This window comes from Stenotrophomonas sp. CS3K5 (assembly GCF_059515225.1).
The window spans coordinates 170660-211129 of sequence record NZ_JCAKRX010000008.1 but is presented as its reverse complement, the minus strand read 5'-3'; the positions used below and the strand labels follow the sequence as shown (position 1 = coordinate 211129).

Below are 40470 nucleotides of genomic sequence, written 5' to 3'. Positions count from 1 at the left end.
GCCTACAGGGACGTACTTGCGGCGTCCCCGCACTCCGACACCGCCCCGCCCTCCCACGGAATGCACGCTGTTGCTGTTGCTTCGGCTCTCGCTGTTGCCTCGGCGGGTGCAGGGTGCAGCCCTGCCGAACACCCTCAGATGTCTGTAGGTGCCAGCCCGTACCGTTCGGCGAAGCGCTTGCTGAAGCTCGCCGCAGAGCGGTAGCCCGCACGCGCGGCGACGGTCTTCAGCGGCAGGTCGGTGGTGTACAGCAGCTGCATGCCATGTGCCAGGCGCGCCTCGGTCAGCAGTTGGCGCAGGCTGGTGGCCTCGGCGGCCAGGCGTCGGCGCAGCGTGGCGCCACTCAGTGCGAACTGTTCCTCGACATCGCGTGATTGCCAGTCGCGTGCCGGCTCGGCGGCGATGCGGTCGCGGATCTGTTCGCCCAGGCTCGGTGCATGTGGCAGCAGCAGGTTGCCGTGGCCCTGGCGGCACAGGGTCAGCACCAGCGTGGCCAACGCCAGCCGCGCTTCGCTGTAGCGGCCGTCCTGCAGCGACTGCCGCCATTGCCGCAGTATCGCGCCATGTTCGGCCAATGGCAGTCGCGCCATTGCCGGGCCGGCGCTGGGCAGCTCCTCGTTCCACAGCGTGCGCGCTGCCGCCAGCACTTCGGCGCACAGCGGCACGATCGCGCTGAGGTAGCGGCCGCTGTGTGGATCGGGGCGGTTGACTACATCGATGCGGCAGCGCTGGGTCAGCAGCAGGATGTCGCCGGGCACGAATTCCAGTGACTGGTGCGCGGTACGTACCTGTTTGCGTCCTTCCAGCAGGATCGCGAACTGTGGCTGCGGAATTTCCACCGAGCTGGCGCCATGCTCGCGGCGTGCGGTGATGCAGGCATAGCCTTCGGCGCGTTCGCAGCCGGCCAGGCTGGCCATCTCGGCCAGCAGCGCGGAGGCGGGCGGCAGCATGATGGTCATGACACGTGCGCGCCGAGCAGGCGGCCGACGCCGGCGGCGGCCGCCATCGCCAGCGCGCCCCAGAACATCACCCGGATCGCGCCACGCAAGGGCGGTGCGCCGCCCGCCTGCGCGGCCATCGCGCCGGTCAGGCACAGGCCGAGCAGGGTGCTGGCGGTGGTCATCAGCGCGACCTTGTCCACCGGCGCGAGCAGGGCGGTCAGTACCGGCAGTGCGGCGCCGCAGGTGAACGCCCCAGCCGAGGCCAGCGCCGCCTGCAAGGGACGCGCGCGCAGGGTGTCGGTGATGCCGAGCTCGTCACGCGCGTGCGCACCCAGCGCATCGTGGGCGGTGAGCTGCTGGGCAACCTGGCGGGCCAGCGCCGGGTCCAGGCCGCGGTGGCGGTAGATTGCGCTCAGCTCTTCCAGTTCGCTGTGTGGGTCTTCGTGCAGCTCGCGCTCTTCCATCGCCAGGTCGGCGTCTTCGGTATCGGCCTGGGTCTGTACCGAGACATACTCGCCGGCCGCCATCGACATCGCACCGGCCACCGTGCCGGCGACACCGGTGGCCAGGATGGTGCTGGCCGAGGCGCCGCTGGCGGCCACGCCGACTACCAGGCCGGCCACCGAGACGATGCCATCGTTGGCCCCCAGCACGGCGGCGCGCAGCCAGCCGACGCGCTCGGAGCGGTGCAGTTCGGGGTGTCGTGAATGGCGGCTCATGACCTTGAGTGTACGGGGGTCAAGAGGGCGTCGGTAGGATGCTGAAACCCGTCACCGTCGCATGACGCAACGGGGTGCCACGCTATAGTGCGCCCTTGCGATGGCGGGCCCTGGGCCCCACATCCCCTGCCACTGTCCAGCGAGTCCTCCCCTTGTCGAGCCCCAGCCACGTCGCCGATACGCCCATTACCGACCGCTCGCAGCTGGTTGCGGAGATCGCCTCCGGCGAGAAGCCCCGTGCGCAGTGGCGCATCGGTACCGAGCACGAGAAGTTCGGGTTCCGTCTGGATGACCTGCGCCCGCCGACCTTCGAAGGCGAGCGCGGCATCGAAGCGCTGCTCAAGGGCCTGGTCCGCTTCGGCTGGCAGCCGGTGCAGGAGAACGGCAACACCATCGCCCTGCTGCGCGATGGCGCCTCGGTGACGCTGGAACCGGCCGGCCAGCTGGAACTGTCCGGCGCGGCGCTGGAAACCATCCACCAGACCTGCGTGGAGACCGGTACCCATCTGAATGAAGTGGCGCAGGTGGCCGGCGAGCTGCAGCTGGGCTTCCTCGGCATGGGTTTCCAGCCCAAGTGGTCGCGCGATGAGATGCCGTGGATGCCGAAGGGCCGCTACAAGATCATGCGCGCCTACATGCCCAAGGTCGGTTCGCTGGGCCTGGACATGATGACCCGCACCTGCACCGTGCAGGTGAACCTGGATTACGCCAGCGAAGCGGACATGGTGAAGAAGTTCCGCGTGTCGCTGGCGTTGCAGCCGATCGCCACCGCGCTGTTTGCCGATTCGCCGTTCACCGAAGGCAAGCCGAACGGCTACCTGAGCTATCGCTCGCACATCTGGACCGACACCGACGCCGACCGTACCGGCATGCTCGACTTCGTGTTCGAGGATGGCTTCGGTTACGAGCGCTATGTCGATTACCTGCTCGACGTGCCGATGTACTTCTCCTACCGCGATGGCATCTACCACGACGCCAGCGGGCAGAGCTTCCGCGACTTCATGCAGGGCAAGCTGCCGGTGCTGCCGGGCGCGTTGCCGACCCTGCGCGACTGGTCGGACCACACCACCACCGCGTTCCCGGAAGTGCGCCTGAAGAAGTACCTGGAAATGCGCGGTGCCGACGGTGGCCCGTGGAGCCGGCTGTGTGCGCTGCCGGCGTTCTGGGTCGGCCTGCTGTACGACGACACCGCGCTGGATGCGGCGTGGGATCTGGTGCGTGACTTTAGCCTGGCCGAGCGCCACGCGCTGCGCGACGGCGTGCCCAGGCATGCGATGAACCTGCCGTTCCGCACCGGCACGGTGCGCGACCTGGCCCGCGAAGCGGTGAAGATTTCGGTGGAAGGCCTCAAGCGTCGTGCCGCGCGCAATGCCGATGGCCAGGACGAGAGCAAGTTCCTGGACGTGCTGCAGGAAATCGTCGAGTCCGGGTTGACCCCGGCCGAGCGCAAGCTGGCGCTGTTCCATGGGCGCTGGCACGGCGATGTGGATCCGGTGTTCCGCGAGTTCGCGTACTGATCGCCCTGCGGTAGTGCCGGCCGCTGGCCGGCAATCCCAGACGAAAAACCCCGGCAATGCCGGGGTTTTTCGTTTCTGCGGCAGCGCGGTCAGGCCGCGTTCTTCATCGTCGCCATGTCGATCACGAAGCGGTAGCGCACATCGTTCTTCGCCATGCGTTCCCAGGCTTCGTTGACGTTCTTGATGTCGATCATCTCGACATCGCTGACGATGCCGTGCTCGGCACAGAAGTCCATCATTTCCTGGGTCTCGGCCATGCCGCCGATCGCCGAGCCGGTCAGGTGCTTGCGGCCGAAGATCACGCTGCCACCGGTCAGCGGCGGGTCCAGTTCGGTCAGTACGCCGACCAGGCACATGGTGGCTTCGCGCTTGAGCAGGCCCATGTACGGGTTGGTGTCATGGCCGACCGGGATGGTGTTGAGCAGGAAGTCGAAGCTGCCGGCGTGGGCCTTCATCTGTGCGGCATCGCGCGAGACCAGCACTTCGTCGGCGCCCAGGCGTTTGGCGTCGGCACCCTTTTCCGGGGTGGTGGTGATCATCACCACGTGCGCGCCGAGCGCCTTGGCGAACTTCACGCCCATGTGGCCGAGGCCACCCAGGCCGATCACGCCGACCTTCTGGCCCGGGCCGACCTTCCAGTGGCGCAGCGGCGACCAGGTGGTGATGCCGGCGCACAGCAGCGGCGCGGCGGCCTTCAGGTCCAGCGTGTCGGACACCTTCACCACGAAGCGCTGCTCGACCACCACGTGGTCGGAATAGCCGCCGTAGGTCGGCGCACCGCTTTCACGCTCGCGGCCGTTGTAGGTCCACGTCGCGCCTTCGGCGCAGTACTGTTCCAGATCGTGCTCACAGGCGTCGCAGTGGCGGCAGGAATCGACCATGCAGCCGACGCCGGCGTGGTCGCCGACCTTGAAGCGGGTGACGTTGCTGCCGACCTCGGTGACGCGGCCGATGATCTCGTGGCCCGGCACCATCGGGTAGATCGAGCCACCCCAGTCGTCGCGGGCCTGGTGCAGGTCGGAGTGGCAGATGCCGCTGTAGAGGATCTCGATGCGCACATCGTCCGGGCCGACCGCGCGGCGTTCGAACTCGTACGGGATCAGCGGGTCGGTATGTGAATGGGCGGCGTAACCACGGGCGAGGGACATGGGGAATCCTTGGCAGGGTTTGTCGAAAGGCGTTTTACAATACGCCCCGTACCCAGCGGCAAGAAGCCCGGATATCGGCATGATTCATCAAGTGGAACTGCACAATCATGGCCACTGACAACCTGACCCACCTGGCCGCCTTCGCCGCGGTCGCCCGTCATCGCAGCTTCCGCCGCGCCGGCGCGGAACTGGCGCTGTCGACCTCGGCGGTGAGCTATGCCATCCGCGCGCTGGAGGAACGGCTGGGGGTGGGCCTGTTCCATCGCACCACCCGCAGCGTGGCCCTGACCGAGGCCGGGCAGCGCCTGCTGGAGCGCCTGCAGCCGGCGCTGGGCCAGGTACATGACGCCTTGGAAGAGATGAACCAGTTCCGCGCTGCCCCGGCCGGCCTGCTGCGCATCAACGCGACGCGGGCGGCGGTGGCGACCCAGCTGGGGCCGAGGCTGGCGCGCTTCCTGCACGCCCACCCGGATGTGCGGGTGGAGCTGACCGAGAACGATGGCCTGGTCGATATCGTCGCCGAAGGCTACGACGCCGGCGTGCGCCTGCACGAGTTCGTACCCGAAGACATGGTGGCGGTGCCGATGGGGCCGCCGCTGCGCGGCTTGATCGTCGGATCGCCGGAGTATCTGCGCCGACGCCCGGCCCCGCAGCATCCGCATGACCTGGCCGGCCACGAGTGCATCCGCTTCCGCTTCGCCAGCGGGCATCTGTACAAGTGGCAGTTCGAGCGTGATGGGCAGGCGCTGGAAATCGACGTGCCGGGGCGGCTGACGCTGGGCGAGCAGGGCACCGTGGTCGGCGCGGTGCTCGATGGCATCGGCCTGGCCTATGTGCTGGAAGACACGGCGCGGCCGTACATCGAATCGGGGCAGATGGTGGCGGTGCTGGAAGACTGGAGCGAACCGTTTGCCGGGTTTGCACTGTATTACCCGAAGCAGCGGCAGATGCCCGGCGCGCTGCGCGCGTTCGTGGATACGCTGCGGGAGTGAGTTGCGGTAGGTGATGCAGTGCCGACCAACGGTCGGCACCCACCATGCCCACCACGATCACTCATTCCACCAGCGCGTCATACCCCAGGCCGACAAACTGGATCAGGCAGAAGCCATGCCCGAACGGATCGGCCAGCACCGCGATACGCCCCCAGCGGCGCTCGCCAACCGGCTGTTCGAGGATCGCTCCGGCCGCAACCGCTCGCGCCAGCGCGACTTCGATGTCATCCACCACCCAGTCCAGATGCAGCGGCGTCCAGTGGCGCTGGTAATCGCGCACGTCGCCGTCTTCGGTGGCAGGGCTGCCGCTGTCGTTCTGCAACAGATACAGCGGCGCTGGGCCGCCCAGCAGTTCCACCGCCCCCGCGCCGAGGCGGCGGCCGACGCGCAATCCAAAGGCAGCCCCATAGAACGCTTCGGCGGTGGGCAGGTCGGGCACGTCGATGTTGATGATGAAGCTCTGTGCAGGGGAGTGCATGGCAGCGACCCTCGGCAGTCGATGGCCTGCAGTCTAGTCCTGCTGCCGGCTGTTGCCGATTCATCTCCTGCACGGAATCGGGCAAGCTGGGCGACCTCTGTCGACAAGGACTTCCATGAGCGCACTCCCTGACATCGAACAGGCCACCGGGCAGGTCTTCCCCCCTTTGTTCAAGCAACTGCATGCAGCGGGCCGGTTGAGCTGGGGCAGCCCCCACCCGCAATGGTCCGAAGCGGTGTTTCCGTCGCTGCAGGCCGAGCCGCCGGTGCTGCTGTACGCCCAGGACTATGAGCCGCTGGAATCTGACGAGCTGCTGGAGGCGTGGCAGGAGCTGACCGCGGAAGATCACTACAATCCCCTGCGCGCCGACCTGCAGCTGCTGCCGTTCGCGCGAACCGGAGCAGGCGACAGCTACTGCTTCTGGAGCAACGCGCCCGGTGTTGCCGAGCCGCCGGTGGTGCTGGTGTGGCATGACGATGATCGTGCCGATGTGCTGGCCGCCAACTACCAGGACTTCCTGTTCCGCAAGATGGTTGAAGCGGTTGCCGAATATGAGCCGCCGTACTCGCTGCTTTCGCACGGCGACCTGGCCGGGAATCTGCAGCGCTGGTTGCAGACCCACCAGTCGGTGCTGCGCAGTGATCAGCACGCGGCGTTGCAGCGGTTGTTTGCTCGCTCGGGCGACATTGCGGAAGGAAACATCAGCGACGACGACGCGCAGGCCATCGTTGCCGAAGTGATCGGCTTCGATCAGCTGGACGCGTCGTTCGCCTACGTGCGCGAGGACGCCTGAAGGCCGGGGTCGGATCCGCGCGCAGCGCGGCGCTGCCCCCTTCTTCGCCGGACAGGGGGCAGAGCCATGTCCGGCGGAAAGGGATCCGACCCCGTGCGGAATCAGCCTGCGGCCGGGTAATCCAGGTAGCCTTCCTCGCCGCCGCCGTAATAGGTGCTGCGGTCGGGCGTGGCCAGCGCGATGTCGCGGCGCAGGCGCTCGACCAGATCCGGGTTGGCGATGAACGGTTGGCCGAACGCCGCCAGATCGATGGTGCCGGCTTCGACCAGTTGCAGTGCGCGCGCGCGGGTCATGCCGCCGGCCAGGACGAGCGTGCCGCCGTAGGCCTGCTTGAACTGCTGCAGGAACGCCTCACCCAGCACCGATTCGCCCTGCTGCAGGTTGTCGTTGAGGTGCACATAGGCCAGCCCGCGCTTGCCCAGTTCTTCGGCCAGGTACAGGTAGGTGGCTTCGTTGTCGTCGTAGAACGGCATGTCGAAGGTGAGATTGTTCGGCGCCAGGCGCACGCCGATGCGGTGCGCACCGATGCGCTGCGCCATCGCATCGACGGTTTCCAGGATCAGCCGCGCACGGTTCGGCAGCGAGCCGCCGTAGCGGTCCTCACGCTGGTTGATGAGCGGGTTGAGGAACTGTTCGAACAGATAGCCATTGGCGGCATGCAGCTCGATGCCGTCGAAGCCGGCGGCGATCGCATTCTCGGCGCCGCGCACGAAGTCGTCGACGATTCCGGGGATCTCCGCGGTATCCAGCGCGCGTGCCGGGGTCGGATCGGCATGGCCGCGGCTGCCGTCGGCCAGGTACACGAACGAGGTGTTCTTCGGCGCGCTGGCCACCGGGCGCGTGCCGGCGCTGACCGGCTGCCCGCCATCGGGCTGCAGCGAGCTGTGCGACATACGGCCTACGTGCCAGAGCTGGGCGAAGATCGTGCCCTGCTCGGCGTGCACGGCCTCGGTGACGAGCTTCCAGCCGGCCACCTGTTCGTCGGACCAGATGCCCGGCACGTCGATGTAGCCCTGGCCCTGCGGCGAGACCGGCGTGCCTTCGCTGATGATCAGGCCGGCGCTGGCGCGTTGCCGGTAATACTGCGCGGTGAGTGCGTTGGCGACCGTGCCGGGATTGCGGGCACGAGTCATCGGGGCCATCGCGATGCGGTTGCGCAGGGCGGTGCCTGCCAGGTCGAAAGATTGGAACAGGGCGGCGGTCATGTCGGTCGTCTCGGTGCGGGGGAGGGGCGCCAGCGGCGCCATGCACACAGGATGGAGTTGACATGCGGGCGCATAAAGCGCTTCGATTTCCCTCGGTGCGGGACCATTTGTCCCCAATGGAGCGCGAACGATGCTGCCGCTGGAATCCCTCAATGGCCTGGTGACCTTCGTCACCACCGCCCGTTCGGGCAGCTTCACCGAAGCCGCCGATGCGCTGGGCATCTCGCGCTCGGCGGTGGGCAAGGCCATCGCGCGGCTGGAAGCACGGCTGGGCGTGCGCCTGTTCCACCGCACCACGCGACGCATCGCGTTGACCACCGACGGCGAGGCGTACTACGCCTCCTGCGCAGCGGCGCTGGAGGAGATCTCCGCTGCCGAAGCCTGTCTGGGCTCGGCCGGCCTGCCCAGCGGTCGGCTGCGCATCGACATGCCGTCCTCGTTCGGGCGGCTGGTGGTGCTGCCGGTGCTGCTGCGCTTGTGCCGGCAGTACCCGGACCTGCAATTGACGATGACCTTCACCGATCACTTCGTGGACCCGATCGAGGAGGGCATCGACCTGCTGATCCGCTTTGGTGGACTGCACCAGGCCGAACATCTGGTGGCGCGCCGGCTGGGCCGCCAGCGCCTGGTCACCTGCGCATCGCCGGAGTACCTGCAGGCGCACGGCACTCCGCAGACCGTGCAGGAACTGGCGCAGCACCGCAGCATCGTCGGCTTCCGCCACGGCCAGCCGGTGGCGTGGCGGGTCGGCAGCGATGATGCAGAAGGCACGTTCATCCCCAACGCGACCTACCAGCTCAACGACGGCGACGCGGTGATCGAGGGGGCCATCGCTGGGCTGGGCATCTGCCAGATGCCCATCTCACTGGTGCGCCGTCATCTGGAGTCCGGCGCACTGCACTCGGTGCTGGACGCGCACATGCAGCGGCATATCGACATCCACGCGCTGTGGCCGCCAACCCGGCACCTGCGGCCGAAGGTGCGCTACGTGGTGGATGAGTTGACCCGGCTCGCAGGACAGGGCGTGTTCGATTGACCCCGGCGGATTGAGTGCGGTGGCGGGGTGTGTATACTATCCCCCAGTATAGTTCCAAGGTGGCGCCGCCATGCCGCACTCCCCCGAAGAGAAAAAGAAGGTCCTGGCCCGCGTCCGCCGCATCCGTGGCCAGTGCGACGCGCTGGATCGCGCGCTCGAAGCTGGTGCCGACTGCGGGCCGGTGCTGCAGCAGATCGCCGCCATCCGTGGCGCGGTCAACGGCCTGATGTCCGAGGTGATGGAAGCCCATCTGCGCGAGGAGTTCGGCCAGCCCGCCGCCTCCGACGAACAGCGCGCCGAACGCGTGCGCGACATGAGCGCGTTGATCCGCTCGTACCTGAAATAAACGACGGCGCAACATTGCGCCGCCCATCCTGTTACTGCCTGTCTTTGGAGAAGCCACCATGAAGTCCCGTGCCGCCGTCGCCTTTGGTCCCGGCCAGCCGCTGCAGATCGTCGAGATCGATGTCGCCCCGCCGAAGGCCGGCGAAGTGCTGGTCAAGATCACCCACACCGGTGTCTGCCACACCGATGCGTTCACCCTGTCCGGCGACGATCCGGAAGGCCTGTTCCCGGTGGTGCTGGGCCATGAAGGCGCCGGCATCGTGGTGGAAGTGGGCGAGGGCGTGACCAGCGTCAAGCCGGGTGACCACGTGATTCCGCTGTATACCGCCGAGTGTGGCGAGTGCCTGTTCTGCAAGAGCGGCAAGACCAACCTGTGCGTGGCCGTGCGCGCCACCCAGGGCAAGGGCGTGATGCCTGACGGCACCAGCCGCTTCAGCTACAACGGTGAGCCGCTGTACCACTACATGGGCTGCTCGACCTTCAGCGAGTACACCGTGGTGGCTGAAGTGTCGCTGGCCAAGATCAACCCGGACGCGAACCCGGAACACGTCTGCCTGCTCGGCTGCGGCGTCACCACCGGCATCGGCGCGGTGCACAACACCGCCAAGGTGCAGGAAGGCGACAGTGTGGCCGTGTTCGGCCTCGGCGGCATCGGCCTGGCGGTGATCCAGGGCGCGCGCCAGGCCAAGGCTGGCCGCATCATCGCGGTGGACACCAACCCGTCCAAGTTCGAGCTGGCGCGCGAATTCGGCGCCACCGACTGCATCAACCCGAAGGACTTCGACAAGCCGATCCAGCAGGTCATCGTGGAAATGACCACTTGGGGCGTGGACCACAGCTTCGAGTGCATCGGCAACGTCAACGTGATGCGCGCGGCGCTGGAATGCGCACACCGTGGCTGGGGCCAGAGCGTGGTGATCGGCGTGGCCGGGTCGGGCCAGGAAATCTCCACCCGCCCGTTCCAGCTGGTGACCGGCCGCAAGTGGATGGGCACCGCCTTCGGTGGCGTGAAGGGCCGCAGCCAGCTGCCGGGCATGGTCGAGGACGCGATGAAGGGCGATATCGAACTGGCGCCGTTCGTGACTCACACCATGGACCTGGACAAGATCAACGAAGCCTTCGACCTGATGCATGAAGGCAAGTCGATCCGTTCGGTGGTCCATTACTGAGCCGCGGCATGGGCTGGCTCGATGCCCTGCGCAGGCCGCGCGCGGACGATCCGCGCGCGGCCCTGGTCGAACCGATCGAGCAGGCGCTGCGTGCGCTGGGCTGGGTCGAGGGGCCGGTCGGGCCGCCGCGTGCCGTGGATTCACCGTTCGGTATCGACGAGATGCCGTTCGAGCACTGGCTGGCGCAGGTGTTCCTGCCCCGCCTGCACGAAGCCCGTGCCGACGGCCACTGGCCGCCGCGCAGCCAGGTGGCGGTGGCCGCGTACCGCAACCTGGACGGGCAGCCCGGCGTCGAACCGCTGCTGCGCCTGCTGTCGCAGCTGGATGAACTGATCAACAAAGGCATCCACGCCGGGCGTGGATAAGCCGACCAAGGTCGGCACCTACCAGAAGCATGCGTGCGCCGACGCGCCGCGCAGGAGAACATCATGGAACGCATTGAACACCGCGCCTGCTTCGGCGGCTGGCAGGATGTCTACCGCCACACGTCCACCACGCTGGGCTGCGACATGCAGTTCGCCGTGTACCTGCCGCTGCAGGCGGCCACGCAGAAGCTGCCGGTGCTGTACTGGCTGAGCGGCCTGACCTGCACCGAACAGAACGTCATCACCAAGGCCGGCGCGCAGCGGTACGCGGCCGAGCACGGGGTGATCCTGGTCGCGCCCGACACCAGCCCGCGCGGCGACGAGGTGGCCGATGCCGAAGGCTACGACCTGGGCAAGGGCGCCGGCTTCTACCTCAACGCCACCCAGCAGCCGTGGGCCAAGCACTACCGCATGCATGACTATGTGGCGCAGGAACTGCCGGCGCTGATCGAGGCGCACTTCCCGGTGACCGCTGCGCGCGCCATCAGCGGGCACTCGATGGGCGGCCATGGTGCGCTGGTGATTGCCCTGCGCAATCCCGGCCGCTATCGCAGCGTGTCGGCGTTCTCGCCGATTGTTGCGCCCAGCCAGGTGCCGTGGGGACAGAAGGCGTTCACCGCCTATCTGGGCGCCAACCCGGCCGACTGGGCGCAGTGGGATGCCTGCGCGCTGCTGGCCACGGCCGAAGAACGGCTGCCGCTGCTGGTGGATCAGGGCGCCGCCGATGAATTCCTGCAGACCCAGCTGCAGCCCGAGCGCCTGCAGCAGGCCTGCGAGGCCGTTGGCCACCCGCTGACCCTGCGCCTGCAGCCCGGCTACGACCACAGCTACTACTTCATCGCCAGCTTCATCGGCGAGCACATCGCCCATCACGCCCAAGCGCTGAAGCGTTGACCCCGGTAGAGCCGGGCCTACGCTCGGCTTTCCCTTGGGCCTCCGACTGGATGGCAGCCGAGCATGGGCTCGGCTCTACGGTTACACGCCGACTTTCTAGTGGTGGATCACACCATCGTGGCGCCGCCCCGGGCTATCGTGCGCGCGTACGGCTTTGTGGATCGGGGGATGCATGCCGGTAGTGCTGGCGCTGCTGTATGTGCTCTGCCATGGCCTGGTGCTGACCCTGTGGCCGGGATCGGCGGGTGCGGGGTCCTTCGTTTTCCTGACCGGCGCCCCCGTGCTGGCCGCAGCGGCCTGCCTGTGGCGTGGTCAGCGCGACCGCGCGGCGCTGGGCTGGCGGGCCACGGCGCTGGCCCTGCTACTGTGGGCCGGCGGCATGGGCGTGAACATGCTCGATGCCCTTGGCGCCGATCGCGCCGACATCACTCCGCGGGTGAGCCTGCTTCTGTATGTGCTGTACGGCGTGCCGCTGGTGTTCATCCTGGCGCGTGCGCGCCGTGAGCGCTGGTCGATCAGCGTGATCGACGGTGGCATGGCGGCGCTGCTGGGCGTGCTGTTCTTCGTGCATACGCAGTCGTTCGCCGACCGCATCGATATCGACAACCAGGCCATGGCGAACATGCAGCGCATGTTCGACATCCAGAACCTGTGCATCGCCGTCTTCGCGGTGGTGCGCTGGCTGGCCGGCGACGTGCCCGAGCGGCGCAGCTTCTTCCGCGCGCTGGCGCTGTATGCGCTGGTCTACCTGGCGGTGGCGTTCTACATCAACCACTACACCGCCGAGCAGTCATTTGGTGCCTACAACGACCTGCTGATCGACCTGCCGTTCCTGCTGCTGGCCGTGCTGGCGCTGCGCCAGGCACCGGCGCCCGGCTTCGTGCTGCACCCCCGCCTTTCGCGGCTGGTCCAGGCCGGCGGGCCGATCATCCTGCCGCTGCTGCTGCTGGTGGTCGGCACCCTGGTGGTGGACCACGCGCGATGGCTGGCGGTGGCCGGCTTCGTGGTCGCCACACTGGGCTTCAGCCTGCGCAGTACCGTGCTGCAGATGGATCTGCTGGAGCGCCAGGCGGGACTGGATGAGCTGGCCCGGCGCGACGGCCTGACCGGGGTGGCCAACCGCCGCGAGTTCGACACGGTGCTGCAGGCCGAATGGAACCGGGCGCGGCGCAACGGCAGCGAACTGGCCCTGCTGCTGGTCGACATCGACCACTTCAAGGCGTTCAACGACCAGCACGGCCATCCGGCCGGCGATCGTTGTCTGCAGGCTGTCGCGGCGGTGCTGAAGTCAACGGCCGGCCGCGCCGGCGACAGTGTGGCGCGCTACGGTGGCGAGGAATTCGCGGTGATCGTGTCCGGAAGTGCATTGTCGGGGGTGCTGGCGCTGGCCGAGCGCTTGCGCGAGGCGGTGGAGGCCCTGCCGTTGCCGGAAGGATCGATCAGCATCAGTGTTGGCGTGGGCTATCTGCATCCGCCCGCGCTGGCCAGCGCCGATCAGCTGCTGGCCGATGCAGACGCCGGCCTGTATGCCGCCAAGCGCGCCGGCCGCAACCAGGTGATGCTGCACGCGCACGTTCTCGACGATGAGGGCAACGCGCACGGCACCCTGGACTGCTGAGACCGACCGGCCAGCGCCACGCCCGCGCTTGCGCGGGGTCATCGCTGCCGTTGCCAGCCGGCCGGATCCAGCAGCCGCAGCCCGACCGGCGACAGCGAGCGTGGCCGCAGGTGCAGGTTCGCCGCCTGCACTGCCTGGGCGCAGCGCGCCAGCTGCAGACGCAGCGGCGCCAGCGGGTCGTCCGCGCGCGGGCGCGCATGCCGCCACTGGGCGATGCGCAGCAGGCAGACCAGCAGGTCCAGTTCGCTGGCCGCGATGAACGGGGAGCCGGGCCGCAGCAGGTCGATCGGCGCCGAAGGTGTGGTCAGCAGCGGCAACAAGCCCAGAAACGCATCGCAGCCCTGCCGGTCCAGGCCGAGATCGCCCAGGCCGATGAGGCCCTCGGCCCGCAGGCCAGGCTCGCGCAGCTGGCGGATCGCCGCCAGCAGCGCCTGCTCGCCGCGGCCGAACTGACGACCGAAGGCGCGGTAGCTGACCCGGGTGGGGAACAACGGAGCGCGGGAGGCCATGGCCGCTAGCCGTGCCGGTCGCGGGTTTCCACCAGCACCGGGCAGGGCGCGTGGTCGATGGTCCATTGCCCGACCGAAGGTTCGAACAGGCGTTCCAGGCGCGACAGGTGGCGATGGCCGATCACGATCAGGTCGCACTTCAGGCGCTGGGCCTGTTCGCTGATGACTTCGCCGGGTTCGCCGGAGGGGATCTGCGCGATGGCATCGACGCCGCGTTCGCGCAGCTCGGCCAGCGCTTCGGCCAGCACCGCTTCGGCGCGCGAGCGCTGGCGGGCGGCTTCCGGGTACTCGATGCGGTCGGCTTCGCTGGCATCGGCGGCCAGCGTGAATTCGGGGTCGAGCACGCACAGCAGGTGCAGGCGGCTGCGCGGGCCGGCGACGGCTGCGGCCAGGTCCAGCACGCGCGCGTGCTGGGGGCCGCCATCGAGGGCGACCAGCAGGGTGTTGAACATGGGTGTCTCCTTGGCAGGCCAGGGATGGTCGCTCATGCCGCGCCGCGCACCCATGCCGTGTGGTGCAGGCAATACGTGCATGGTACGCAATCGACTTTGACTGAAAGTGTCGTAGAGTCATTCCACCTGTTGGAGACTGCCATGCCCCTGCCCGACCTCAACCTGCTGCTGGCCCTGGATGTCCTGCTGGACGAAGGCAGTGTCGCCGGGGCGGCCCGGCGCATGAACCTGAGCGCGCCGGCCATGAGCCGCACCCTGGGGCGGATCCGCGACGCGCTGGGCGACCCGGTACTGGTACGCGCCGGCCGCGGCCTGGCGCCAACCCCGCGCGCGCTGGAACTGCGCGAGCAGGTGCGCGACGTGATCGAGCAGGCCCATCGGGTGTTCAACGAAGGGCGTGAGGTGGACATCCAGACCCTGGAACATACCTTCAGCATCCGCGCCAACGACGTGTTCATCGGCAGCTACGGTGGCCGCCTGCGCGAAGTGTTCCGCCAGCAGGCGCCACGTTGCACGCTGCGGTTCATGCCCGAAGGTGACTCCGACGATGACGCGATGGTGCAGGGCCGGATCGACCTGTATATCAGCACTGCCGGCAAGCATACGCAGGAAACCAAGGTCCAGAACCTGTTCACCACGGCACTGCTCGGCGCAGCCCGCGAGGATCATCCGCTGTTCGACGGCGATATCACTGCAGAGCGGTTTGCCGCCTGCGACCACATCGCCGTCTCCCGACGCGGCATCGCGCATGGGCCGATCGACGACGAACTGGCACAGTTGGGCCTGCGGCGGCGGGTAGCGATGGTCATCCCCACCTTCCACGGTGCGATCTTCGCCGCAGCCTCCTCGGACCTGGTGCTGCCGCAGATGCCCAGCGTGATGCTCGATCGGATCGCCTACATGGGACTGCCACTGCGCATGTTCCCGCTGCCGGTGCCAGTACGCACGGTGGCGCTGGTGCAGGCCTGGCATCCGCGCATGGACAACGACCCAGCGCACCGTTGGCTGCGCCGTACGATCAAGAGCATGTGCGACGCCGACGCGTTGTAGCGTCGAGCCTGCTCGACCACTTCTGCTCGACTCCATGAAAAGGCATTCGATGGAGCGCGGGCACGCCGTGCGCCACGAAGCGGCAATCCATGGAGCGCGGCAACCCGTGCGTCTGGTGCACGACTGGCATTTCACCCACGCCATTTTTCGCAGCTGTGGGCCTGCCTAGACTGCGCTCCCCACATTCACCGAGCGCACGCCATGTCGCTTCATCTGCCGTGCGCTGCACGGATCGGTCCGCACCCATGAGCGCGATCACCCTGCCACAGGCCCCGGCAGTCCCCGCTGCCCCCGCGTTCGATCGCCGCATCGTGGTCGGGCTGTGCGGTGTGCTGCTGGTGGTCTTGCTGTCGGGATTCAACGAGAACGTCACCAAGGTCGCGCTGGCTGACATCCGCGGCGCGATGGGGTTCAGCGTCGATGACGGCAACTGGATCACCGGCATCTACAGCGCCATGTCAGTCAGCGCGATGGCCTTCGCGCCCTGGTGCGCGGCCACCTTCTCGCTGCGCCGCTTCGGCCTGGTGATGATCGGCACCTTCATGCTGCTGGGCGTGCTGTGCCCGCTGGCGCCGAACCTGCCGACCTTCCTGCTGCTGCGCGCGTTGCAGGGCCTGGCTGGCGGTGCCCTGCCTCCGCTGCTGATGAGCGTGGCGCTGCGCTTCCTGCCCCCGGGTATCAAGCTGTACGGCCTGGCAGGCTATGCGCTCACCGCCACGTTCGGGCCGAGCATGGGCACGCCGCTGGCCGCGCTGTGGGTGGAGCACGCGGGTTGGCAGTTCGCGTTCTGGCAGATCGTGCCGTTCTGCGTGGCCGGGATGGTGATGGTCGGCTGGGGCCTGCCGCAGGACCCGATGCGCCTGGAGCGCTTTGCCCAGTTCAACGGTGTGGGCCTGGCCCTGGGGCTGCCGGCGCTGGTGATGCTGGTGCTGGGCCTGACCCAGGGCGCACGCCTGAACTGGTTCGATTCACCGCTGATCACGGTGTTGCTGGGCGGCGGCAGCGGCCTGCTGGTGTTGTTCTTCATCAATGAATGGTTCCACCCGCTGCCGTTCTTCAAGCTGCAACTGCTTGCCCATCGCAATCTCGGCTATTCGCTGGTCACCTGCGTGGGCGTGCTGTTCGTGCTGCTGGCCGTCATCTCCATCCCCTCCGGGTTCCTGGCCAGCGTGCAGGGCTACCGCCCGTTGCAGACCGCGCCGCTGTTGTTGTGGGTGGCGCTGCCGCAGGTCATTGCGCTGCCGCTGGTGGCTGCCCTGATGAACCTGCGAGTGGTGGACTGCCGCTGGGTGCAGGCGGCCGGGCTGTTGCTGCTGGCGGCGGCGTGCTTCATCGGCGCGCACCTGGATGTGCAGTGGAACCGCGACACCTTCCTGTGGGTGCAGCTGCTGCAGGTCGTGGCGCAGCCGATGGCGGTACTGCCGTTGCTGTTGCTGGCCACCACTGGCCTGGCGCCGCAGGACGGTCCCTATGCCTCGGCCTGGTTCAACACCGTCAAAGGCTTTTCGGCGGTGTTCGCCGGTGGCGTGCTCGATGCGGTCGGGCAGTCACGGCGTCACCTCCATTCGACCGCGCTGGTCGACCACCTGGGCAACCAGCCGTGGTTGCCGGCCAGCGCCGATCTGCCCGCGCGCCTGCACGCCCAGGTGCAGGCGCTGACCTCGGCGGACCTGTACTGGCTGGTGGCGCTGGTAGCTCTGGGCTGCCTGCCGCTGCTGCCGTGGGCAACCCGTGTCCATCCGCCACGTGCTGTGGCCTGACCCTTACCCGCAAGGACTCCCCCATGAGCCTCAACAAGACAATCCTCAACACCGGCCTTGCACTGGGCGTGCTGGCTCTGGCCATCGGCGGCTGGCTGCTGCTGCGCGACGGGCGCTACCAGCGCACCGACAATGCCTACGTCAATGCCGATTTCACCGTGGTCGCACCGAAGGTGGCCGGCTTCGTCAGTACCGTGGATGTGCAGGACAACCAATCGGTAAAGGCCGGCGACGTGCTCGCCCGCATCGACGACCGTGACTACCAGGTGGCACTGCAGGCGGCACGTGCCGACCTCGCCAATGCCCGCGCGCAGCTGGCCAATGCGCAGGCCGCACTGGCCCAGCAGGATTCGCTGATCGAGCAGGCCAGGGCCAGTGTCGATGTCAGCCGTTCCGAACTGACCCTGGCCAGTGCCGACCAGCAGCGTTACCGCGAGCTGGCCCGTGATGGCGCCGGCACCGTGCAGAACGCACAGCAGGCACAGTCGAAGCAGGCAGTGGCCAGTGCGCATCTGCAGCAGGGCCAGGCCGCGCTGTCGACCGCGCGCCAGCGCACCGACATCCTGACGGCCGGTGTGCAGGCCGCGCAGGCTGCCGTGCAGCGCGCGGAAGCGGCGCAGGCTCGCGCCGAACTGGATCTTTCGCACACCGTGCTGCGCGCACCGATCGACGGCATGGTCGGTCGTCGCGCGGTTCGCGTCGGTGCCTACCTCACGCCGGGCACGCCGGTGGCGGCGGTGGTGCCGCTGCAGCGCGCCTTCGTGGTGGCCAACTTCCAGGAGACACAGATGACCCGCATGCAGGCCGGCCAGCAGGTCGAGCTGACGGTGGACGTGTTCCCCGGCAAGCCGTTGCGTGGCCACATCGACAGCATCGCCCCGGCCACCGGCGTCACCTTCGCCGCCGTCGCACCGGAGAATGCCACCGGCAACTTCACCAAGGTGGTGCAGCGCATTCCGGTGAAGATCGTGCTGGAGCCGGGCCAGCCGTTGCTGGACCAGCTGCGCGCCGGCATGTCGGTGGAGGCCAGCGTCGACCTGGACAGTCGTGCGCGCGCCCAGAACGCGCAGCGTGCTGCGGGCCCTGCGGCCGGGGAGGGCGCATGAGCGCAGGCCCCGTGTTGCGCATCTTCTTCGCGGCCACCGTGTGCACGGCGCTGGCCGCCTGCACGATGGGCCCGGACTTCGTGCGTCCGCAGGCGCAACTGCCCAGCCACTGGCAGGGTGAGGCGGTGACTGCCAGTGCAATCGATCAGGACGCGGCCTGGTGGGCCGGCTTCGACGATCCACTGCTGGGTCAGCTGGCAGGGCAGGTGTTGCAGGCCAATATCGACCTGCGGCTGGCGGCCAACCGCGTGCAGCAGAGCCGCGCCGCGCGTGGCATCAGCGCTTCCGACCGTCTGCCCAGCGTCAGCGCAACCGCCAGCGGCGCGCGTGCACGCAACAGCGAGGTGGGCCTGAACGATCCCTCCGGCAACGGCGGGCGCGACGACTACGGGCTGTTCCAGGCGGGCATGGGCCTGAGCTGGGAGCTGGATCTGTGGGGGCGCGTGCGGCGCCAGCTGGAAGCGGCCGATGCGCGCGTGCAGATGGCCGAGGAGGATGCGCATGCGGTGCGCATCGCGTTGCTGGCGGAAACCGCGCGTGACTATCTGCAGCTGCGTGCGACGCGGCAGCTGCGGGCGATCACCGAGGACAATCTGAGCATCGCCCACGACATCAAGCGCCTGACCGAAGCACGCCAGCGCCAGGGCGTGGCCAGCACGCTGCAGGTCTCCAGCGCGGCGGCGCAGGTGGCCTCGTTGCAGGCACGCATCGCGCCGCTGCGGCATCGCGAATCGCAGCTGCGCAATGCGCTGGCATTCCTGCTGGCGCAACCCCCGCAGGCACTGGATGCGCAGTTGCAGGATGCACGTGGCGACTGGCCGGCGTTGCCGGCGGTGGCGGTGGGTCTGCCCAGCGAACTGGCCGAGCGCCGCCCGGACATCCGGCGCGCAGAAGCGGCACTGCATGCCGCAACGGCGGGTATCGGGGTGGCCAAGGCCAGCTTCCTGCCGCGTATCACGTTGAATGGCGATGCCGGTTTCCAGGCCAAGCAGCTTGATGACCTCGATGGCTGGAACGCGCATCGCTTCAGCGTCGGGCCGGCGATCAGCCTGCCGATCTTCCAGGGCGGGCGTTTGAAGGCCAACCTGGCGCTGAGCAGGCTGCAGCAGCAGCAGGCGTCGCTGCAGTTCCAGCGCACGGTGCTGCAGGCCTGGCATGAAGTGGATGACGCCATCGATGGCTATGCCACCGAACAGCAGCGCACCGTGCAGTTGCACGTGGCGGTGGAGGAGAGCGAAACCGCGTTGGGTGCGGCGCGTCGGCAGTACCAGGCCGGCGTGGTCGACATGCTGGATGTGCTCAGTACCCAGCGCATCGCGCTGGACAACCAGGCCGCGCTGGCCAACAGCCAGGCCACGGCGGCGATCGCCCGGGTGGAGCTGTACCGCGCGCTGGGCGGTGGCTGGTAATGCCGGCCAGCGGCCGGCACTACCTCGCGCCCGATAGTTGCCAACCTTGGTTGGCAGCATTTTGCAGAAGCGCCAACCAAGGTTGGCGTCTACCAGAGCATGGACAGCGCCGAGCCATGCCCGGCGGGACCTCAACGCACGTCGCGCAGTTCCCAGTGGCTGCCGGCCAGCAGGCGCAGGCGCTGCTTGAACACGTCACTGTCGATGCGGGTGGTGGCCACCAGGTTGATGCGCAGGTCCTTCTGTTCGCCGGTCACGGTGGCGTCCGGATCGGTCACGCCCCACTGCGGTTCCACCGCATCCGGGTCGGGCTGCTTGGCCTTCCAGCGCTCGAACAGCGTGCCGCTGCGCAGGGCGTTCTGCAGTTCCTCGGCGAAGCCGGCGGCGCCCTGCGAATGGAAGGACAGGTCAGGGTCGTTGCCGCGGGCCTTGGACGGGTCGGGCAGGCTGATGTGGTACTGCGCAGGCATGGTGTTCTCCTTGAAGTGCGGCAAGGCTGGCACAGTCGCGGTGGAATCGATGTGCAGATTCCCGCCGCGGTTGGCCTTCATTCAAACCGATGCGGCCCATCGGCAAAGCCCACGGTGACCGCGCCCTTGCCGACGTTGACCATGCCGGTCAGGCTCATCACCGACTCATACACGCTGACGCCGTGCTCGGCGCAGACCTGCTTCAATGCCGCATAGCCGGGCAGGGCGCGCAGTTCGTCCAGTTCACCGCCGTAGCTGACGCACACCGTCGGTGTCATCAGCCCGGCGCGTACACGCTGGCCCACCACGGCGAACAGCTTCTGTACGGCGTTGTCGAAGCCTTTGATCTTGGCCACCGGCCCGGTCTCGCCGCGGTAGCCGTGCAGCACCGGCTTGATGTCCAGCGCGCTGCCCAGCGCGGCACTGAGCAGGCCGACGCTGCGGTCACCCTTGTGCCGTGCACGTGCGCGCATGTAGTACAGGTCGCGGGTGACCATGTAGCCATGCACGTTGCCGGCCAGTTCCTCCAGCCGCTCGCGGATCTGCTGCACGCTGGCGTTGCTGTCGCGCAGGCGCACGGCCTCGATTGCGGTCACCGCCTGCGCCGCAAACAGGTTCTGGGTGTCGAGCACGCGCAGCGCGAACGGCGAGTTGTAGCCCGCCGCCTGCCGCACCGGCTTGTAGTCGTTGAGGATGGCGAAGCTGGCCTGCAGCGCGTTGTCGTGGATGGGGCTGCGGGTCTTGGTGATGGTCATGCAGAACACGTGGTCGTAGTCGATCACCAGCTGCTGCAGGAACAGGTCGCGGATCTGGTTGACGCTGAAGGGGATGGTTTCCGCTTCAGCGCCATGCTCGGCCACATGGGCGTGCAGGAAACTGAGCGTGGCCTGCTCATCGCGGTGATCGGCCAGCACGGCTTCGCCGATGCGGACGGTGATCGGCAGCAGCACGATGTTGTGTTCGGCGATGAAGTCCTGCGGCAGGTCGCAGGCCGAGTCGACGACGATTCCGATGCGCATCCGCGGCTCCCCCTCCAGGGCGGTTGTAGGTTCGGAAATGTGAAAACTATCTCAAAACCGCGCCCGGCGCGCGAGGGAAATACGCCAGTGCCTGTTCAGCGACTGCGCTGCACCGCCACCGGCAGGCTGTCCAGGCGCTGCCACTCGGGCTGCTGCAACAGGCCCGGATCGTCCAGCACGGCGGCGATCAACGGGTGCGCATCGTTGCCCCAGAACAGTTCATCGCCGATGGCCAGGGTCGGCACGCCGAACACACCGGCGTCGATGGCGGCGTCCGTGTTGCGCCGCAGCTGCTCCTTCACCGCCGGATCAGCAATGGCGGTGGCCACATCCTCGATGTCCAGCCGGGCGCCGGGCTCGCGCAGAGCCTCGGCACTGTCGCCGGCGTTGCCCTCGCGCCAGATCCAGTCAAACAGCACGTCCACCGCCTGCGCGCTGGCACCGGCCGCCAGGCACAGGCGCAGCGCCGACAGCGGGTTGAACGGATGGCCCGGTGGGAAACGCAGCGGCGTGCCCTCGGCCTGCGCGGTCCACTGCAGCTGGCGGTACATGAAGCGGCGCTTGGCCGGAATCTCGGCCGGGCCGAGGTTGCCCAGGTGATGCAGCACCGCACCGAAGGCGATCGGCACCGGCTGGATCTGGCCGAACTGCGGCAGCCGCTTCAGCTTCTGCCAGTGCAGGTAGGAATAGGGCGAGACGAAGTCGAAATACCAGCGCAGCGTGGCCATGAGGGTTTCCTTGAAGGCGGTCAGGGCTGCGCGTTGCGCTGAAGGTAGCGGTCGCGCAGTTCGGTCTGGCGCGAGCGCATCGGCATCGCACGGCCGCCCAGCCAGACCTGTTCGGCATAGTGCGCCACATCCAGCGGGTCGCCTTCCCAAAGCACCAGGTCGGCGCGCTTGCCCGGCTCGATGCTGCCGATCTGGTCGGCCACGCCGAAGGCCTGTGCCGGAACCCGGGTCAGGCCGGCCAGGCCGTCGGCCCAGGGCAGGCCGTTGGCGACCGCGTTGCCGGCCAGCTGGCGCATCTTGCGCGCGTTGTGCGAGGCATCGCCGCGCTGCACGAACGACACCGCCACGCCGGCCCGATGCAGGCGCGCGGCGTTTCCCAGGGTGGCACCGATCTGGTCGAAGCTGGCCGGCAGATTGGCCAGCACGTCGACGAACACCGGCACATGCGCCGCTGCCAGTTCCGGCGCCAGCTGCCAGGCTTCGCTGCCGCCGGCCAGGGCGATCTTCACTTTCTCGCGCGCGGCCCAGCGCAGCAGCTGGCGGATGTCCGCCGCGCGGTCCACCTCCACCACGATACGGCCCTGGCCGGCCAGGTAGCGGCCCAGCGTGCGCCGCCCGGCCGGGGTCAGCAGGGCATGCGGCGAATCGGCGGGCACCTGGCCGCGGGCCTCATCCACCATCTGCTGCAGCAGCATCCATTGCGCCGCGCGCGAGTGGCCGGTCAGCTCCGATGCTGCCGAGCCCAGGCGCAGGAACAGGGCGTGCGGCCCGAGGGGATCGGCGCTGCCGTCCAGCCGGACCACGCCGCCCTGGCCGGCCACGAAGCCGCCTCCGGTGGCCGCACCCAGCGCGGTGAAGCCGATGCCCTCCAGCCGCGCCACCGGGATCAGCACCGAGGCCGGGTTGTAGGCCAGGGTGACGTCGAACTCGGGTCGCAGCGGTTGCTCGCCGATCTTCAGCGTGCTGTCGACCGTGCTCGATTCACCGGAGACTTCTTCAATGCCGATCTCGGTGATGCCACCGAACAGTGCCGGGGTCAGCGGCCGACCATTGGCCTCGACCGCGGTCACCCCGGCCGGTGCCGACAGGCCGGCACCCACCGCGCGGATGATGCCGCCCTGCACCAGTACGTCGGCGTTGTGCAGGCTGCCGCGCGCGCTGGCGGTGTGCACCGTGGCGTTGCGCACCAGCAGGTCCTGCGCCGATGCCGTGGTTGCCAGCAACAGCAATGCCACCGCGGTAGCGCCGGGCCATGCCCGGCGACGCTTGTTCAACGCGCCCATCAGCGCACCTCCTGGCCAAGCTGGAAATCTGAGCGCGGCGTGGCCTCGGGCACGCTGCGGTCATACAAGCGCCGGCCATCAATGAAGACCTGTTCGGCCAGCGCATAGGAACTGAAGGGGTTGCCGTTCCACACCACCACGTCGGCCATCTTGCCGGCCTCCAGGGTGCCGGTCTGGCCCTCGATGCCCAGCGCCTTGGCGGCGTTGGCGGTCATCCAGGTGATGGCATGTTCGGGGGTGATCTCCGGCATGCGCGCGCGTCTTGCCGAGGCCATCACCTTGGCCGCTTCCTGGTTCAGGCGCTGGATGCCTTCGGGCGAATCGGAATGGACGATGGCACAGCTGTTCTTCGGCCGGTCAACCAGCGCGATGTTCTCCTGGATGCCGTCGAAGGCTTCCATCTTGAAGCCCCACCAGTCGGCCCATAGCGCACCGCAGACGCCGTCGGCGGCCAAGCGGTCGGCCAGCTTGTAGGCCTCCACGCCATGGTGGAAGGCGGCCACCTTGAAGCCGAATTCCTTGGCCAGGTCGAGCATGGTGGCCATTTCGTCGGCGCGGTAGCAGTGGATGTGCACGCGGATGTCGCCCTGGATCGCGCCCGCCAGCGTGTCCAGCTTGAGGTCGCGCTTGCCACCGGCATCGCCGGCGCTGTCGCCCTTGTCGCTGCCGAACCAGCGCTTGCGCTTGGCCGCCTTGGGCGTGTTCTTGGCGATGTAGTCGGCGGCGTCGATGAAGGCGGCACGGTAGCCGGCCACGTTGCCCATGCGCGTGGCCGGGGCTACGCCCTTGCCTTCGCCGTAGACCCGCTTGGGGTTTTCGCCGCAGGCCATCTTCAGGCCCCATGGCGCGCCGGGGAACTTCATCGCCTGGTAGGTGATGGCCGGTACGTTCTTCAGGGTGACGCCACGGCCGCCCACCAGGTTGGCCGAGCCGGGCAGCACCTGCATGCTGGTCACGCCGCCGGCCAGCGCGGTGGCAAAGCCGGGATCCTGCGGCCACACCGAGTGCTCGGCCCAGACGTTGGCGGTGACCGGCGCGGTGACTTCGTTGCCGTCGCTGTGCGCGCCGACGCCGGGGCTGGGGTAGACGCCCAAGTGTGAGTGCACGTCGATCAGCCCCGGCGTCACCCACTTGCCCTGCGCATCGATGCGGGTGACTCCGGCGTCGGCCTGCAGTTGGCGGCCAACGGCGGCGATACGGCCGTCGCGCAGCAGCACGTCGGCGTTGTCCAGGCGTTGGCCGGTACCGGTCAGCACGGTGGCGTTGTGGATCAGCACCGGCGCATCGGGATGGGCCTGGTAGGTGCTGGGATAGGGGTCTGCCACGAAGCGCGAGGCGCCCACGGCGGGTGCGGTGGCCATGGCCAACAGTGCCAGCCCCACCCCAGCGCGCAGCATCGTTGATGTCATCCAGCTCCCCTCCAGGCATAGTCCAGCCGCCGACGCTAGCCGGGCGGTGGTGGGCTTGCCAAGTGACCTTCTTCACAGGGCAGTGGCGGGCGGCTCGACGGCATCGCCCGGCTGGCTGAAAATAGCCGGTCCCACGCCGTACCGGACCGACCATGAAGAGCAAGCAGGAAATCGTCGACAACTGGTTGCCACGCTATACCGGCGTGCCGCTGGACCAGTTCGGCCAGCACATCCTGCTGACCAACTTCGGCGGCTACCTGCATACCTTTTCCGAGCTGACCGGCGCACCCGTCATCGGCCTGGACCGGCCCATGGCCAGTGCGACCATCGACGGCATCACCATGATCAACTTCGGCATGGGCAGCCCCAACGCCGCGATCATCATGGATCTGCTGTCGGCGGTGATGCCCAAGGCGGTGCTGTTCCTGGGCAAGTGCGGTGGACTGAAGCGCAAGAACCAGCTGGGCGACCTGGTGCTGCCGATCGCTGCGATCCGGGGCGAGGGCACCTCGGGCGACTACCTGCCGCCGGAAGTTCCGGCCTTGCCGGCCTTCGCGCTGCAGCGTGCGGTGTCGACCATGATCCGCGACCTCGGTCACGACTACTGGACCGGCACCGTCTACACCACCAACCGCCGGGTCTGGGAGCACGACGAGGCGTTCAAGGAGCGGCTGCGGGCGATGCGCTGCATGGCCATCGACATGGAGACGGCCACGGTGTTCGCCGCCGGCTTCGCCAACCACATCCCCAGCGGCGCGCTGCTGCTGGTTTCGGACCAGCCGATGATCCCGGACGGGGTCAAGACCGAGGCCTCCGATGCCAAGGTCAGCTCCCAGTTCGTGCAAAACCATATCCAGATCGGCATCGAGGCGCTTAAGCTTATCCGGCGCAACGGCAAGTCGGTCCGCCACCTGCGCTTCGACGAATGATGATGACGGCCTGGCGCGGCGCGCCGGCCCTGGGGAGTAGGTGATGGACGTTGCCGCGCAAGTGGTGGAATTCTGGAAGGAGGCGGGCCCTGCAAAGTGGTTCGCCCGCGACGACGCGTTCGACGCGCAGTTCCGCCAGTTGTTTCTGGATGAGCATTTCGCTGCGGCCTCGCGCGCGCGCGAACACTGGCTGGGCAGTGCCGAGGGCGCGCTGGCATTGATGCTGCTGCTGGACCAGTTCCCGCGCAACTGCTTCCGCGGGACCGCCCATTCCTACGCTACCGACGGCCTGGCGCGGCACTACGCCATGCGTGCGATCGAGGAAGGGCTGGACCTGCAGCTGGTGCCGAAGCTGCGCGCCTTCATCTATCTGCCGTTCGAGCACTCTGAAGATCCGCTGGACCAGGACCGTTCGGTGGCGATGTTCGACGTGCTCGGTGACAAGGAATACCTGCAGTACGCCGAACTGCATCGCGACATCATCCGCCGCTTCGGCCGTTTCCCGCACCGCAACGCAGTGCTCGGCCGTTTTCCCACGGCCGAAGAGCTGGATTACCTGGCCGAAGGTGGCTTCGCCGGGTAGATCCACGCCATGCGTGGATGCAGAAAACGCCGGCGAATGCCGGCGTTTTCTGTGCTGGGGTCAGATCCCTTTCCGCAGGAGAGGGCTCTGACCCCATGCCGGAACCGATCAGTACTTCGGCACGCCGTTGTCGACCTCTTCGGACCAGGCGTTGATGCCGCCGGTGACGTTGAACACCTTGCTGAAGCCCAGGGCGCGGAACTGCTCGGCGGCCTGCGCGCTGCGGCCACCGTGGTGGCACAGGAAGGCCAGCGCGGTGTCCTTGGGCAGGGCTTCCAGCTCGGCACGGCCGTTGCCGTCGAAGCTCTTGAACGGCACGCCGACGGCGGCGATGGCGCGTTCGTCGGCCGGGCGCACGTCGACCAGGGTCACGTTGCCGGCGCGCACCAGATCGTCGGCATCGCGCACGCTGATTTCCTGCACCGGCTTGGGCGCGTTCGGGTTGTCGATGGCCAGGCCCTTGCCGCGGATGTCGTCCACCCAGTCGATGGTGATGCCGTTGGCGCGGCGCGCGCTGGCCAGGTCGAACTGCACGCGCAGGCCATTGGACTCGGCCGCGATCGCGCCTTCATCGCGCGGGGCCAGCTGGAAGTTCGGCTGGAAGCGCGCGTCGATGGTCAGCTGCAGGGCAGCGCCCGGGGCGTCGGCCAGTGCGCCCTTGAGCATTTCCACCGCGGCCGGGGTGACAGTGATGCTCGGCGGGGTGCGGTCCGGCGCGGCCAGGCCCAGCACGCTGCTCAGCTCGCCGCTGGCAGCCATCTGCAGCACGATGTCGCTGCCGCCGACCAGTTCGCCGTCGATGTACAGCTGCGGGATGGTCGGCCAATCGCCGTAGGCCTTGATGCCTTCGCGGATTTCCTGGTCGGCCAGCACGTTGACGTGGGCGAACTCGACGCCCAGATCCTGCAGGGCACCCACGGCCTTGGCCGAGAAACCACACTGCGGCATCGACGGCTGGCCCTTCATGAACAGCACGACGCGGTTGGCGTTGAGGATGGATTCGATGCGCGAACGCAGGGCGGGATCGAGGGACATGGACGTCGGGGTTCCGGGAATTCGAATCAGCAATTCTACCCCCCATGGCATCATGGGGGATGAGCAACGCAGGAACATTGCATCGCATCCCGGCCCGCCCCTGGCGCTGGCTGCCCTGGCTGTTGCTGTCGCAACTGGCCGTGATCCTGATCTGGGCGCTCGCCGGGTGGCAGTGGGGCCTGCCCGTGATGGTGGCCAGCCACGCGCTGTTCATGGTGCCGGTGTTCCTGCCCAACAGCCGCTTCTACGCGCCGGTGCTGAGCCGCCTCCCCGAGGCCGTCGGGAGTGTCTGGCTGACCATCGATGATGGCCCCGGCCCGGAAACCCGCGCGGTGCTCGACCTGCTGGACCGCCACCAGGCCCGCGCCACCTTCTTTCTGGTGGGCGAGCGTGCGCTGGCGCAGCCGGAGCTGGTGCGCGAGATCCTGCGCCGCGGCCACGATCTTGGCAATCACAGCCTCAGCCACCCGCAGGCCCGTTTCTGGCGCCTGGGCCCGTCTGCCATGCGCGCCGAGATCGAAGGCTGCCAGCACGCGCTGCAGGCAGTCGGTGGGCAGCCGGTGCGCTGGTACCGTTCGGTGGTGGGCATGACCAATCCGTTCGTGGCGCCGGTGCTGAAGGCGCTGGGGCTGGTGCGCGTGGGCTGGAGTGCCCGCGGCTACGACGGCGTCGGCTGCACCCCGGACGGCGTGCTGGCGCGGCTGCTGCCGGACCTGCGCCCAGGGGCCATCGTGCTGCTGCATGAAGGCGCCGCCCATGGGCACAACCAAGTGATCATCGAGCGCGTGCTGCAGGCGCTGGACGAGCGCGGGCTGAAGGCGCAGCTGCCGGTTCTGTAGCAGCCGAGCGTGGGCTCGGCGCTAAAGGGGCGGGCGATCATCCTGTAGCGCCCGAGCCGATGCTCGGGCGGCGGTGCGCAGCACCGGAAAGCGTCGGAGAGCAGTCGAGCGTGGGCCCGGTTCTACAACGCAGGGCGTTCGGCCACCAGCAGCCAGCTGTTGAACGGGGTTCGCCCATGCAGCGGGCGCGGGGCCCTGACCTGCAATCCCGCTGCGGCCAGCGTCGCCTGCACGACCTGCGGGTCGGGGTAGTGACGCGGCCGCGTGCCCATCCAACCGACCAGCCAGGCCAGCCGGTCCGCGACCCGGGTAGTGCGGTCTCGGCCATCGCCGGTGGCCAGCGGTGTGCGCAGCAGCAGGCGGCCACCGGGTGCCACCTGCTCGCTGGCGGCATGCAGCAGCACCTGCTGCGGGCCTGCGTCCAGGTACTGCAGTACGTCCAGCAGCAGCACGTGCCCGCGATGGGCCGGCAGCGGTGCCTGCACATCCAGGCAGTCGAAACGCACATCCGGCAGGTCGGCAGCAGCGCGCTGGGCGCGGGCGATCTTGCCGGCATCCAGGTCCACGCCCAGGTAGCGCTGGGTACCGCCACGCTGGCGCAGCACATGGGCGAACAGGCCCAGCCCGCAACCCAGGTCCAATACCGGCTGCCCGTCGTCCGGCAAATGTTGCAGCACGCCGTCATACAGCGGATCGCTGCCGAGTTTGCCGCGGGTGTAGTAGTAGTCGCGGCGGCTGCCCCAGGCCTGTGCCGGCCGGAAAGCCTCGGCAATCGAACGGGCCTGGAGTGCCGTCAGGGGCGTGCAGGGCAGGGGCGTGCCATTCCGTGGCGTGCCGTCCATCGCCTCAGCCCGTGCTGCCGAGCAGATGCGCGGCAATCGGCAGCGCGCGTTCGCTCCACAGCGCGTACATCCGCGCCGAGGGGTGCAGGCCGTCCTCGGCGATCATCGTCGGCGCGTCGCCCTGGGCGCGGCTGATGTCGGTGATGTCGACGAAGGCCACGCCGTGCCGGGTGCTGATCACTTCGGCGGCGGCATTGAACTCGTCGGTTTCGATCTCGATCGCGGCCAGGTCGCGGCCACTGCCGGCGCCGAACGGGGTCGCACCCCAATCGGGGAAGGACAGCACCAGCACGTGCCCTGCATCGCCACCAGCGAAGCCGATTGCCCGCTGCAGCAGCGCTTCAAACTGCTCGCGGTACTCGTCCAGCGGGCGGCCACGGTACTGGTTGTTGACGCCGATCAACAGGCTGACGAAATCGAAGGGGCCCTGCGGTGCCACCGCATCGATGCCGGCATCGAGTTCGTCGGTGGTCCAGCCGGTGGTGGCAATCGTCTGCGGGTCGGCCAGGTCCACGCCCTGCGCACGCAGCGCGGCGGCCAGCTGGTGCGGCCAGCGGCCTTGAACCGCAACCGCTTCACCAATGGTGTACGAGTCGCCCAGTGCCAGGTAGGACAACGCCACGGCTCAGGCCACCGAGCGGCGCGGCTTCATCGGCACGACCTTGGTCGCGTCCTCGGCACGGCGCGCCAGCACGCGGTCGATGCGGGCGAACACATCGCGCATCACCGCCGCTTCCGGCAGCAGGGTCACGCGGAAATGGTGGCGGTAGGGCACGTTGAAGCTGGAGCCCGGTACCACCAGCACGCCTTCATTGTTCATCAGGTCCAGCGCGAAGGTGTGGTCGTCGAAGCCCTTGGCGGCGGCGCCGACCACGGCCGGGAACGCGTACAACGCGCCCGCCGGTGCGACCAGTGACAGGTGCTCGCTGGCGTCGCACGCTTCGATCACCGCGCGGCGGGTTTCATACAGGCGGCCACCGGGGGCGCACAGCTCGGAAATGGTGTCCGGGCCGTTCACCGCAGCCTCGATCGCATACTGCCCCGGCACGTTGGCGCACAGGCGCAGCGCACCGAGCAGGTCCAGCGCGGCGCGGAAGTCGCCCAGGCGTGCATCGTCACCGCTGAGGTGGGCCCAGCCCACGCGCCAGCCGCAGGCGCGGTGCACCTTGCTCAGGCCGCTGAAGGTCAGGCATGGGTGGTCGCCGGCCAGCGGCGCGACCGGCTGGAACACCGCATCGTCGTACAGGATCTGGTCGTAGATTTCATCGACCAGCAACAGCAGGTTGCGGCGGCGCGCGATCTCCACCACGCGCTCCAGCAGTTCACGCGGGTAGCTGGCGCCGCTGGGGTTGTTCGGGTTGATCAGCACGATGGCGCGCGTGCGCGAAGAGACCAGGGTCTCGATCTCGCTCGGGTCCGGCTGGAAGCCGTTTTCGGCGGCGCAGCGGTAGTACACCGGGCGGCCATCGTTGAGGATGGTCGAGGCCGACCACAGCGGGTAGTCCGGCGAGGGCACCAGCACTTCATCGCCCGGGTTGAGCAGTGCGCGCAGCGACAGGTCGATCAGTTCGCTGACGCCGTTGCCGACGAACATGCGGTCCGGGTGCGCATCGGGTGCTCCGCGACGGGCGTAGTACGCCGCGATCGCTTCGCGCGCCACTGGCAGGCCCTGCTGGTGGGTGTACGGGTCGGTGCGGCCCATGTCGTCGGCGATCGCGCGCTGCAGGTGCTCGGGCGCGCGGAAACCGAAGTTGCCCGGGTTGCCGATGTTGAGCTTGATCAGCTTGCGGCCCTGCGCCTCCAGCTCCCGGGCTCGCCGCGCCAGTTCTCCGCGGATTTCGTAGCGCACTTCGGAAAGGCGCTCGCGGATGGCCAGGGGCTTGGGCGAGGAGGTGGACATGGGGTATGGGCCGTCAAAAGGCATGGGGTTTCCATCCTACCGGAATTGCTGCAATGCATGGCAAGGCCCCAGGGCCTGCCGTTGTTGGGCTGGCAGGGCATCGGCACGGGTAGAATGGCGGTGATGACCCAGACCCCCGATTTCACCGCCCTGCAGACCATCGGCTGGCCCTGGCCGGGCCCGCCGCAGCAGGCCGACTGGCAGGCCGCGATGGCCGCGCACCCGCAGGCCCGCCCGGCGCGGGTGATCGAGCAGCACCGTACCCACTATGTGGTGGCCGACGGCCCGGACGCGGCGATCAAGGCCGAGTCACTGCCGGAATGGCAGCGCCCGCGCTTCCCCAGCCATGAACGGCCGGCGGTGGGCGACTGGGTGCTGCTGGACGGCATCCGCATCGTCGCCCTGCTGCCGCGCCGCACCGCGATCAAGCGTGGCGCCGCCGGCGAGCATTACCACCAGCAGGTGATCGCGGCCAACATCGATACGGTGTTCATCGTCTGCGGCCTGGATGCCGACTTCAATCCGCGCCGCATCGAGCGCTACCTGCTGCTGGTGGGCGGCGGCGGTGCCGAACCGGTGGTGGTGCTGACCAAGGCCGACCAGACCGAGTACAGCGAAGACGCGCTGGCGGTGCTGGAAGAGCTGGAGATGCAGGGCATCGCGCTGCATGCGATCAACGGCCTGGATGCGGAAAGCGTGGCCGTGCTGCAGCCTTGGCTGGGCCCGGGCCGCACCGTGGTGCTGGTCGGTTCCTCCGGTGCCGGCAAGTCCACACTGACCAATACCCTGCTCGGCGAGCAGCGGATGAAGACCAATGCGGTACGCGCCAACGACTCGCGTGGCCGCCATACCACCACCCATCGCGCACTGATGCCGCTGCCGATGGGCGCGTGCCTGATCGACACCCCTGGCATGCGCGAACTGAAGCCGACCGGTGAAGAGACGCTGTCCGAAGGCGGCTTTGCCGATATCGAAGCGTTGGCTGCACAGTGCCGCTTCAACGACTGCAAACACCAGCAGGAACCGGGCTGTGCGGTGCGCGCGGCGATCGAGGCGGGCGAGATCGAAGAGAGCCGGCTGCTGAACTACTTCAAGCTGAAAGAAGAAGTGGCTGCCGCCGCCGCCAAGCTGGCGGTGCGCCAGGCCGAGACTGCGCAGGAGCGCGGTGGCAAGAAGGGCAAGGGCCAGCAGTTCCGCCCGGCCGGCAAGCCGCGCCGGCGCTGACAGTGCAGCCGAGCGTGGGCTCGGCTCTACAACGGTTGTATCCCGGGATACCTTGTAGCGCCCGAGCCGATGCTCGGGCGGCGGCGCTCTGCGCCGGAAACGGCAGGGCGCTATAGTCCGCCCATGGAACCGACCGCGACGCTGGACCGTGACGTGGCCCACCATGCAGCGCTCGATGCGCGCCTGGTCGAGGCCGTGGGAGGCATCCGCCTGCTGGGCCTGACCAGCTGGCCGGCAACGCTGCAGGCACCCTTCCTGGACAGCGTGGCGCGCGGCCAACCGGTGCTGCCCAAGGTCGACTATCCGCGGTTGGATTTCAGCGAAGAGCGCCGCGCACTGGCGGCGATCTCTGCCGAGTGCGATGACACTCATCCGCTGGGCCACTACGTGCGGCAGTCGGCGCACAGCTGGGACCTGGCCGCGCAGCTGCTGGAAGGGCTGGGCACCGCCGCCGTCGATACCTGTTCAGTACAGCTGTTCGGCGCGCCCGAGCAGCCGCTGCCGGGCAATGGCCCGAGCACGCGTGAAGCGGCGCGGCACTTCATCCAGATTGCCGCCGAACTGGACCACGAACTGCTGGCGCCGGAAGAGCAGGTGCCGGTCTCGGCCATCGCCCTGCAACTGCAGCTGCAGAACGATCTGGACGCTTTCTTCGAATCACGCATCATCCAGGTGCAGCTCGACCCGGAGCTGGTCTCCAAGGCCGCCGCCGGCCCGACCCGCATCCGCCTGCGCACCAGTGCGCGTTTCAGCGCCTACGACCGTGCGCAGCTGTTCCACCACGAAGCGCTGGTGCATTCGCTGACCGCATTGAACGGCCGCGAACAGCCGGTGCTGCCCAGCCTGGCGTTGTCTTCGCCACGGGTGACCGCAACCCAGGAAGGGCTGGCCACTTTTGCCGAACAGATCACCGGCAGCATCGACATCGAACGCCTGAAACGCATCAGCCTGCGCACCGAGGCGATCGCGATGGCACGCGAAGGCGCCGATTTCATCGAGGTGTTCCGCTACTTCTGCGATGCCGGGCAGAACGTGGAAGAAAGCTTCGCTTCGGCGCAGCGCGTGTTCCGCGGCGTGCCACCGAGCGGCGGCCTGGCCTTCACCAAGGACACGGTGTACCTGCGTGGCCTGGTCTCTGTGCATACCTTCTTCCGCCATATGCTGGCCGAGGACCGCCTCCAGGTCTGCCGCTGGCTGTTCGCCGGCAAGATGAGCCTGACCGATGCGATTGCGTTCGCGCCGTTGTTCGAGGCCGGTGTGTTGAAGCCGCCGCGCTGGCTGCCGCACTGGGTGAGCCGGGCGAACGGGCTGGCCGGCATGCTGGCGTTCTCGCTGTTTGCCAACCGGATACGGATGGACCAGCTGGCGCCGGAATGAAAGGCGTTGGCGGACGCTCCAGCGCCTGCCTGCTATCGGAGGGGAGGAGGCGGGGCACCCTGGCCAGGACCGTTGGCGCCATGGATGGCGCCATCGAGCACCATGGAGGGGCTTTTGCGTGTCCTGGCCAGGGTGCCCCGCCTCCTCCAGACAGTTTTCTGCGGGCGCGGTAGCAGGTCCACCAGAGGGATTACGCTTGAAGAAGCAAAGAGCCGGGTAATGCCCGGCTCTTTGCTTTTACTCTTGCTTTCCATTGCCCCCGCGCCGGGGCAGGAAATTGTCGAGCGCGGTGGGATGGGCCGAGGCAGGACCGTGAGGCGCATGGATGCGCCGACCGAGCCTACAGGGACGTACTTGCGGCGTGTCCTGCCTCGGCCCGTCCCACCTCGCCCCGCTGCGGTACGATGCGCCGCAGCGCCCGCTTCTGACTTAGAACTCGGCCGCCACCGTCATGAACACCTGACGCGGTGCGCTTGCATGGATCGCATAGCGCGTACCCTTCGGATCGGTCGGCGCGAACGAGCTCAACTGGCCGGCATAGCGCTTGTTGGTCAGGTTGGTCGCGTTCAACGACACCCGCACATTGCGCAGGCCGAAGCCCGGGCCAAAGTCGTAGCCGGCACCGGCGTCGAAGGTGGTCACGCCCGGCACCGACTGGTCGTTGGTGTAGGTGTAGTAGCGCTTGCCGGTGTACTTGGCACGCAGGCTGGCGAAGAAACCGTCGCGGTTCCAGCTGATCTCACTGGAGGCCATGCGCTGCGGCGTATCCACGGTGATCTTGCCGGCCACCGGCACGATCGCGCCGCCCGAGGTGTAGTCATCCTCGTAGGTGGTCTTGTTCCAGGACAGCGCGTTGTACCAATGCAGGCCGTCGATCGGCTTGAGGATGAAGGTCAGCTCGGCGCCGTGGCTCTTCACCGAACCGACGTTGATGAAGCGCGTCACGCACTCCGGGCGCGTGCCCACTTCGATGCTCGAACACGGGTTCAGCGACAGCAGGCGGTTGTCGAACTTGACGTTGTACGCGGCGATCGAGGCCTGGTACTTCTCACCGAAGGTACGGAAGCCGGCTTCCAGGCTCTTCGACTTCTCCGGCTCCAGGCCGGCGCTGGCCGCGAACGATTCCGGCGACACCTGCAGCGGGCCACCGCTGCCACCACCGACGAAGGCGGCGATGTTCTCGGCGTACGAGGCGAACAGCTCGTTGTTGGCGTTGAGCTTGAAGCCCAGGCCCACCTGCGGCAGCACCGATTCCTTGGCGTTCAGCGTTCCCGAGGCGATGCTGGTTTCCACGCCCGGCTTGGCGGTGGCGCGCATGCGGGAGTTCGGGCTCTTGATGCCCAGGTCCACGGTCAGGCGCTGATCGAGGAAGCGCATGCGGTCCTGCACGTAGAACTGGCGCGTGCGGATGTCGAAGTCCTGGTTGAACAGCAGGCGGTCCGGGTTCTTCAGGTACAGGTCGTCAAGGAACGGGCCATTGATGTAGTAGAAGTTGCGCGACACGTTATGGTCGTTCTGCTCGTACCAGAGGCCGGCTTCCAGTTCGTGGATGCCCACCGTCCACGACAGCGCGGCGGTCAGGCCATCACGGTTGATCGTGTAGTTGGTGCTGCGGATGGAGATTGGCAGCATCTTGTCGGTGCCCGGGTAGGACGGCTGGCCCGGTGCCCACCAGTGGCCCTGGCCACGGTTGTCATGGTGATAGGCCAGCAGCTTCAGGCGGCCCTGGTCGCCCAGACGCAGGTCTGCATCAACCGAATACAGATTGTCGTCGCGCAGCGCGCGGCTCTGGTAGTAGGCATCGTCGATGCTGTTGACGCCACCGCTGAACGCACAGCGCGCCTTGTTGTAGGTGCCCGGCGCGCAGTACGCGGCCGCCACGGCGCGGTCCCAGTCCGGCGCATAGATGTTCCAGTCATAACCCAGGCCGCGAGCCAGCATGTCCTTGGACAGGTAGGCGTAGTTGGCCTGGCTGGCGCGCGAGGTGGCCACGAACGCACCGAAGCGGTGGTCGCCCACGTTCCACACCGCCTTGGCGTTGAACTGGCGGGTGGTCTGGTTCTGGTACGGCGCGGCCCACATGTCCTGGTCCTGGTGCACGCCGGACACGTAGGCCGAGAAACCGTTGATGTCGCCGGTATCCACGCGCAGGTAGCCACGGCGCTGGCTGTCGTCGCCCACGGTGACGCTGGCGCGTCCACCGAACTCGGTGGACGGATCCATCGAGAAGTACTGGATGGTGCCACCCAGGTTGCTGGTCGAGGCCACGCCCAGCGAGCCGATGCCCTGCGACAGTTCGGCGCCGGCCAGGTTCTCGGCGATGATTGCGCGGGCGATGCTCAGGCCGTTGTAGTTGCCGTAGCTGTTGTCACCCAGCGGAATGCCATCGAGCGTGTAACCCAGGCGGCTCTTGTCGAAACCGCGCAGGCTGATGGTCTGCGATTCTTCGTTGGCGCCGAAGGCATCGTTGGACTGCACCGACACGCCCGGCAGGCGGTCGAGGATCTTCTGGCCACTGGTGCCCGGCGGCAGCACCTGCTTGTCGACGGCGGTGATGCGCTGTACCTGGCGGGTCTCGCCCTGGCCGATCACGGAGACGGTATCCAGCGTCTGCGCGCTCAGCGCGGCTTCGGTGCTGGCGTTGGCGCCGGTGTCGGCCACGGTGGCGGCATGTGCGCTGGCGGCGGCGGAGAGCGCGATCGCCACGGCGATCGTCAGGTGTCGGGTCTGCATGGTGGTCCGTTGCATTGGGGGTGGTCACCGGCATGCGTGCGCGGTGCATGGCCACTATGCGAACGGAACATGAAACCTTCTTTACGAAAAACCAACGAACGGTGCAGGGCACTGATTCGTGTCCTGCAACACGTTCGTCATGATGATGTGTCGGGGAAAATCAGAAACGCTCCCCTGGCCAGCTCAACGTGAGCTGGTTCATGCAGTCGCGGTCATGTTCGGAGAACGAGAACCCGATCTGGATACCGTTCACCACCGTGCCGAACACCGTGGACTCGTCGAGGCTATGCCCTGATGGAACGGAAAGGACATTGAAGCCGGGGTAGCGACGACCCATCTGTTTTCGCGAGATGCAGGCACCGCTCAGCGAGAGCGTGACGCCCTTGATGATTCGCCCGGACGCATCGGTGTGGATCTGGCCAGAGGCCCCAGTGATCCGCCCGGCGATCACGAAGGGTGCCAGATCGATGGTGGCGCTGTCGCCCCGGCCCATTCTTGCTTCCGAACGCGAGCCGGGTGGAGCCAGCGGGGACAGCTGCGCGACAAGGTCAGAGCGCGCCAGCTGCAAGGACCAGCGTTCCACGAGCCGCCATGTTGCCCCCGCCTCTTCCGCAGTGGCAGCGGACGTGGCTGCTGTTGCAGAACCGGCAACCAACAGGCTCAGGAACAGAAGAAGTTCAGGGACGGGCTGCGATCGCTTCATCGTAGATCCTGCCGTAGAAGTCGTTGTAGTTCTCGCCGGTGGTCGAAGTTACGTTGTTGTCGCAGAACAGCTTACCCACTTGCCGGTCCATGTCTTCACCGCCGGCCTCGGCCTGTGCGATGAGGCCGGGGCCGTTGGACGCCGCTACGCCAATGTCGTAGTACCCCAGGCTGGTCACCAGAAGCTCACTGCGCGCGGTGAGGTTGTTGAGCACGGCTTTCCCCTCCATGGTGCAGAAGTGCTGGATGAACGCACCTCGGGTGCTCAGAACGATACCCTCGAAGTACAGCGCATGCCCTACTTCGTGGGCAATGGTTGCGATCCGGAAGTAATAGCCCGGAACGTCGGAAGAATCGCAGTCGAAGGACTGAATGTAGATCCGGATGGGATTGCGATTGGTATAGGACGCGGGGGCCCAGGAGAACGTCCACTCCGGATGGCCGGTGATCTGTGCGTCGAGCGTGGGGGCGCCCGGGATCAGCCAGTCGGGGCAGCCCAGACCTGTGATCACCCGCATGGGCGGTGGCTCTGCCCGGGCTGGTACCGCCAGCAGCGTAATGGCGACCACAAGAAGAGCAATCAGCAACGCACGCATGCCAACCTCCTTGATCCGCGATTCAAGCCGTTCGTCCATCGGGCTCGGCGAGCGTTGGCAGGTATAGCACCAGTTCTGCCGTGGTATCGAGCAGTGCGTCGCAGAAATGCAGAAACAAAAAGAGGCCGGATTACCTCCACGACGGAAGGTGATCCGGCCCCGCGCACTCCGTGGGGGAGGCGCTCCACGCGTTGCGTGGAGATGGGCTCAACCCATGTAGAGGCCACCATTGACCGGGTAATCGGCGCCGGTCACATACGAGGCTTCATCCGAGGCCAGCCAGGCGCACAGCCCGGCCACTTCCTCGGGGCGGCCGAGGCGGCGCACCGGTACAGAGGCCGCCAGCCGGTCCAGCACATCCGGCGGGAAACTGCTGATCGCCTGGCTGGCGATGTAGCCCGGCGACAGTGTGTTGACGGTGACCCCGCGCGAGGCGACTTCGGCAGCCAGTGCGCGGCTGAAACCGTGCATCGCGGCCTTGGCGGTGGCGTAGTTCACCTGGCCGATCTGGCCCTTGTGGGCGCTGACCGAGCCGATGTTGATGATGCGGCCCCAGCCCCGCGCGGCCATGCCATCGACCACCTGCTTGGTCAGGTTGAACAGCGCATTGAGGTTGGAGGCGATCACCGCGTTCCAGTCTTCCACCGTCATCTGCCGGAACAGCAGATCGCGGCTGCCGCCGGAATTGTTGACCAGTACGTCCACCTCGCCGACCTCGGCACGCACCTTGGCGAACGCGGCGCTGGTCGAGGCCCAGTCGGTGGCGTTGCCTTCGGAGGCGATGAAATCAAAGCCCTGTTCGCGCTGCTCGCGCAGCCAGTTGGCCTTGCGCGGCGAGTTCGGCGCGCAGCCGGCAACCACGGTGTGGCCGCTGCGGGCCAGGCTCTGGCAGATGGCAGTGCCGACACTGCCCATTCCACTGGTGACGTAAGCGATTCGAAGCGTCATTGCAGAAGGCTCCTTGGCAAGGGGTCAGGCGGCGAGGGGATACAGGCCGAACAGCAGGCTGCCGATCATCAGCAGCATCGAGATGGCGATGGCCCACTTCAGGGTGAACTTCTGGTGGTCGGCGAACTCGACCTTGGCCAGGCCCACCAGCAGGTAGGTGGACGGCACCAGCGGGCTGAGCAGGTGCACCGGCTGCCCGGCCAGCGAGGCGCGCGCCATCTCCACCGGCGTGATGCCGTAGTTGCTGGCCGCCTCGGACAGGATCGGCAGCACGCCGAAGTAGAAGGCGTCGTTGGACATGAAGAAGGTGAACGGCATCGACGCCACAGCGGTGATCACCGCCAGGTACGGGCCCCACGATTCCGGAATCACCGCCAGGAAGCTGTGCGACATGGCTTCGACCATGCCGGTGTTGTTGAGGATGCCGGTGAAGATGCCCGCGGCGAAGATCAGCGACACCACCGACAGCACGTTGCCGGCGTGGTTGACCACGCGGCGGCGCTGTTCGGCCAGGTTCGGGTAGTTGATCACCAGCGCGATGGCGAAGCCGACCATGAACAGCACCGGCATCGGCAGCACGCCGATGATCAGCGCGGTCATCAGCGCCACGGTCAGCGCCAGGTTCACCCACAGCAGCTTCGGCCGCTTGATGTCCTCGGCGTCTTCCACGGTCGGCAGCGCGTTGCTGTCGTCGGACACGCTGTTGTCCATCCAGCTGCCGCCCTTGGGCAGGGTCACCACGCCCAGGCGACGGCGTTCCTTCAGGCCCAGGTACCAGGCCAGCAGCAGCACGCCGGCGCAGGCGATCACCATCGACGGGATCAGCGGCACGAACACATCGGCCGGGTCCACGTGCAGTGCGGTGGCCGCGCGTGCGGTGGGGCCGCCCCACGGGGTCAGGTTCATTACGCCACCGGCGAGGATGGTCACGCAGGTCATGTTCAGCGCGTTCATGCCCAGGCGCTGGTAAAGCGGCAGCATCGCCGAGACGGTGATCATGTAGGTGGTCGAGCCGTCACCGTCGAGCGAGATCAGCATTGCCAGCACCGCCGTGCCGAGCACGATCTTCATCGGATCGCCCTTGACGAAGCGCAGGATCACCCGCACCAGCGGATCGAACAGGCCGGCATCGATCATCACCCCGAAGTACAGGATGGCGAACATCAACATCACGCCGGTCGGCGCGATCTTCTTGATGCCCTCCAGCATCATCTCGTCGATGCCGGCGCCGAAGCCGCCGATCAGCGCGAACAGGATGGGGATGGTGATCAGGGCGACGAGCGGCGACAGGCGTTTGCTCATGATCAAGTACATGAACGTAATGACCATGCCAAAGCCGAGGATGCTCAGCATCATCTGCGGACTCCTTGCGAATACAGGACGTGGGGGAGTGGAAGGGGCCCGGGCGGCATGCCCGGGAAGCCGGGCTCAGAAGTCGTACTGCAGGCGGCCGGTGACCGCGCGCGTGCGGTCCACCGTGATCCCGGCCAGGCGGTCGCGGTTGCGGCTTTCGATCACGTTGAGCATGAAGCGCAGGTTGTCGCGCAGGTACCAGTTGCCGCCCAGCGTCCACGCTTCGGTACTGCCGCGGCGCAGGTCGGGCGCGCCATCGAGATGCTGCGCGCCCCACATCTGGTCATAGCGCAGCGCCACTTCGAAGGCACCGGCCTTGTGGCGGATGTCCTTGACCCGTGCGAAGCGGCCGGTCTTGCGGTCATAGGCGCGGCTTTCGCCGGTGACGAACCAGCTGACCATGCCGTAGGCGGCCATCACATCGCCGCGCTGCGCGCCGTCATCGAAGGTGGCACCGCTGAACTCGCCCTGCCACGACAGCGGGCCGCGCACCTGCGCGTACTCCAGCGACCACTTGTTGACGTCGGTATCGCGGCCGGCCGAGAAGTCGACCAGGGTCAGGCGGCTGTTGTCGGACAGATGACCGGCCGGGCGCGGGCGGATCTTCAGGCCCGGAACGCCGTTGGCGCCGGGGTTGTCATAGGCCTCGCGGGCCAGCGACAGGCCCAGGTGCAGCACGTCGCCGTCGGCGGGCGAGGGCGCCCAGGTCACGCGGCCACCGGCGGCACGGCCCTTTACCTGCCAGGCATCGATGCTTTCCAGGCTGTACACACTGGCCGCCCAGGTGAAGTCACCCGGGTTGGCCTGCCACGACGCGCCCAGCCGGTACAGCGGCGCCAGCGTGGTGCCGGCGTTGCCGCGCTCCAGGAAGCTGCCGTAGTTGGAGCTGGTGCGGTCATCCAGCGAGAAATACTGCTTGAACTGGCCGACGGTGAGCTTGCCGGCCTTGCCGAAGCTGCGCGCCAGGTACACGTCCTTGGCCTCGACGCGGTCG

40 protein-coding genes (1 of these 40 running past the window's edge) are annotated in these 40470 nt (G+C 67.8%); 18 read left to right on the top strand and 22 right to left on the bottom strand.

Features of this window, described 5'->3' with window-relative positions; translation table 11 throughout:
• Nucleotides 1–134: 134 nt before the first annotated feature.
• On the bottom strand, nt 135–959 hold the full coding sequence (locus AC5YGJ_RS13770; protein WP_309333497.1) for a helix-turn-helix transcriptional regulator: 825 nt from the start codon (nt 957–959) through the stop codon (nt 135–137).
• Nucleotides 956–1660, bottom strand: coding sequence for a VIT1/CCC1 transporter family protein (locus AC5YGJ_RS13765; RefSeq protein WP_496186845.1), 705 nt, complete (start codon nt 1658–1660; stop codon nt 956–958). The genes AC5YGJ_RS13770 and AC5YGJ_RS13765 overlap by 4 nt, the downstream gene beginning before the upstream one ends.
• A gap of 152 nt (nt 1661–1812) precedes the next feature.
• Between AC5YGJ_RS13765 and AC5YGJ_RS13760 the strand changes: the two genes are divergently transcribed.
• Complete coding sequence (locus tag AC5YGJ_RS13760) at nt 1813–3177, top strand: glutamate--cysteine ligase (RefSeq protein WP_249842869.1); 1365 nt, start codon at nt 1813–1815, stop codon at nt 3175–3177.
• An 89-nt stretch (nt 3178–3266) separates the two neighbouring features.
• On the opposite strand, the gene AC5YGJ_RS13755 is transcribed toward AC5YGJ_RS13760, so the two are convergent.
• Complete coding sequence (locus AC5YGJ_RS13755; protein WP_005419275.1) at nt 3267–4325, bottom strand: NAD(P)-dependent alcohol dehydrogenase; 1059 nt, start codon at nt 4323–4325, stop codon at nt 3267–3269.
• Between the two features lie 107 nt (nt 4326–4432).
• Here AC5YGJ_RS13755 and AC5YGJ_RS13750 point away from each other — a divergent pair, with 107 nt between their 5' ends.
• The gene (locus AC5YGJ_RS13750; protein ID WP_496186844.1) at nt 4433–5317 is read left to right on the top strand and encodes a LysR family transcriptional regulator; all 885 of its coding nucleotides are present in this window, start codon (nt 4433–4435) and stop codon (nt 5315–5317) included.
• A 61-nt stretch (nt 5318–5378) separates the two neighbouring features.
• Here AC5YGJ_RS13750 and AC5YGJ_RS13745 read toward each other — a convergent pair whose 3' ends face one another.
• On the bottom strand, nt 5379–5795 hold the full coding sequence (locus tag AC5YGJ_RS13745; RefSeq protein ID WP_496186843.1) for a VOC family protein: 417 nt from the start codon (nt 5793–5795) through the stop codon (nt 5379–5381).
• A gap of 115 nt (nt 5796–5910) precedes the next feature.
• Between AC5YGJ_RS13745 and AC5YGJ_RS13740 the strand changes: the two genes are divergently transcribed.
• Nucleotides 5911–6588, top strand: coding sequence for an SMI1/KNR4 family protein (locus AC5YGJ_RS13740; protein ID WP_496186842.1), 678 nt, complete (start codon nt 5911–5913; stop codon nt 6586–6588).
• Between the two features lie 101 nt (nt 6589–6689).
• Here AC5YGJ_RS13740 and AC5YGJ_RS13735 read toward each other — a convergent pair whose 3' ends face one another.
• Nucleotides 6690–7793 carry an alkene reductase gene (locus AC5YGJ_RS13735; protein ID WP_496186841.1) on the bottom strand — a complete coding sequence of 368 codons (1104 nt, stop codon included), beginning with the start codon at nt 7791–7793 and terminating at the stop codon, nt 6690–6692.
• Between the two features lie 130 nt (nt 7794–7923).
• Between AC5YGJ_RS13735 and AC5YGJ_RS13730 the strand changes: the two genes are divergently transcribed.
• The 6 genes from AC5YGJ_RS13730 to AC5YGJ_RS13705 all read left to right on the top strand — a co-directional run bounded on the left by AC5YGJ_RS13730 (nt 7924) and on the right by AC5YGJ_RS13705 (nt 13220).
• Entirely contained in the window at nt 7924–8829 is a 906-nt protein-coding gene (locus AC5YGJ_RS13730) for a LysR family transcriptional regulator (protein ID WP_496186840.1), read from the top strand.
• Between the two features lie 70 nt (nt 8830–8899).
• Nucleotides 8900–9175 (top strand): formaldehyde-responsive transcriptional repressor FrmR, encoded by a 276-nt coding sequence (gene frmR, locus AC5YGJ_RS13725; protein ID WP_005411009.1) that lies wholly within the window; start codon nt 8900–8902, stop codon nt 9173–9175.
• Nucleotides 9176–9233: 58 nt separating this feature from the next.
• Nucleotides 9234–10343 carry an S-(hydroxymethyl)glutathione dehydrogenase/class III alcohol dehydrogenase gene (locus AC5YGJ_RS13720; RefSeq protein ID WP_107232044.1) on the top strand — a complete coding sequence of 370 codons (1110 nt, stop codon included), beginning with the start codon at nt 9234–9236 and terminating at the stop codon, nt 10341–10343.
• 8 nt (nt 10344–10351) lie between these two features.
• On the top strand, nt 10352–10708 hold the full coding sequence (locus AC5YGJ_RS13715) for a YqcC family protein (RefSeq protein ID WP_496186839.1): 357 nt from the start codon (nt 10352–10354) through the stop codon (nt 10706–10708).
• A gap of 63 nt (nt 10709–10771) precedes the next feature.
• Nucleotides 10772–11602, top strand: a complete 831-nt coding sequence (fghA, locus tag AC5YGJ_RS13710) for an S-formylglutathione hydrolase (protein ID WP_496186838.1) — start codon at nt 10772–10774, stop codon at nt 11600–11602.
• Nucleotides 11603–11774: 172 nt separating this feature from the next.
• The gene (locus AC5YGJ_RS13705; RefSeq protein WP_496186837.1) at nt 11775–13220 is read left to right on the top strand and encodes a GGDEF domain-containing protein; all 1446 of its coding nucleotides are present in this window, start codon (nt 11775–11777) and stop codon (nt 13218–13220) included.
• 38 nt (nt 13221–13258) lie between these two features.
• Here AC5YGJ_RS13705 and AC5YGJ_RS13700 read toward each other — a convergent pair whose 3' ends face one another.
• On the bottom strand, nt 13259–13729 hold the full coding sequence (locus tag AC5YGJ_RS13700) for a hypothetical protein (protein ID WP_496186836.1): 471 nt from the start codon (nt 13727–13729) through the stop codon (nt 13259–13261).
• A 5-nt stretch (nt 13730–13734) separates the two neighbouring features.
• Nucleotides 13735–14181, bottom strand: a complete 447-nt coding sequence (locus tag AC5YGJ_RS13695; RefSeq protein WP_496186835.1) for a universal stress protein — start codon at nt 14179–14181, stop codon at nt 13735–13737.
• A gap of 141 nt (nt 14182–14322) precedes the next feature.
• On the opposite strand from AC5YGJ_RS13695, the gene AC5YGJ_RS13690 reads away from it, so the two are divergent.
• From AC5YGJ_RS13690 to AC5YGJ_RS13675, 4 genes are all read left to right on the top strand, one after another.
• The gene (locus tag AC5YGJ_RS13690) at nt 14323–15231 is read left to right on the top strand and encodes a LysR family transcriptional regulator (RefSeq protein WP_496186834.1); all 909 of its coding nucleotides are present in this window, start codon (nt 14323–14325) and stop codon (nt 15229–15231) included.
• A 245-nt stretch (nt 15232–15476) separates the two neighbouring features.
• Nucleotides 15477–16991 (top strand): MFS transporter, encoded by a 1515-nt coding sequence (locus tag AC5YGJ_RS13685; protein ID WP_496186833.1) that lies wholly within the window; start codon nt 15477–15479, stop codon nt 16989–16991.
• A gap of 23 nt (nt 16992–17014) precedes the next feature.
• Nucleotides 17015–18097 (top strand): HlyD family secretion protein, encoded by a 1083-nt coding sequence (locus AC5YGJ_RS13680; RefSeq protein ID WP_409460485.1) that lies wholly within the window; start codon nt 17015–17017, stop codon nt 18095–18097.
• Complete coding sequence (locus tag AC5YGJ_RS13675; protein WP_496186832.1) at nt 18094–19506, top strand: efflux transporter outer membrane subunit; 1413 nt, start codon at nt 18094–18096, stop codon at nt 19504–19506. The genes AC5YGJ_RS13680 and AC5YGJ_RS13675 overlap by 4 nt, the downstream gene beginning before the upstream one ends.
• A gap of 131 nt (nt 19507–19637) precedes the next feature.
• Here AC5YGJ_RS13675 and AC5YGJ_RS13670 read toward each other — a convergent pair whose 3' ends face one another.
• From AC5YGJ_RS13670 to AC5YGJ_RS13650, 5 genes are all read right to left on the bottom strand, one after another.
• Nucleotides 19638–19976, bottom strand: a complete 339-nt coding sequence (locus AC5YGJ_RS13670) for a hypothetical protein (RefSeq protein WP_107232087.1) — start codon at nt 19974–19976, stop codon at nt 19638–19640.
• 77 nt (nt 19977–20053) lie between these two features.
• Nucleotides 20054–20995 (bottom strand): DegV family protein, encoded by a 942-nt coding sequence (locus AC5YGJ_RS13665; RefSeq protein ID WP_107232054.1) that lies wholly within the window; start codon nt 20993–20995, stop codon nt 20054–20056.
• A gap of 95 nt (nt 20996–21090) precedes the next feature.
• Nucleotides 21091–21723 carry a 2-hydroxychromene-2-carboxylate isomerase gene (locus AC5YGJ_RS13660; RefSeq protein ID WP_496186831.1) on the bottom strand — a complete coding sequence of 211 codons (633 nt, stop codon included), beginning with the start codon at nt 21721–21723 and terminating at the stop codon, nt 21091–21093.
• Nucleotides 21724–21743: 20 nt separating this feature from the next.
• Nucleotides 21744–23006: an amidohydrolase family protein gene (locus AC5YGJ_RS13655; protein WP_496186830.1), complete on the bottom strand. Its 1263-nt coding sequence runs from the start codon at nt 23004–23006 to the stop codon at nt 21744–21746.
• Nucleotides 23006–24415 carry an amidohydrolase gene (locus tag AC5YGJ_RS13650; RefSeq protein ID WP_249842887.1) on the bottom strand — a complete coding sequence of 470 codons (1410 nt, stop codon included), beginning with the start codon at nt 24413–24415 and terminating at the stop codon, nt 23006–23008. Before AC5YGJ_RS13650 ends, AC5YGJ_RS13655 begins: the two co-directional genes overlap by 1 nt.
• A gap of 152 nt (nt 24416–24567) precedes the next feature.
• Between AC5YGJ_RS13650 and AC5YGJ_RS13645 the strand changes: the two genes are divergently transcribed.
• A complete protein-coding gene (locus AC5YGJ_RS13645) occupies nt 24568–25344 on the top strand; it encodes an AMP nucleosidase (RefSeq protein WP_057497361.1) in 777 nt (258 codons plus the stop codon).
• A 43-nt stretch (nt 25345–25387) separates the two neighbouring features.
• Nucleotides 25388–25927 carry a DUF924 family protein gene (locus tag AC5YGJ_RS13640; protein ID WP_005410992.1) on the top strand — a complete coding sequence of 180 codons (540 nt, stop codon included), beginning with the start codon at nt 25388–25390 and terminating at the stop codon, nt 25925–25927.
• A gap of 108 nt (nt 25928–26035) precedes the next feature.
• Here the strand turns inward: AC5YGJ_RS13640 and grxD are convergent, their stop codons facing one another.
• Entirely contained in the window at nt 26036–26962 is a 927-nt protein-coding gene (grxD, locus tag AC5YGJ_RS13635) for a Grx4 family monothiol glutaredoxin (RefSeq protein WP_496186829.1), read from the bottom strand.
• Nucleotides 26963–27021: 59 nt separating this feature from the next.
• Between grxD and AC5YGJ_RS13630 the strand changes: the two genes are divergently transcribed.
• Nucleotides 27022–27801, top strand: a complete 780-nt coding sequence (locus tag AC5YGJ_RS13630) for a polysaccharide deacetylase family protein (RefSeq protein ID WP_496186828.1) — start codon at nt 27022–27024, stop codon at nt 27799–27801.
• A 122-nt stretch (nt 27802–27923) separates the two neighbouring features.
• On the opposite strand, the gene AC5YGJ_RS13625 is transcribed toward AC5YGJ_RS13630, so the two are convergent.
• From AC5YGJ_RS13625 to AC5YGJ_RS13615, 3 genes are read right to left on the bottom strand one after another with little or no spacing between them, the layout of a single operon-like run.
• Nucleotides 27924–28643, bottom strand: a complete 720-nt coding sequence (locus tag AC5YGJ_RS13625) for a class I SAM-dependent methyltransferase (protein ID WP_309333606.1) — start codon at nt 28641–28643, stop codon at nt 27924–27926.
• Nucleotides 28644–28647: 4 nt separating this feature from the next.
• The gene (locus AC5YGJ_RS13620) at nt 28648–29265 is read right to left on the bottom strand and encodes an SGNH/GDSL hydrolase family protein (protein WP_496186827.1); all 618 of its coding nucleotides are present in this window, start codon (nt 29263–29265) and stop codon (nt 28648–28650) included.
• A gap of 3 nt (nt 29266–29268) precedes the next feature.
• Entirely contained in the window at nt 29269–30543 is a 1275-nt protein-coding gene (locus tag AC5YGJ_RS13615; protein ID WP_496186826.1) for a pyridoxal phosphate-dependent aminotransferase, read from the bottom strand.
• Between the two features lie 114 nt (nt 30544–30657).
• Between AC5YGJ_RS13615 and rsgA the strand changes: the two genes are divergently transcribed.
• Both rsgA and AC5YGJ_RS13605 read left to right on the top strand, forming a co-directional pair.
• A complete protein-coding gene (rsgA, locus tag AC5YGJ_RS13610; protein ID WP_496186848.1) occupies nt 30658–31767 on the top strand; it encodes a ribosome small subunit-dependent GTPase A in 1110 nt (369 codons plus the stop codon).
• Nucleotides 31768–31890: 123 nt separating this feature from the next.
• Nucleotides 31891–33144, top strand: a complete 1254-nt coding sequence (locus AC5YGJ_RS13605) for a flavohemoglobin expression-modulating QEGLA motif protein (protein WP_249842893.1) — start codon at nt 31891–31893, stop codon at nt 33142–33144.
• A gap of 429 nt (nt 33145–33573) precedes the next feature.
• Here the strand turns inward: AC5YGJ_RS13605 and AC5YGJ_RS13600 are convergent, their stop codons facing one another.
• The 6 genes from AC5YGJ_RS13600 to AC5YGJ_RS13575 form a co-directional block, all read right to left on the bottom strand.
• Nucleotides 33574–35877 carry a TonB-dependent receptor gene (locus tag AC5YGJ_RS13600; protein ID WP_496186825.1) on the bottom strand — a complete coding sequence of 768 codons (2304 nt, stop codon included), beginning with the start codon at nt 35875–35877 and terminating at the stop codon, nt 33574–33576.
• A gap of 160 nt (nt 35878–36037) precedes the next feature.
• A complete protein-coding gene (locus tag AC5YGJ_RS13595; protein ID WP_496186824.1) occupies nt 36038–36580 on the bottom strand; it encodes a hypothetical protein in 543 nt (180 codons plus the stop codon).
• On the bottom strand, nt 36555–37175 hold the full coding sequence (locus AC5YGJ_RS13590; RefSeq protein ID WP_496186823.1) for a hypothetical protein: 621 nt from the start codon (nt 37173–37175) through the stop codon (nt 36555–36557). Before AC5YGJ_RS13590 ends, AC5YGJ_RS13595 begins: the two co-directional genes overlap by 26 nt.
• 207 nt (nt 37176–37382) lie before the next feature.
• Nucleotides 37383–38123, bottom strand: coding sequence for an acetoacetyl-CoA reductase (gene phbB / locus AC5YGJ_RS13585; protein WP_099495289.1), 741 nt, complete (start codon nt 38121–38123; stop codon nt 37383–37385).
• A gap of 24 nt (nt 38124–38147) precedes the next feature.
• Nucleotides 38148–39476 carry a CitMHS family transporter gene (locus AC5YGJ_RS13580; RefSeq protein WP_049411738.1) on the bottom strand — a complete coding sequence of 443 codons (1329 nt, stop codon included), beginning with the start codon at nt 39474–39476 and terminating at the stop codon, nt 38148–38150.
• Between the two features lie 75 nt (nt 39477–39551).
• Nucleotides 39552–40470, bottom strand: the 3' portion of a protein-coding gene (locus tag AC5YGJ_RS13575) for an OprO/OprP family phosphate-selective porin (protein ID WP_107232066.1). Its footprint extends 221 nt past the window's final position; 919 of the gene's 1140 nt are visible here — the last part of the coding sequence; its start codon lies off the right edge, out of view; its stop codon occupies nt 39552–39554.

Excerpts from the sequence above, each read along its gene's own strand:
- AC5YGJ_RS13770 (WP_309333497.1), bottom strand. The coding sequence starts at position 959 with ATGACCATCATGCTGCCGCCCGCCTCCGCGCTGCTGGCCGAGATGGCC.
- AC5YGJ_RS13765 (WP_496186845.1), bottom strand. The coding sequence starts at position 1,660 with ATGAGCCGCCATTCACGACACCCCGAACTGCACCGCTCCGAGCGCGTC.
- AC5YGJ_RS13755 (WP_005419275.1), bottom strand. The coding sequence starts at position 4,325 with ATGTCCCTCGCCCGTGGTTACGCCGCCCATTCACATACCGACCCGCTG.
- AC5YGJ_RS13750 (WP_496186844.1), top strand. The coding sequence starts at position 4,433 with ATGGCCACTGACAACCTGACCCACCTGGCCGCCTTCGCCGCGGTCGCC.
- AC5YGJ_RS13745 (WP_496186843.1), bottom strand. The coding sequence starts at position 5,795 with ATGCACTCCCCTGCACAGAGCTTCATCATCAACATCGACGTGCCCGAC.
- AC5YGJ_RS13740 (WP_496186842.1), top strand. The coding sequence starts at position 5,911 with ATGAGCGCACTCCCTGACATCGAACAGGCCACCGGGCAGGTCTTCCCC.
- AC5YGJ_RS13735 (WP_496186841.1), bottom strand. The coding sequence starts at position 7,793 with ATGACCGCCGCCCTGTTCCAATCTTTCGACCTGGCAGGCACCGCCCTG.
- AC5YGJ_RS13730 (WP_496186840.1), top strand. The coding sequence starts at position 7,924 with ATGCTGCCGCTGGAATCCCTCAATGGCCTGGTGACCTTCGTCACCACC.
- frmR (WP_005411009.1), top strand. The coding sequence starts at position 8,900 with ATGCCGCACTCCCCCGAAGAGAAAAAGAAGGTCCTGGCCCGCGTCCGC.
- AC5YGJ_RS13720 (WP_107232044.1), top strand. The coding sequence starts at position 9,234 with ATGAAGTCCCGTGCCGCCGTCGCCTTTGGTCCCGGCCAGCCGCTGCAG.
- AC5YGJ_RS13715 (WP_496186839.1), top strand. The coding sequence starts at position 10,352 with ATGGGCTGGCTCGATGCCCTGCGCAGGCCGCGCGCGGACGATCCGCGC.
- fghA (WP_496186838.1), top strand. The coding sequence starts at position 10,772 with ATGGAACGCATTGAACACCGCGCCTGCTTCGGCGGCTGGCAGGATGTC.
- AC5YGJ_RS13705 (WP_496186837.1), top strand. The coding sequence starts at position 11,775 with ATGCCGGTAGTGCTGGCGCTGCTGTATGTGCTCTGCCATGGCCTGGTG.
- AC5YGJ_RS13700 (WP_496186836.1), bottom strand. The coding sequence starts at position 13,729 with ATGGCCTCCCGCGCTCCGTTGTTCCCCACCCGGGTCAGCTACCGCGCC.
- AC5YGJ_RS13695 (WP_496186835.1), bottom strand. The coding sequence starts at position 14,181 with ATGTTCAACACCCTGCTGGTCGCCCTCGATGGCGGCCCCCAGCACGCG.
- AC5YGJ_RS13690 (WP_496186834.1), top strand. The coding sequence starts at position 14,323 with ATGCCCCTGCCCGACCTCAACCTGCTGCTGGCCCTGGATGTCCTGCTG.
- AC5YGJ_RS13685 (WP_496186833.1), top strand. The coding sequence starts at position 15,477 with ATGAGCGCGATCACCCTGCCACAGGCCCCGGCAGTCCCCGCTGCCCCC.
- AC5YGJ_RS13680 (WP_409460485.1), top strand. The coding sequence starts at position 17,015 with ATGAGCCTCAACAAGACAATCCTCAACACCGGCCTTGCACTGGGCGTG.
- AC5YGJ_RS13675 (WP_496186832.1), top strand. The coding sequence starts at position 18,094 with ATGAGCGCAGGCCCCGTGTTGCGCATCTTCTTCGCGGCCACCGTGTGC.
- AC5YGJ_RS13670 (WP_107232087.1), bottom strand. The coding sequence starts at position 19,976 with ATGCCTGCGCAGTACCACATCAGCCTGCCCGACCCGTCCAAGGCCCGC.
- AC5YGJ_RS13665 (WP_107232054.1), bottom strand. The coding sequence starts at position 20,995 with ATGCGCATCGGAATCGTCGTCGACTCGGCCTGCGACCTGCCGCAGGAC.
- AC5YGJ_RS13660 (WP_496186831.1), bottom strand. The coding sequence starts at position 21,723 with ATGGCCACGCTGCGCTGGTATTTCGACTTCGTCTCGCCCTATTCCTAC.
- AC5YGJ_RS13655 (WP_496186830.1), bottom strand. The coding sequence starts at position 23,006 with ATGGGCGCGTTGAACAAGCGTCGCCGGGCATGGCCCGGCGCTACCGCG.
- AC5YGJ_RS13650 (WP_249842887.1), bottom strand. The coding sequence starts at position 24,415 with ATGACATCAACGATGCTGCGCGCTGGGGTGGGGCTGGCACTGTTGGCC.
- AC5YGJ_RS13645 (WP_057497361.1), top strand. The coding sequence starts at position 24,568 with ATGAAGAGCAAGCAGGAAATCGTCGACAACTGGTTGCCACGCTATACC.
- AC5YGJ_RS13640 (WP_005410992.1), top strand. The coding sequence starts at position 25,388 with ATGGACGTTGCCGCGCAAGTGGTGGAATTCTGGAAGGAGGCGGGCCCT.
- grxD (WP_496186829.1), bottom strand. The coding sequence starts at position 26,962 with ATGTCCCTCGATCCCGCCCTGCGTTCGCGCATCGAATCCATCCTCAAC.
- AC5YGJ_RS13630 (WP_496186828.1), top strand. The coding sequence starts at position 27,022 with ATGAGCAACGCAGGAACATTGCATCGCATCCCGGCCCGCCCCTGGCGC.
- AC5YGJ_RS13625 (WP_309333606.1), bottom strand. The coding sequence starts at position 28,643 with ATGGACGGCACGCCACGGAATGGCACGCCCCTGCCCTGCACGCCCCTG.
- AC5YGJ_RS13615 (WP_496186826.1), bottom strand. The coding sequence starts at position 30,543 with ATGTCCACCTCCTCGCCCAAGCCCCTGGCCATCCGCGAGCGCCTTTCC.
- rsgA (WP_496186848.1), top strand. The coding sequence starts at position 30,658 with ATGGCGGTGATGACCCAGACCCCCGATTTCACCGCCCTGCAGACCATC.
- AC5YGJ_RS13605 (WP_249842893.1), top strand. The coding sequence starts at position 31,891 with ATGGAACCGACCGCGACGCTGGACCGTGACGTGGCCCACCATGCAGCG.
- AC5YGJ_RS13600 (WP_496186825.1), bottom strand. The coding sequence starts at position 35,877 with ATGCAGACCCGACACCTGACGATCGCCGTGGCGATCGCGCTCTCCGCC.
- AC5YGJ_RS13595 (WP_496186824.1), bottom strand. The coding sequence starts at position 36,580 with ATGAAGCGATCGCAGCCCGTCCCTGAACTTCTTCTGTTCCTGAGCCTG.
- AC5YGJ_RS13590 (WP_496186823.1), bottom strand. The coding sequence starts at position 37,175 with ATGCGTGCGTTGCTGATTGCTCTTCTTGTGGTCGCCATTACGCTGCTG.
- phbB (WP_099495289.1), bottom strand. The coding sequence starts at position 38,123 with ATGACGCTTCGAATCGCTTACGTCACCAGTGGAATGGGCAGTGTCGGC.
- AC5YGJ_RS13580 (WP_049411738.1), bottom strand. The coding sequence starts at position 39,476 with ATGCTGAGCATCCTCGGCTTTGGCATGGTCATTACGTTCATGTACTTG.